This is a genomic window from Stenotrophomonas sp. STEN083 (assembly GCF_056759195.1).
The window spans coordinates 1-50912 of sequence record NZ_JBRRCU010000028.1 but is presented as its reverse complement, the minus strand read 5'-3'; the positions used below and the strand labels follow the sequence as shown (position 1 = coordinate 50912).

The following is a 50912-nucleotide window of genomic DNA, read 5'->3' as shown; positions in this document are numbered from 1 at the left end:
CCCCCCGCGGGCCGCGGGGGGGCGCTCCCCGCGCCACACCCAACCCCCGCCGCCGCGCCCGCCCCCCCGTCGCCCCCCCGCTCCCCCCCCCCCCCCGCCCCCCCCCCCCCGCGGGCCCCCCCACTACAGGCAGCGCAGCACTGGCTAGAATGGCTGGGCACGCCCCCCGCTGCCAGCCTGATTGACCCGATGCGTATTGACCCTGCCGAAATCGAAGCCCTGTTCGACGCCATTCCCAGCGTGCTGTTTTTCGCCAAGGACATTGATGGGCGCTACACCCACGTCAACATGACGATGATGCAGCGGCTGGGCATGAAGTCGCGCAACGACGCCATCGGCAAGCGTGCCGACGAGTTGTACCCGGTCGGCATGAGCGAGGCCTACACCGAACAGGACGCGCGGGTACTGGCCGGCGAAGTGATCGAGAACGTGATGGAGCTGCAGCTGTTCCCAAACCAGCAGCCGGGGTGGTGCCTGACCTGCAAGCGGCCCATCGTCGAGAACGGCAAGGTGGTCGGCTTGATCGGTATCTCGCGTGACCTCGGCCAGCGCGGTGGACTGGAGTCGCAGTACGAGCCGTTGCGGCTTGCGTTGGATTACCTCAACACGCATTACGCCGAAAACGTGCGTATGCAGACCCTGCTGGATATCACCGGCTTCTCGCTGTCAAAGCTGGAGCGCTCGTTCCGCAAGGTGTTCCAGATGACGCCGCAGCAGGTACTGACACGCCTGCGCATCCAGATCGCACTGCACCTACTGCACGGCGATGACAGCGTGGCCAGCATCGGCCAGGCCTGTGGCTTCAGTGACCAGAGTGCATTTACCCGAAAATTCAAGGCCGAAGTCGGCATGGCGCCACGCCAGTACCGGGCGATGATCGCCGAGCGCGTGCAACAGGAAGCTACGCGCACTGGGCTATGACTTCCGGGGGTGTTGGGGGGCGGTAGAGGGGCAGATGATGCGGATCTGGTGGGTATCACGCCCATGCCCGTCCGTCAGGAGCTTTGATGCGCTGTTCCCTCGTTGTTGCGATCAGTCTCGCCCTTTCCTGCGCTGCGACCTCTGCTGCGTTTGCTGCGGAACCGGTAGTTGCCGGCTCGATCCAGACCGAAGCCACCACGCAGTTGCCGCGCACCGCGCGGCCAGATCACTACCGGGTGGAGATAACTCCGCACGCCGAGCAGATGCGCTTCGACGGCAAGGTCGGGATCGACCTGGAAGTGCTGAAGCCAACCAACACCATCGTGCTGCAGGCAGCGGGCATGCGCTTTGGTCGCAGCCAGTTGCAGCCAGCAGGTGGCGGCAAGGCAATAGCGACGACGGTCAGTGTCGACGAGAGCAACCAGACTGCCAGCTTCGGCGTGGCTAACCCGCTTCAGCCCGGCCGCTACACGCTGAGCATCGATTACGACGGCACCATCAACACCCAGGCCAATGGCCTGTTCGCGTTGGACTACCCGGTAGCCGATGGCAGCAAGAAGCGTGCGCTGTTCACCCAGTTCGAAAACTCCGATGCACGCCGCTTCATTCCATCGTGGGATGAGCCGGGCTTCAAGGCCACGTTCGACCTGAGCGTGACCGTGCCGGAAGCCGAGATGGCGGTCAGCAACATGCCGGTGACCAGCACCAAGGCGCTGGGCAAGGGACTGAAGCAGGTGGTGTTCCAGACCACACCGAAGATGTCGACGTATCTGTTGTTCTTCTCCAGTGGCGAGTTCGAACGCGCCACAGTCAAGGAAGGCGACACCGAGATCGGGGTGATTGCCCAGACCGGCAAGGTCGAACAGGCGCAGTTCGCGCTGGAAGGCAGCGCCGAGGTGTTGCGTGAATACAACAACTATTTCGGCGTGAAGTATCCGCTGCCCAAGCTCGACAACGTCGCTGCACCCGGCGGCAGCCAGTTCTTCAGTGCAATGGAGAACTGGGGTGCGATCTTCACCTTCGAATACGCCTTGCTGCTGGACCCGACCGTGTCCAGCGTCTCCGACAAGAAGGCCGTGTTCTCGATTGCCGCACATGAAATCGCGCACCAATGGTTCGGCAACCTGGTGACGATGGCGTGGTGGGATGACCTCTGGCTCAACGAAGGCTTCGCCTCGTGGATGGAGGCGCGCACCACCGCCAAGCTGCACCCGGAATGGGACATCAACAACGTCGATGCCGCGCATACCAGCCGCGGTGCGATGGGCCGCGATGCCTACGTCACCACCCACCCGATCGTGCAGCACGTGGAGACGGTGGAGCAGGCCAGCCAGGCGTTCGACGGTATCACCTACGGCAAAGGCTCGGCGGTGATCTCGATGTTCGAGGATTACGTGGGCGCTGATGCGTGGCGTGATGGTGTGCGTCGCTATATCGCAGCCCATGCCTACGGCAATGCAGTCACTGATGATCTCTGGGCCGAGATCGACAAGGCAGCACCGGGCAAACGCTTCATGGAAGTGGCGCATGATTTCACCCTGCAGCCGGGTGTTCCTTTGATCCGCGCCAGCAGCAGCTGCGTGGCCGGCAACACGCAGGTGAAGTTGAGCCAGGGCGAGTACACGATTGATCGCAAGGACAAGCAGCCGCTGCATTGGCGCGTGCCGGTAAGCCTGCGTGTGGGCAGTGGCGATGTAGTGCACACGCTGGTCGATGGAGACACCGCCGTGCAGCTGCCAGGCTGCAGCGGTCCGTTGCTGGTCAATGCCGGGCAGAAGGGCTATTACCGCACCTTGTATGCGCCGACGCAGTTCAAGGCACTGAGCGCGGGCTTCGACAAGTTGCCGGTGGTCGACCAGTTGGGCGTGATGATGGATACCAGTGCATTGGCTGCGGCCGGCCTGCAGCCTGATGCGGATCTGCTGGACCTGATCGCGAAGATCAGCGCCGACGCGCCTATCGATCTATGGGACATGGCCTCCGGCACGCTGAGCGGGATCGATGGCATGTTCGACGGCGATACCGCGCGGCAGGCCGCTTTCCGCAGTTACGCACGTTCGCGTTTGTCGCCAGTGCTGCAGTCGCTGGGTTGGGACGGCAAGGACACCGACTCGGCGCAGACCAAGGAATTGCGCAGTGGATTGATCGGCACTTTGGCAGCATTGGACGATGCGCAGGTGATTGCCGAAGCGCAGCGTCGCTTTGATACCTTCCTGGCCAAGCCGGATTCGCTGTCTCCGGACCTGCGCAGCAGTGTGCTGGGTGTGGTGGCACGCAATGCCGACACGGCAACCTGGGACAAGCTGCACACGCTGGCCAAGCAGGAAACCTCGGCAATGGTGCGTGACCAGTACTATGGACTGCTTGCCCTGCCCAAGGACAAGGCGTTGGCGCAGCGTGCATTGGACATGGCGTTGACCGATGAGCCGGGTGCAACCAACAGCGCGGGCATGATTGGTGGCGTATCGCACGAGCATGCGGACCTGGCCTTCGACTTTGCTGTTGCCAATCGTGAGAAGGTGGACACGCTGGTCGACAGTACTTCGCGCGCGCGGTATTACCCGGGGTTGGGGCGCAGTGCCGACAAGCTGCAGATGGTGGACAAGATCAAGGCATTCGCCGATGCGCACATCGCACCGACCTCGCGACGTGATGCGGAGACGGCAATTGCCGGGATCCAGACCAGGCTGCGGCTGCGTGCAGAGCGCAAACCGCAGGTGGATGCGTGGTTGAAGAAGCAGGGGTACTGAGCCTGCGCTTGTCTCGAACGATGCCCAAAGGCGGCCTTCCGGGGCCGCCTTCCCGCTAAAGGCCATCGGGATTCGTGGCACACTGACTCGCCGGCCAGCCAGACCGGTGCCGCATCACGGGGGAGTGAGCATGCATCGTCTTGCCTTGCTGGCGTTGGTCGCACTGGGGCTATCGCCATTGGCGGCGGCGCAGTCGGCGGGCGGTTACGTGCTTTGCACCGTCACCGATACTGGCCACACAACGGCGCGCGTCTGGGCGTCGCCTGTGCTCGAGTTCAGCGCATCGATCCTGGACATGGAGGCGGTCAACCGCGTCGCAGGCGCCTTTTATCGCCACGTGGCAGGACTCGGTGGAGCAGGTGAGAAAAGCTGCGTCGCGATGCGCACACGGGCCGAAGCAGAAGCCCTGCGCGAGGAGCAGCGCGGCCTGTGGGACAAACGCACGTTCTTCGTGAAGGTGGGCAACTGGCATGACGTGCCTTGGGCGCTGCCGGCAGACGTACTTGCCGCTGTCGGCGCCACCCAGGCCCAGCCGCACTTTTTCCGTTGTCATGCAACTGCCACCGATGTGCCGGGACGGCTGGTTACCGCATTGACCGTGAGCAGTGGCGTCCTCGAGAAAGCGGTGCCAGGCGATCGTGCCTTGGCCGCGGTGCTGGAGCAGGCTGAGACGTATCGCGAGGCGTTCAAGCCGGTGGCGCAGGCCGCAGGCATCCCTACTGAATCTGCTTACTGTTTCGCTTACGACACCCGTGCCGAGGCGGACAAGGCGGAACAGGATTACCGCCGTTTGATTGGCGGCTTCACCGCAAAATACGACGTGGTGCGCTGGGTACCGGGCGACACGCAGGCAGTGCGGTCGCCTGCTGCAACTCCACCGGTAGCCAGCGATGCTGACGTGCATCGCGGTCGCTTGGGCGTGCGTGTTGGTGTGGTTGGTGCCGAGCTGGCGCAGGCAGTGGGGCTCGATGCTCCGCGCGGTGTATGGGTCATCGAGGTTGCCGAGGGGCGCGCGGCCGCGGTCGGCGGAATCCGGGCAAAGGATGTGCTGCTTGAGATGGACGGGCAGGCGGTAATGAAGCCGGATGAGTTGCTGGCCATTGTCAGTCGCCTTGCGCCTGGTTCCGATGTGCCTGTGCGGGTATGGCGAGCCGGGGGCGAACAGGGCCTGAAGATCATCGTGCCGGGACTGCCTGCGCCTGCGATTGCCGTACAGGTGGATGCGTCGGCTACCGGCGCGGAGGTCGGCAAGGTTCCGGCGGCGGAGGCGCCCCCCGCGCTGTATTGCCTGGGGTCGGTACAGCGGACCAAGCCAGCGTTGTTGCTGCGCACGCCGATACGACAGCAGCCAACGGCGGATGCGGATCCGGCGACGTTGCAGGCGACGTTGGCGTCGTTGTACGCAGCGGCCAGACAGGCGTATCCGGGCAGTTGGCGCGACCAGCAGGCCTATTGCCAGGACAGCTCAAGCGTGTTCCCGGGCGAAACGATGTGCATCTCCGCCAGCCAGAAGTACATGGGCGGGCTGCAGAGTGCCATGTTGTTCTGCAATGGGTCACGCGAGCATATCGAGGCGCGCTCGCGGGAAATGAACAAGGCTGATGGCGGAAGTGCCCAGGCCTTCGACTGGCCGCCGCGGTAGGCTGGCATTTGCAGCCGGGAGGCCGTAAATGAAATGGCCCGCTTGCGCGGGCCATTCCGTTTTACCGGTGGTTGCCTGATCAGGCTTCCACATCTTCCTTGTACGCATCCACCGGAATACAAGCACACATGATGTTCTTGTCGCCGTACACGTTGTCCACGCGTGCCACCGGCGGCCAGTACTTCTGCAGCTTCAACGACGGCAGCGGGAACGCTGCCAGCTCACGCGGGTAGGCATGCGTCCACTCGCTGGCCGACACCGCACCGGCAGTGTGCGGGGCGTGCTTGAGCGGGTTGTCCTCGCGGTCGAGCTTGCCGTCTTCGATGGCCTGGATTTCCTCGCGGATCTGGATCATCGCGTCGATGAAGCGATCCAGTTCGTGCTGCGATTCACTCTCGGTTGGCTCGACCATCAGCGTACCGGCAACCGGGAAGCTCAGGGTCGGGGCGTGGAAGCCGAAGTCGATCAGGCGCTTGGCCACGTCCTCGGCGCCGATACCGGAGGTCTTCTCCAGCGGACGCACGTCGAGGATGCACTCATGCGCCACCAGGCCATTACGACCGGTGTACAGCGTGGCGTAATGCGGGGCCAGGCGCTTGGCGATGTAGTTGGCGTTGAGCAATGCAACCTGGGTTGCCTTGCGCAGACCGGCGGTGCCCATCAGGGTGATGTACATCCAGCTGATCGGCAGGATCGAGGCGCTGCCGAAGCTGGCTGCGCTGACCATACCGACCGGGCCGTTGTCGCCGAGCTTGCCCGGTAGGAACGGGGCCAGATGCGACTTCACCGCACACGGGCCAACGCCCGGGCCGCCGCCGCCGTGCGGGATGCAGAAAGTCTTGTGCAGGTTCAGGTGCGACACGTCCGAGCCCCACTTGCCGGGCTTGGCCACGCCGACCAGGGCGTTCATGTTGGCACCGTCGGTGTACACCTGGCCGCCATGCTTGTGGATGATCTCGCAGATCTCGACCACTTCTTCCTCGAACACGCCATGCGTGGACGGGTAGGTCATCATGATCGCGGCCAGGCGGTCGCTGTACTTCTCGGCGTTGCGACGGATGTCTTCGACATCGACGTTGCCGTTGCTGTCGGTCTTGGTCACCACCACGGTCATGCCGCACATCTGGGCCGAGGCCGGGTTGGTGCCGTGCGCCGAGTCCGGAATCAGGCAGATGTCACGATGGCCTTCGTTGCGCGAGCGGTGGTAGGCGCGGATTGCCAGCAGGCCGGCGTATTCGCCCTGCGCGCCGGAGTTCGGCTGCAGGCTCACGGCGTCATAGCCGGTGCACTCGACCAGCATCGCTTCCAGGCCGTCGATCAGCTCCTTGTAGCCCTGCGCCTGATCAGCCGGTGCCAGCGGGTGGATGTTGGCGAATTCCGGCCAGGTCACCGGGATCATCTCGGCGGTGGCGTTGAGCTTCATGGTGCAGCTGCCCAGCGGGATCATGGTGCGATCCATCGCCAGGTCCTTGTCGGCCAGCGAACGCAGGTAGCGCAGCATCTCGTGCTCGCTGTGGTGCGTGTTGAATACCGGGTGGGTCAGGAACTCGCTGGTGCGCAGCAGGCTCTTCGGCAGAGCGTCGGCAGTGCTGGCATCGAGTGCGTCTACATCGATGCTGGCGCCGAACAGCTGGGCCAGTGCGACGACGTCGGCGCGGGTAGCGGTTTCGTCCAGGCTGATGCCGACCGAGCCGGCGTCGATGATGCGCAGGTTGATGCCGGCGGCTTCGGACTTGGCCTTCAGCGCGGCCGAATCAACGCCGGTGATGTGCAGGGTGTCGAAGAAGTCGTTGCCGACCGCCACGCCCTTGCCACGCAGAGCAGCGGCGAGGATGGCAGCCAGGCGGTGGGTACGGCGGGCAATGCGCTGCAGGCCTTCCGGACCGTGGTAGACGGCGTACATCGAGGCCATCACCGCCAGCAGCACCTGTGCGGTACAGATGTTGGAAGTGGCCTTCTCGCGGCGGATATGCTGCTCGCGGGTCTGCAGGGTCAGGCGGTACGCGGCCTTGCCTTCGGCATCGACCGAGACGCCGATCAGGCGGCCCGGCATTGAGCGCTTGTAGGCGTCACGGCAGGCCATGAAGGCGGCGTGCGGGCCGCCGAAACCGAACGGCACGCCGAAGCGCTGGCTGTTGCCGACGGCGATATCCGCGCCCCATTCGCCGGGGGCGGCGATCAGGGTCAGTGCCAGCAGATCGGTGGCGACTGCGACCAGACCCTGGCGGGCGTGTACGGCCTCGACCAGCGCCTTGTAGTCGCCGATGTTGCCGAGGCTGTCCGGGTACTGCAGCAGCACGCCGAAGGTGTCGGCGGTGAGTGCGTCAGCCGGCTTGCCGATCAACAGTTCAATGCCCATCGGCTCGGCGCGGGTGCGCAGCAGTTCCAGCGTCTGCGGATGCACGCTGTCCTGCACGAAGAACAGCTTGGACTTGGACTTGGCCGAGCGCTTGGCCAGGGTCATTGCTTCGGCGGCGGCGGTGGCTTCGTCCAGCAGCGAGGCGTTGGCGATTTCCATGCCGGTCAGGTCGGCGACCATGGTCTGGAAGTTGATCAGCGCTTCCATGCGGCCCTGCGAGATTTCTGCCTGGTACGGCGTGTATGCCGTGTACCACGCCGGGTTCTCGAGGATGTTGCGCAGGATCACGTTCGGCGTGTGGGTGCCGTAATAGCCCTGGCCGATGAAGCTGCGCAGTACCTTATTCTTGTCGGCGATGGCGCGGATCTTGGCCAGCGCGTCGACTTCGGTCAGCGACTCGGGCAGCGCCAGCGGCGCCGGCGACTTGATCGAACCCGGCACGATGGCGTCGGTGAGTGCTTCGAGCGAATCGTGGCCAACGGTGCGCAGCATCTGCGCGATTTCAGCGTCGTTGGGGCCGATGTGGCGGTCGACGAACGCGGAATGGTGTTCGAGTTCGCGCAGCGAAAGAGTGTTCTGGGTCATGGCTGACGTCCGGAGAAGGCATGCAGGGCAGGGGCGGTGAGCCAGGTCTGCCCGGTTGCCGTCCGGGTGCCGCGCACGCGCGCCACCACAGCCGGCAAGCAAAGGCTTACCTCGCGCCCCTCTGTCCTTTTGCCTGAGAGTTTGGAAGCGACGCGACGAGGATCGTGCGCTTCGTGCACCTTCGGCGCCGGATTGAACCGGTCTCTCCAGAGTTTTGCTACGGGTGGTATCGGGCCTGAGCGATTACGGGCGTTTGCGCCTTCGGCAGCGGGGTGAACCGCTTCTCCCACCTTGTTCGTACAGCTTGCCGATTATAGCCCGGTAAAGGCCCGGGGCAGACCCGCGCGGCGGCTTGGATTACCATCTGCATCCCGGTTTCAATCCCGCGCGTTGCACGCGTACGGCCGGGCATCCCGGAACCGCTGGCTGAAGCGGGTGAATGTCCGGACAAATTGCCGCATCATGGCCGTCCAGCGCCGTCGCGCCCGGTCCTGTTCATTCTGTCCCCACCCCACATCGGCCCTCGCGCCGGTGCCGTTGCTGGTTAGTGAAAGCCATGGAAGCAAACAAGCAGGTTTCGCTGCGCCGTATCGCCATTCTGGTGGCCGGTCTGTCGATGTTTGGCCCGTTCGCGATCGATGCGGTATTCCCGGCGTTCCCGCATATGGGCGCCGATCTAGGCGCCGACAAGCTGGCGATGCAGCAGGTGATCAGTGTCTATCTGCTGGCCTATGCATTGATGAGCCTGGTGCATGGCGCGCTGTCCGATGCGCTGGGCCGCAAGGTGGTCATCATCGGCGGGCTGGTGGTGTTCATCGCTGCATCCGTCGGCTGTGCACTGTCCACCGACATGGGAACCTTGCTGCTGTTCCGCTTCCTGCAGGGCCTGTCGGCCGGTGTCGGTTACATCATTGGCCGCGCGGTGATCCGTGACCTGTATGACGGCGACGACGCGCAGCGACTGATGAGTCAGGTCTCGATGATCTTCTCCATCGCCCCGGCCATCGCCCCGATCATCGGCGGCTGGTTGCTGGGTTGGACGCAGTGGCAGGGCATTTTCTGGTTCCTGGTCGGGTTTTCGGCGCTGTTGCTGCTGATCACCTGCATCTGGCTGCCGGAAACCCATCCGCCGCATGCGCGCCTGAGCCTGCATCCAAAGCGGCTGCTGCAGGACTACATCAGCATCGGTATCAATCCGCGCTTCCTGCGCCTGGCCCTGGCCGGGTCGCTGGGCTTCGGTGGACTGTTCCTGTACATCGCCTCGGCGCCTGCCTTCGTGCTTGACCTGCTGCACATGAACGAGCGCCAGTTCGCGTGGCTGTTCATTCCGACCATCGGCGGCATGGCCTTGGGCGCCTATGCCTCTGGCCGTGCGGCAGGGCGCATGGACGGTGCGCGGGCGGTGCGGATCGGTTACTGCTTCATGGCCGTCGCAGCCATCTACAACATCAGCTACAACGCCTTCGCCACCGAAATGACGGTGCCGTGGGCGGTGCTGCCGTTCACCCTGACCTCGTTTGGCGTGGCGCTGATCTTCCCCATCCTGACCCTGGCCATCCTCGACATGTACCCGCGCCAGCGCGGCACAGCCTCGTCGATGCAGGCATTCAGCACCTTGGTGACCAACGCCATCATCGCCGGCGTGCTCTCGCCGATGCTCAGCCGCAGTGGCCTGACTCTGGCTATTGGCGCGGCCCTGTTCGGCCTGGGCAGCTGGGCGATGTGGAAATGGGAGCGCATCAGCCAGCGGGCCCAGCGTGACGAAACCACGTCCTGACACGAATTCACCCCGCATCGGGGACAATAGCTGCGCCGCCATCACCGGCGGCCGTTCAAAGAGTGAACAACTGATGTCGATCCAATCCAAAGGCCGCCGCGAGGCGAAGAAGAAGCTGGCCGAGCGCGAGCGCAACCAGGCCGAAGCCAATCCGCCGGTAAAGGCCAAAGTGGAGCCGCATGCCGAATTGCGCGATCAGCACCGTGCATTGCTGGCCGGTATCGTCCGCCGTGATGGTGAGTGGGTGCTGGGCATGGACGGCAAGATCGCCGGTGAGACCACCAGTGCCGCCCGTGTGCTGGCGCTGATCATGCAGGCTGCCGAGTGGCACGAGAACAACGACACGCCGGTGCGACTGATGTATTCGGATGTGCTCAAAGATGCCGCGCACGCTGAAGTGGCCGAGCAGGGCATCGACTTCGACACCTATAAGCGCAATCTGGCTGGTGAGCTGGGTGCGGTGGGCAAGGCGGCTGCGGGCACGCACTGAGCCTGCGTAAAAGCTTGAAACCGACAAGGGCGCCGTTGGCGCCCTTGTTGTCTGCGAATTACGTAGCCTGCGCTCCCGATCGTGGGAGCGGCGTAAGCCGCGAAGCACGCGCAGAGTCCGCCTCAATGGGTCCTGCCATCGCTGAAGCTTCCGCCAAGCATGGCTCGGGAGCTTTGCATCATTTCTATCGGTAAAGCCTCTGCCGAGCATGGCTCGGCACTACAGGGGTGTTCGGCTCTTGCAGTCCGGGCAGTGGCGCTTGCTCATCCAACATTGCCCCGGTAATTCCACAATGGCCGAAATGCACTGCGGTGCAGCCACGCCAGCACCGCCAGATAGCAGAGGTGGAATGTTCCCCATGGCCATTGCTGGTTTAGGCATAGGTGGAAGATGAAAATGCCGGTCACCAGGGGTGCAAGTACCGCGATGCCCAGTGGCGCGGTGCGCCGGAACAGCAGCAACAGTCCGCCGACAAGACAGGCTGAGGCAATCATCGGATCGACTATGCCGCTTTCCGTCATTGCGGTGGTCAGCGCTTTGGCGGCAGGTGCTTCGTGATGATCCGGCCAGGACGTACCAAAGAGCTTGTACGAAAACCAACGCACGCCAACATGCAGGTAGAACAGGGCGTACAGCCAGCGAGCGACAGCGATGATCCAGGTCATGCGATGTACTCCGGTTGTGCTGGGTGGTGGTACGGATCCAGCTCGGGAAGCAGGTCGCCCCGGTGGCGGGGCGACGTTGATGTTATCGATTGATTGACGAGTTCACGAATTGATGCGCGTATTCAACGCCAGCGTGAGGAATGTGAAAAGGGGTCGCTCCGTCCGGAGGAGGAGAGCCTGATCAACAAAGCGTCACTACGGACTGCCAGGTTGGTTACGGAACACAGGCCGATCCAGCCTGGGCTGAGCGCCGCTTGCCAATGCACCTCTGGCGCCACCATCAAGCGCAGGGGCGCCGTGCTATTTCTGCGGCGGCGGTGGGGCCTCTTTCAGTGTTCCGGTGGTGTGATGCCCGCCTGCACCAGCGCAGTCGATGTCGCGTGCAGGCGTCCACTTTACGGCGGTGCCTGTTACCACTGGTCTCACGAATCGCCACGGCCAGAAACCGAAGTGCTGGGCCCCATTGTAATGAATGACCGCATCTGCACCGGCGGCCTTGGCATCAGCTACGACGATGGGAAGCAGGTCGTTCACACTTCCATAGCTGCCTTTGCCGTAGTCGAGCTCTTTTACGATGGTATACGTAAATTCAGACGGAGGCGTTCCGGTGAAAAGACAGAGTCCGCTCTTGCTGTCTTCCTGCCCGATAGCAACGTCGGTTGCCTGTGCGTTGCAGAGTTGCGAAGCACAGAAAATCACGAGACCTGCAGCCAACTTTTGACGCATCTTGGACTCCTTGTGTTGTTTGTTGGATGTTGGTTAAAGCATCCGTGTGAGGGCGGCTTGGTGTTGAAGAAGAAGGGCGCCAATACGGCGCCCTTCTTTGGGATCACTACAACATGGTTTACTTTGCAGCCACCGGCTGCGCAGCTGCAGTGGCAGCGGGCGTCGCCGCCGGGGCAGCCGCCTGCCAACCGCACATCTGGCCTTCGTTCTGCTGTTTCAGCCATTCCTGCAGCGGTGCGAAGTACTCCAGCATCGGTGCGGCGTCGAGCTTCTCGGTGCCGGTCAGTTCCTTCAGAGTGGCCTGCCACGGCTGGCTGGAACCCTTGCTCAGCATCGCCCAGAACTTCTGCCCGGCTTCCTTGTTGCCGTAGAAGCTGCACTCGTTGAGCGGGCCGGTGTAGCCGGATGCATCGCACAGGCCCTTGTAGAACTGGTACTGCAGGATGCGCGCCAGGAAGTAACGCAGGTACGGGGTGTTGCCCGGCACGTGGTACTTGGCGCCGGCGTCGAAGAACTCTTCGCCGCGAGCGCTGGCCGGGGCCACGCCCTGGTACTGCGCCTTCAGTTCCCACCACTTCTGGTTGTACTGGTCCGGCTTGATCGAGCCGTCGAACACGCCCCAGCGCCAGCGGTCGATCATCAGACCGAACGGCAGGAACGACACGCCTGACATCGCCATGCGCATCTGCGCATTGATGGTGGCTTCGCGGCTTTCCTGCTGCGCACCGACCAGGCCGATCGAGTTGAGGTACTTGGGCGTCATCGCCAGCACGATGGTGTCGCCGATGGCTTCGTGGAAGCCGTCGTTGGCACCGCCCTGGAACAACGGCGGCAGCGGGTTGTAGGCCAGGTCGTAATAGATGTGGCCAAGCTCGTGGTAGATGGTGGTGAAGTTTTCTTCGTTCGGGGTGATGCACATCTTGGTGCGCACGTCCGGGCCCACATCCTTGCCGTCGCCGCCCATGTTCATGTCCCAGGCGCTGGCGTGGCAGACCACGTTGCGGTCCAGTGGCTTGATGAACTGGGTGTTCTGCCAGTAGCTCTCCGGCAGCTTGGGCATGCCCAGCGAGACGTAGAAGTCCTGCGCGCGCTCGGTCATCTGCCGGGCAGTGACCAGCTCGGCTTCACGCTGTGCCTTGAAGCGGCTTGCTGGGTCGGCGCCGCCGGCCTTGGCGAGGGCGGCACTGAGGTTGGTCTGGTACTGCTTTTCCAGTGCGGCGGTGATGTCCAGGCTGCCCGCGTTCGGGTACGGCGCGGTCATGTCCCACAGGTTGCTCCAGTCCTGCTGCCACATGTTGCCGGTCAGGTGCGCGGCAATCATGCCGCCGCCGACCTCGGCCTTGTCCTTGCCGTATTCCTTGTCCAGCTTGGCGCGGGTATAGCAATGCACCTGCTCGTACAGCGGCTTGACCTGCTCCCACAGGCGGTCGGTTTCCGGGCCAACCTGGTCGGCCGGCATGTCGTAGCCGCTGCGCCACATCTGGCCGGCATCGGTATAGCCCAGTTCGCGAGCACCTTCGTTGACCAGTTCGACGAAGCGCTGGTAGTTGGCGCGCGACGGCACGGCGGTGGACTGCCAGCCCTGCCAGGCGTCGAGCTGCTTGTCGTAGTCGCGCGAGGTGGCCAGCACCTTCTCAAGGTCGCCAAGCTGGCGGCAGTTCTTGTTGTCGCCTTCGCCCACGCAGTAGGTGCCGGCGCCGTAGTCGCCTTCCAGCTTGGTGGCGATGCCGGCCAGTTCGGCCAGCTTCTGCGGGTCGCGCGGGGCGGGCATCGAGGTCATCAGCTTGAGCAGGCTGATGGCGCGCTTGGTGTCGGCGCTCATCGGCTGGCCTTCGTACTTGTTGGCCTGTTCGATCCAGCCGTTGAGTACGGTCAGCCAGTGCTCGTTGGCCTTGGCCGCAACGCGGGCCGAATCGTCATTGATGTAGGTGGACGACAGCCACTGGGCCGAAGTCATTTCCGGGTACATCGCCTTGTATTCGGCATTGACTCGGGCGATGAACTGGTCGGCGCTTTCGGCTGGTGCGGCCTGGGTGGTGGCCGGCTTGGCGGCGTCGGTGGCGGCGTCCTTTTTACAGGCAGCCAACGAGAGCACGGCCACGCCAACGGCGGCGGCCAGGACCAAATGACGATTCTTCACAGCAAACCCCGGTTTGTTAAGTACCGGCGAAGGCTAGTGGGGCAGCGACCGGGCCGCAAGTGGGGAAAGGGATAGGCAGGTGTAGTGCCGAGCCATGCTCGGCAGGAGGAGTCATTTTTTATGGTGCCGAGCCATGCTCGGCAGGGGCTTTACCGGGAAGGCCTCTGCCGAGCATGGCTCGGCACTACACTGGGATTGCTTGGAAGGCCCCTGCCGAGCATGGCTCGGCACTACATTTGGATCGCTGGGAAGGCTTCTGCCGAGCATGGCTCGGCACTACAGGGGAGTGCTTCATGTGCAGGGGGCGAACAGGTCGCGGGACTGGTCATACACCGACGTCTGCACCTGCATCAGGCCCAATACCGAGGGGAACAGGTTGTCCTGGTCGCTGCGCTGCGCAGCGCGGTGGCGTACGCAGCTCATGTCCAGGCCACGATCTGCGGAAAACCCCGGCGAGAACCACATCACCATCGGTACCCGGGTCTGTTCTTCCGGTGCGATCGCATAGGGCACACCGTGCAGGTACAAGCCCTTTTCACCCAGCGATTCGCCGTGATCGGACAGGTAGATCATCGCCGTGTCGTAGTCTTCCATTCCGCGCAGGGAAGCGATGGTGCGGGTCAGGAAATGATCGGTATAGCGGATCGCATTGTCGTAGCTGTTGACGATGTCCTCGCGGCTGCACTTGCCCAGGTCCGCGGTGTCGCAAGTAGGTGCGAACTGGCGGAACTGCGCCGGATAGCGCTGGAAGTAGCTCGGGCCGTGGTTACCCAATTGATGCAGCACAACCACCCGGTCGCCCGGCTTGGCGCGTACCTGTGCAGCGAGGTTTTCCAGAAGAATCTCATCCATGCAGCGGCCGTCGGCGCACAGACCCTGCGTGGTCGCATCATCCAGGCGTTGGATTTCCAAGCCGTCGCAAACACCCTTGCAGCCGGACTGGTTATCGCGCCACAGCGTGGCGATGCCGGCGTGTTCAAGCACGTGCAGCAGTGACTGGTGACCGCGGATCTTTTTTTCGTCGTAGTCGTGGCGACCAAACGGCGAGAACATGCAGGGCAGCGATACTTCGGTGCTGGTGCCGCAGGAATGCATGTCCGGGAAATTGATCACGCCGGTCTGCGCCAGCTCCGGGGTGGTCTGGCGGGCGTAGCCGTTCAAGCCCCAGTTCTGCGCACGCACGGTTTCGCCTACGACCAGTACCAGCAGGCGCGGCTTGCTGCCGGCGGCACGTGGCATGGCTTTGGCGTCCGTGCCGAGCGGCAACTTGGGCTGCTTCTTCATGGGGCTGGAGCTGGCAAAGTTCTGCTTCAGCGCGATCAGATAGTTGGCCGGCGTGGCCAGGTAGCGCACTTCACGGTGATTGCGCATCAAGGCGGAAACATTCTGGAACGACAACATGGTGCCGGCGCCGCCCGCTACGATCACGCCCAGCAGGAAGGCAACACGCCACAGCAGGGCTCGTCCCCAGCTGCGCTTGCGCAGCCGCACGCGCCACAGCAGCAGGGTCGGCAAAAGACCGTAGCCGAGCAGCGGCAGCAACAATGCCGGTGTCATCAGCTCGCGTGATTCCTTGTGGTCGGTGGCCAGCACATTGCGCAGCATGTCCGCGTCCAGATAGACGTTGTAGCTGTTCATGTAGTGCGTGGCGAAGGCGGTGGTGATGAACAGCGCCGTCAGCACCACCTTGGCATTCCAGCGCCAGATCAGCAGGCTGAAGAGAATGGCGTGCACGCTTGCCAACAAGGCAAACAACGAGACCGCGAACAGCACGCTGCTCGGATTGGTGGCAATCGCGCTGCGCCAGAACAGGTTGTTGCAGACCAGCGCAAAGAACGTGCTGGCGATCAGGATCAGGGCTTCAGTGCTTATCTCCGGACGCCACTCCTGCAGGCGCGACCATGACAGCGGGGAAGCAATACGGCGAGTGGCGACAACGCTCATGCGCGTTCTCCAACTGGGGTGATGCGCGGGAGCGCGTTGGTTGTCGCAGGCGACGGGAACATCCACAGATAGAGCACCGTTGCGACCAGCCAGCTGATTGCCAGTGCCCACAGGTCGTGCGAGGCAAAGTGGGCGCCACGCAGCTGCTGGGCCAGGCCGAACACCAAGCCGACCAGCAGGGCGGTGCCCAGTGCCGGCCAGCGCCATTGCGGGCGCACCTGCAACATGAAGAAGAACAGCGCCACCCAGGCGTAGCCCGAGCCCGCGTGGCCGGCCGGGAAGCAGGCAGCGTGGCCCAGGGCAACCGGACGCTGCTCGAACAGTCCAATGAAGGGGCGCAGACCACCGTAGCGCTCCAGGTCCCAAGGGCAGTCCATATGGGTCCAGGATTTCAGCAGCGCGACGATGCTGGTGGTCAGCGCTACCGATGACAGCAGGTAGGCCAGTGGCCGCCGCAATGGGCGCCAGCGTATGTCCATGCAGCTGCGGATCAGCGCCAGGATCACCAGCAGGCCGACAAACCAGGTCAGGTTGCGGCCGCCCTTATGGATAAGGTGGCTGGTCCACCACGCGTCCTTGAATACCCATTGGCTGCCCTGCCAGCGATACAGCTGATCGGCAAGCCACTGGTCACCATTGCCGGCCATCAACAACAGGCTGCCGACGGCGACGATCACTAGCGGGATCAGCAGGGCGCGCCCGACGAAGCTCAGGCGGCTGCGTTCAGCGACCGGAATCAGGGCGATGGAACTGGGTTGCTGCGACATGGAGCTGGGGCACCGTCAATCTGGATGCGGCCATGCTCGGTCGGCCCGTGTCGGAGACAGGTCGGAACGATGTCGTGAATTTGTCAGTGCTTCAGTTTGGCTGCCGCCAAGAGCAAGGGGGGCAAACGTAAGAGAGGCTGTACCGGATCCGGTACAGCCTCGCTTGCCTATGCTTCAAGCACTCCGGTTCAAGGAGTGCGCTGCAGTTTTCAGACGTCAATCGCCGTCGCTTTCCAGTGCGTTCTCACTGCCAGCGACCACGCCGTGGGTCTTGGTGACGCAATCGGCGTGCAATGCGGTGCCGGGCAGCAGCTGCCAGTTGTTGCGGTTGGCACTGCCAATGTCGATGACCTGGCTTTGGTCGGCGCAAGGCGTCATCGCCTTGTCCAGCACGAACAGCCAGCGCCGTTGTGGGTCTTCAGTCACCCAGCGTGCTGCGTCTTCCCATTGTTCGGCAACGGGACGTTTGAAGCCGAAATCGGTGGCCTGCGGATGGGTCTGCAGCAGGTTCTGTTCACGCCAGGCAACCATGCCCAGCTCGGCGTCCGGGCCGATGCGTGCACGGACCTTGTCCATCACCAGCGAAGCGGAGCTGTAGGGATCAAGTGCAGGCATCGCGCCGAGCCCATACATCGACCACAGCATTACCGTGGTCAGCACTACCGCCAGCCCAGCGCGGCGCAGTCGCAGCACCGCCACCACGAGTAGCGAGGCGGCGCCAAAGCCGATCAGCCACCAGCCGACCTGCGGCAGCACCCACGGGTCGATCGCGCGCTTGATCGCATTGCGCTGTGCCCAGCCATCGCCGTGCACCGCGCCATAGCCGACCACCAGCGTGGCCACCGCCAACAGCAATACGTACAGCAGCAACAGCCAGCGCACGCCGGTGCGGCGCAGCAGGCCCGGCAGCAGCGGTGCCGCAGCGATGGCCAGAGCCGGCAGCATCGGCAGAATATAGACCTCGCGCTTGCCCGGGCTCGCACTGAAGAACAGCAGCACCAGCAACGCCCAGCCCAGCAGCAGGAGGTAGCGTGGATCGGCGCGTCGGCAGCGTCGCCACCAGGCCGGTAGCAGCCAAGGTGCCAGCAGGCTGCCTGGCAGCCATAGCGTGGCCATCACCTGCAGGTAGTACCAGAACGGCTGGTGGTGGTGCCATGCGTTGGCGTAGCGGGTGCCGGTCTGCTTGAACAGCAGTTCCTTGGCGTAGGACTGCAGGTGCGGGTCGGGGTTCTGCAGCAGGGCGATGGCCAGCGGGCCCAGCCAGATCGCGGTGCCGGCCAGGAAGGCGGGCAATAGCAGCCACCAGCCCCAACTACGGCCTGGCCCGGCGGCCTGCGGGTGACGCCAGCGCCAGGCCATCCACGGCAGCAACATCAGCAGCGGCAGGAAACCAACGCCCTTGGTGACAGTGCCTGCGCCAGCCGCGAAAGCAGCCAGGGCCAGCGCCCACCAGTTCGGGCCAAGCAATAGGTGACGTACCAGCCCCCACAGCGCCAGCGTGGTCATGCCGACCAGCACCATGTCGATCTGCGCGCGCTTGGCCATCAGCCCGAACTGGATGCAGACGAACAGGCCGACTACCGCATAACGGGCGATCTGCCGGTTCCACAGCCGCCGGCTCATGTCCCAGGTCAGCCACAGGGTAAGCAGGGCGGCGAGCAGCGAGGGCACCAGGAAGGACCGGTTCCAATCGCCGATGAGCTTGTAGGTAGCTGCCTGGATCCACATGAAGGTGGCTGGCTTCTCCGCGTACAACTCGCTGCCGCGTTGCGGCAGCAGCCACTGCCCGGTCTCCACCATGTGCCGTGCTGCGAGCACGAAGCGGGGTTCGTCGGGCGGTTGCGGTGAGCGCATGCCCAGCCCCGCCAACAGGCTGGCAATGACCAAGGCTATCAGGATGGCGAACCACAGCCGATTGGACGAGGAGCGGGGCGGATTTGGGCGCACAGAGGGCTCGGTATCAGAGGCTGGCAGGATGATGCCGTAGACAACGTTGGAAACACGTCGAAACGACAGGTGGCTGACCTCGGCTGCGTTTCGACGCCAATCCGACGTTGGCGGCGCTAGGATACGCCGGTAATGCCTCGGCCCGGGGCAGCAAGGTCATGCCCGCATGCGGCTGCTGGTCATTGAAGACAATCGCAATCTGATCGCCAACCTGTTCGATTATTTCGAAGCGCGCGGGCACACACTGGACGTCGCCCCCGACGGCATCACCGGCCTGCATCTGGCCGGCACCCATAGCTACGACGCCATCCTGCTGGACTGGATGCTGCCGCGCATGGAAGGGCCGGAGGTGCTGCGCAAGCTGCGCGAGGAGTTCCGCTCCGAAGTGCCGGTGATCATGCTCACCGCCCGCGACGAGCTGCCGGACAAGATCACCGGCTTCCGTGCCGGTGCCGATGACTACCTGACCAAGCCATTCGCGCTGCCGGAGCTGGAAGTACGGCTGGAAGCCGTGCTGGCGCGCACGCATGGGCGCAATCCGCGCAAGCTGCTGGAAGTCCATGACCTGCAGCTGGATCTGGCCACGTTCGAGGCGCAGCGCGGTGGGCAGGTGCTGCATCTGTATCCGGCGTGTCGGAAGTTGCTGGAAGTGCTGATGCGCGCCAGCCCGGCCGCAGTTACCCGTGATCAGCTGGAATATGCGTTGTGGGGCGATGAGCCGCCGGATGGCGACATGCTCCGCTCGCATATCTACGAACTGCGGCGCGCGGTAGATGGTCCGTTCGAGCACAAGCTGCTGCAGACCTTGCCGCGTGTCGGCTATCGCCTGTCCGCACCTGCGGCCGGTAGTGCGCAATGATACGCCGCACGCTGCGCCGCAAGCTGCTGGGCTGGCTGGCGATCTACGTGGCGTTGGTGACACTGGCGGTATTCAGTGCCGCCAACTATGTGCACGAACACGCCGAGCACGCGGTGTGGCGTTCGTTGTTGAACACCGAGCTGGACAGCATCATCGGCCAGATGCGCACCGACCCCACCTATCGCTGGCAGGACTCGGACACGCTGTGGTTTTACGCCGAGCACGAGCCTGGCGGCATTCCCGAGAGTCTGAGGCGGCTGCATCCCGGCTTGCATGACGGTGCGTTGCTGGAAGGCAAGGACACCGCGGTCATGGTCCGCGATACCTCCGACTTCGGTCGGGTGGTGTTGGCCTTGGATATCTCTGACTTCGGTGAGCTGGAGCACTTCATCACTCGCTGGGCACTGCTCGCTGGTGTGGCGTTGCTACTGGTGACCTTGCTGATGGCCTGGGTTGGCATGACCCGACTGGTAAGGCCCTTGTCGGTGCTCGCGGAGGACATCACAAAGCTGAGCCCGGAGCGGCGCGGACAACAGGTGCTGGTGGACAAGCGCGGCAGCACGGAGCTGGAAGTGATCGCCGGTGCTTTGAATGACTATCTGCAGCGCAATGAACATTTCGTTGAGCGCGAACGGGCGTTCATCAGTACCGCCAGTCATGAGTTGCGCACACCGATCGCAGTGATCACCGGTGCCGCCGAGCTGGCGTTGGAGCAGCCGGGCCTGCCGGAAAGAGCGCGTCAGCAGCTGCTGCGCGTGCGCAATACGTCGACCGGCATGGAGCAGTTGATCCAGCTGCTGCTGGTGCTTGCGCGTGATCCGGCCAAGTTGTCGGCGATGAGTGAGTTGGTGGCGCTGGACGAGCTGCTGCCGGAAATCGCCGAAGACCATCGTTATCTTGCCAAGGGCAAGGAATTGGAGCTTGTGCTGGTGGATGCCGCGCCCTGCCAGTTGCTTGCACCGTTGGCGGTGGTGCAGGCGGCGGTTGGCAATCTGCTGCGCAATGCTATCGAGAACAGTGATCGCGGCGTGGTGCGGCTTTGGATCTCCGCCAATGCAGTTTTGACCATTGAGGATCCCGGCCACGGCATGAGCCCGGAAGAGGTCGCGCAGGTGTATGCGCGCATGACCAAAGGCGAGCGCAATCCGGGTGCGGGTATTGGCCTGGATCTGATTGCGCGGCTATGCGATCACCTTGGCTGGCAGCTGGAAATTCATTCGCAGCCGGAGCGGGGCACGCGGGTCACCTTGGATATGGGTAGTTCCAGGCCACGCTAGGAGCGCTTCACCTGTAGAGCGCAGCCATGCTGCGCTGTGGCTTTACCGGGAAGGCTTCTGCCGAGCATGGCTCGGCACTACAGGCTCACGGTGTTATCAACTCGCGCTCTATCAGCCAACGCTTGGCATCCTCGGCGTCCTGTTCAAACCAGGCCCGGGTCGAACCCAGGCGATAGGTGTAGCCCCAGCTGTCCATGTCGGCCATCAGTCGCGCGCTGCCTACGCCTGATAGTTGTCCGGCCAGCACGATCTGCAGGTAGCAGGTGGCGTCTTCCTCGGGGACCGAGTCGGTGGCATCGGTATGCACCTGCGCGCGGCGCTCGGGCGGCAGCACGATCAGGTGGCAGGATTCGTGCAGCATCGAATGCACCGGCGTGTCATCGCGCACGTACACGTCACAGGCGATGATGCCTGCCTCGGGCTCGCCCCAGTAGCTGCCGGGAATCTTCTCACCGGCGGCAACATGGTTCAGGCGCAGGCCGTGGCGCGCGAGCAGGGCCGCAGCGTCGGTCCACTGGATATCGCCAACGCACAGCACCGGCTGGGTTGGTTCGTTGGCAGGGTTTTCGTTCACGGCTGATTGAGTCCCGGCGGCCGTGGCCGCCGGGCTGATATCACTTGTCGTCGGGCAGGGCCACGGAAATGTCGAGCACGTCGTTGGCGCCATCCTTGACCAGGTCCACCTTGACCGCGTCGGCGTCGATGTTGACGTACTTCTTGATTACTTCCAGCAGCTCACGCTGCAGCAGCGGCAGGTAGTCTGGGCCGCCGCGGGTGCTGCGTTCCTGCGCGATGATGATCTGCAGGCGGTTCTTCGCCGTTTCGGCGGTGGTCTTCTTCTGTCTCAGGAAGTCGAGCAGTCCCATGCTTATCCTCCAAACAACTTGCTGAAGAAGCCCTTCTTCTCCACGGTGGTGAAGCGCATCGGACGCTCTTCACCCAGGATGCGGCCGACGGCGTCCTCGTAGGCCTGGCCGGCCGGCGACTCGGTATCCAGGATGACCGGCTCGCCCTTGTTGGAGGCATTGAGCACGTCGCCCGACTCGGGGATGACGCCGATGGCCTTGAGCCCCAGCACTTCTTCCACATCGGTGATGCTCAGCATCTCGCCGGTCTCAACGCGCGAGGGGCTGTAGCGGGTCAGCAGCAGGTAGGCCGGCACGGCCTTGCCGGCTTCGGCGTTGGCGGTCTTGGAGTCGAGCAGGCCGATGATGCGGTCCGAGTCGCGTACCGAAGACACTTCCGGGTTGACCACGACAACGGCGCGATCAGCGAAGTACATCGCCAGGAAAGCGCCCTTCTCGATGCCGGCCGGGGAGTCGCAGATGATGTAGTCGAAGCCGTCGGCAGCCAGATCCTTCAGGACCTTCTCCACGCCTTCCTTGTTCAGTGCATCCTTGTCGCGGGTCTGCGAGGCAGCCAGCACGAACAGGTTGTCAAAGCGCTTGTCCTTGATCAGGGCCTGCTTCAGTGTGGCCTCACCGTGGACGACGTTGACGAAGTCGTACACCACGCGGCGCTCGCAGCCCATGATCAGGTCAAGGTTGCGCAGACCGACGTCGAAGTCGATGACGGCAACTTTCTTGCCGCGCCGCGCGATGCCGCAGGCGATGCTGGCGCTGGAGGTGGTCTTGCCGACGCCGCCCTTGCCGGAGGTGACTACGATGATTTCAGCCAAAGGATCTCTCCTGAATGTCGTTGTGAGCTGCGTCAATCCAGCGCAGCAATCATGATCTGGTCCTGTTCCAGCCATACCTGCACGGCCTTGCCGCGCAGGTTGTCCGGAATATCGTCCAGTACCTTATACCGTCCTGCAATCGCGACCAGTTCAGCGTGGAAGTCGCGACAGAAAATGCGTGCGCTGATGTTGCCCTGGGCACCGGCCAATGCGCGGCCACGCAGCGTACCGTAGATATGGATGCTGCCGTCGGCGATGACCTCGGCGCCGGCGCCTACCGTTGAGAGTACGGTCAGGTCGCAGTTCTCTGCGTACAGCTGTTGGCCCGAGCGCACCGTGCCCAGCTGCATCTTGCCGGGCTGCGGCGCGGCGCCGTCAGCGGCGGCCGGTGCGGCAGGCGTTGCAACTGCAGCTGCGGCGCGCTTGCTTTGCTTGGGGGCGGGCGCTGGTGCGGCTGCAGGTTCTGCTTCGAGCGGTTCGTATTGGGCGCGGAACTTGGCCAGTACCGGCAGGCCTAGTTGCTGCGACAGGGTTTCTGTTTCGGTGGTGCCGTAGGCCAGCGCCACTGGCAGGACGCCAGCGTCCCGCAAACCGTTGACCAGGCTTTGTGCGGTGGCCAGGTCCGGTAGCTGGCTCAAACCGCCAAAATCCAAAATCACCGCCGCGCGGCCGAACAGCTTGGGCGCACGCGCCACGCGTTCGCGCATTTCCTGGGCCAGGCGCTCCACGTCGAGGGTGCGGATGCGCAGGTTGGCGATGCCGACCTGCCCGATTTTCAGTTCACCAGCTTGCTCGTAGTCCAAATTCACTGCCATCTCAGGTTCCGGTCGGCCGCTGTTGCAGCAGCCGGCGTGTGTTGCCTACCCAGGGAACGTCGGGCAGGTTGTCGCCATAGGTCTCTTTTACCCACTCATAGCTGCACAGATCCTTGAGCAACATGCTGGCCCGCACATCAACCGAGGGCATGGTGTTCTGGCCGACCTCGCGGAAACCGAAGCTGCCATGGAACAGCAGGGCGGCATCGGCGCCGTGGTCGAGGAAGACCTCGCAGGCCATCTGCGGGTAGCGCAGCTCAGCGTAGCTCTGGGCATCGGCGTAGAACGCGCGGCCGACACCACCGCCACGGCGGCGGCTGGCCACCACGATGCGGTCGATATAGAAGAAGCTGGGGTAGCGTTGCTGGAACCAGGCGAAGTTGCAGCTGTCATGGGCACTGTTGCTGCCGTAGCCGACCAGGAAGCCGGCCATGTTGCCGTCGCGTTCGGCAACCCGGAAGTATTCGGCGGTTTCGTAGAAACGGCGGACTTTGGCTGCATCCAGCGGAAGAATCGCAAGACCAGCGTTGTTGTTCAGTGCCAGGACGGAATCGAGCTCGTGCTCGCGCACGTCGCGGATAACAATCGACATTGTGACTCCGTGGGGTATCGCGGTCGGCCCAAAGGGCTGTGGCGCGATTATCGCATGGGTGACACGAGCCGGGCGAGCCATCACCGAAGGTCGCCATGCATGACTTCCGAGGGAGGGCGCTGAGGCTGCCGGGTCCTTACCATGCACGCATGTTGGGATACCTCAGCCATACCCGAGTCCTCCGCCTGGCCGGCCTGTTTACCTGGGCCCTGGTCAGCCTGCCGTTGATCTATACCCAGTACGCGCCGGAAGAGGGTGTATTGCAGCCTGCCGCCGGGGAGGCGATCTGGCTGTTCCTGGCCTATCTGACTTTTGGCGGCTGCTACTTCTGGCTGACCCGCGGACTCAATGCGGCCGGCCATACCAGCTGGTACGACCGCTTGGCGCTGCTGTTGCTGACAGTTTCAGCGCTGGTGGTCAGTTATCTGTCCGCCACCGGCCTGGGCAGCATCTTGATGATGGTGGCGGCCGGGGTGATCCCTTGGCTGCTGAGCCGCTGGGTGGGTGTCATCTGGCTGGTGCTGAGCCAGTTGGCGGTGCTGCCGGTCTACAACCTGATCCTGGGCCTGCCGCTGTTCGAAGCGCTGCTGCAGTCGCTGCTATACGGCGGTTTCTCGATGTTCATCTTCGTCACCAGCCTGGTGGCTCGGCAGCAGACCCAGGCGCGCGAGGAGCAGCGGCGCTTGAATGCCGAGCTGCGTGCCACGCGGCTGCTGCTGGCCGAAAGCGCCCGGGTCAACGAGCGCACCCGTATTTCCCGCGAGCTGCACGACCTGCTCGGCCACCACCTCACGGCGCTTAGCCTGAATCTGGAAGTGGCGGGACATATCACCGAGGGTCAGGCGCAGGAGCACGTGCGGCAGGCGCATACCTTGGCCAAACTGTTGCTCACCGACGTGCGCGAGGCGGTCAGCCAGCTGCGCGAGAGCGGGGCGATCGACCTGTCAGCGGCGCTGCGGCCGCTGACAGAGCGGGTGCCGTCGCTGGCCATCCATCTACAGATCGAAGACCCATTCAGCGTTGAAGATCCAGAGCGCGCCCATGTGTTGCTGCGCTGCACGCAGGAAATCATCACCAATGCGGTGCGCCATGCTGGCGCCCACAATCTGTGGATCAGTGTGGAGCGGGATGCCGCGCAGGTGGTCATCAGCGCGCATGATGACGGCATCGGCGGCGATTTCGAGGAGATAATGCCGGGCAACGGCTTGCGCGGCATGCGCGAGCGGCTGGCGCAGTATGGGGGTGTGCTGGATGTGTCGGCACGGAGCGGTGAGGGTTTCCGTCTTCGCGCCAGCCTGCCACTGGTTACCAATATGATGCTGGCCTCAGGGCCACAAGGAGTGAATTGATGATCCGTGTCTGTCTGGTCGACGACCAAACCCTGGTCCGGCAGGGCATCCGTTCGCTGCTGGCGCTGGATGACAGCATCGAGGTGGTCGCCGAAGCCATTGACGGCCGTCAGGCGGTGGAAGTGATCCCGCAGGTGCAGCCGGATGTGGTGCTGATGGATATGCGCATGCCGGTGATGTCGGGGCTGGAGGCCCTGCAGACGCTGAGCCGCGCCGGCACGCTGCCGCCTTCGATCATCCTGACCACCTTCGACGACGACCAGCTGGTGCTGGCCGGGCTCAAGGCCGGCGCCAAGGGTTACCTGCTCAAGGATGTGACCCTGGAGCAGCTGGTGGGGGCGATCCGTACCGTGGCAAACGGCGGCTCGCTGGTGCAGCCGGCGGTGACCCAGCGGCTGCTGTCGGGGCTGGAACACATGCGCAATGAGTTCGTTAGTTTGGACCGGCCGGATCCACTGACCGACCGTGAGACCGAGATCCTGCGGCTGATGGCCAGTGGCTTCTCCAACAAGGAGATCGCCAACTCCCTGGGCGTGGCCGAGGGCACCATCAAGAATCACGTCTCCAACATTCTTTCCAAGTTGGGGGTGCGTGACCGCACCCGCGCCGTGCTCAAGGCCTTTGAGCTGCAGCTGGTCTGAGCTGGATACGGCCGACTGGCCCGGATGAATGCGGTACCCAGCGTCGAGGAGGGTGTGCCGGGCGATTTGCGGAAAGATGGTTCCGGTACTGGTGCTGGATACCATTCACAGTGGAAAATAGCGTCGCTACGGACGAAGTACAGTCCAAGCTATCGGCTGAAGGCGCGTAGGGTTGGTGGTTGATACGCTACCCTGCGGCCTATCGATTGAGATAGCGCATTCTGGTAATGGAAACCGGTGCGCCAAATGTGCTGAACAACCTGCGGAAAGCCTGCTAGGATGGGGGCTTCCCTTCAAATCAACCCGGCCGTGGGATCGGCCCCGGAGACTCCTGAATGACCCGTATTATCGAGTTCCTGATCGCTTTGGGGATCGTGGCTGGCCTGTTTGTCCTCATTGGCGTGTGTCTGCCGGGCGAGCGCCACATTACCGAAAGCATCGAAACCAATCGCAAGATGACGATCGTGTATGACACGGTCAACAGCCTGCGCCGCTTCAAGGATTGGAATCCGCTTGTGCTGCGCGACAAGGCCGTGGAGCTGAAGTTCAGCGGCCCGGACGCCGGCAAGGGTGCCCGCATGGACTATTCCTCCAAGGACATGGGCCAGGGCAGCTGGGAAATCACCGACAGCGAAAAGAACAAGCGCGTCGTGATTGCCATCGAAGATCCGACCCGCGGTACCGACAAGGTGACCTCGTTCACGCTCGAGCCGACCGGCAAGAACGATCGCAACGTCAAGATCACCCAGGACTACACCGTCAAGTACGGTTTCGACCTGTTTGGTCGTTACGCCGGCCTGTACGTCAGCCGTCACATCGGTGACGACCTGAAGCTGGGTCTGTCGCGCATGGCCAACATGCTGGCCTCGGTGCCGAACGTTGACTACGCCGCTCCGGAAGCACCGCTGACCGACCTGAAGGTCATCCAGGTGCCGGCTGAAAACCTGCTGGTGGTCAACGCCGGTAACATCGATCGCAACAATGATGCCATCCAGAAGTCGATTGACGACAACATGGAGTGGATCAAGCGCACGATGGACGCCAATGGCCTGGTCGCCGCTGGTCCGGTGCGTATCGTCACCACCGATTTCGGTGCTGAGAAGTACGCCTTCGACGTGGCTCTGCCGGTTCGCAAGGGCAGCGCTGCTGCTCCGGCTGCCGACAAGAAGGACGGCGAAGCCGCCGCCCCGGCCGTTGCTGCCGCACCGGTTGCTGCTGGTGATGCCGCCGAGCTGAGCGTCAAGATCCCCGCGGGCAACCCGGTGACCTACGTGCATGCTCCGGCCCACCGTTCGGCATTCGCTTCCTACACCGGCCACATGGCTGGCCTGGACCTGGCCCGTAACGGCCTGCGTGCATGGGCTACCACCACCGGTAACGAAGTTGTTGATCGTCCGTATGAGTCGTGGAAGGGTGGTGTGGCCAAGGCCTTCACCGTCGATGGTTCCTACGACCTGTACTGGGCGGTCAAGTAATCATCGGTTGTTGTCGATGATCTGATCGAGAAAACGCGCCGCTTCCAGCGGCGCGTTTTTTTTATGGACGGCGTTTAAAGGATTGATTGGAGAACGAGATGTTGGGAGTGGAACGGCGCACGCGTAAGCCTTCGTTTCTGGCCTTCTGCGGCGGCCTGCTGGCGGCGGCATCGATCGGCTTGTCGGCCTATGCCTCACATGGGGTGAGCGAGGCACTGGCACAGTCGCATCTGAACACCGCGGCCTTGTACGCCTTCGGTCACGGCGTGGTGCTGGTGGGATTGGGAGCATCCTCGGTGAATCAGTTGGGTCGAGGCGCGCTGTATGTATTGTTGGTCGGTACCTTGTTGTTCTCCGGCAGCCTGGTCGGCAATGTGCTGATGCAGTGGCCGACGACGCTGGCACCGGCCGGTGGCATCACCTTGATGGGCGGCTGGGTGCTGCTGGCACTCAGCGCCTTGCGCCGTTGAGTCATGCCCCGCTACCGGCGCGGCTTCGATATCGATGAAGCACAGGCGCATCTGCAGCGGGTGGACAAGCGTCTGGCCAGCTGGATGCGCCGGCTTGGACCGTTGCCGGCGCCACAAGGCTGGGCGCGTTCGTTCGACCCGGTAGATGCGTTGGCGCGGGCGATCCTGTTCCAGCAGCTCAGTGGCAAGGCCGCCTCGACGATAGTCGGGCGGGTGGAAACAGCAATTGGTAGCAAGCGTCTGCATGCCGCAAGTCTTGATCTGATTGATGACCCCGGGCTGCGTGCTTGTGGTGTATCCGGCAACAAGGCATTGGCGCTGCGTGACCTCGCCCGGCGCGAGCGCGCCGGTGAACTGCCGAGCCTGCGGCAGATGTCGGTGATGGAGCATCAGGCCATCGTCGATGCCTTGGTGGCGGTGCGCGGGATCGGCCGTTGGACCGTGGAGATGATGTTGATGTTCCGCCTCGGTCGGCCGGACATCCTGCCGGTCGATGACCTGGGTATCCGCAAGGGCGCGCAGCGCGTGGATGGTAGCGAGACCATGCTGACGCCGAAGGCACTGGCCGAGCGCGGCGAGCGCTGGGGTCCTTACCGCACCTGGGCCAGTCTGTATCTATGGCGCATCGCCGATTTCAGCACCGAGCCCAAACAAAAAACAAATCGGTCGCAGGATTGAGTGGCAGCGTTGCGGGCGCTGCGCTTTTGTAGGAGCGGCGTAAGCCGCGAAGCCGATATCCCTTGGAGCAGCGTCTGCGTGTACAGGAGCGAGGTTGACTTCGAGCCTGCTCACAACTGCAGATATCTGTCCCACAGCAGGTTGCGAAAACGGTTGCCGGGATCCAACTGCTGCTTGAGGGCGGCAAACCGCGCTGCCTGCGGGTAGGCGCGCTGGAATTGGGCTTGGGTGGCGTGCAGGCGATAGGGCAGGTAATAGCGGCCGCCATGCTCCAGTGCGGCGCCGATCAGGCGACGGGTCCAGTTGCTGCTGTACTGCTCTGCCGCATTCCAGCTGCGCTGCTTGTGATACAGCACGAAGCAGAACACTTCCTCGCTCGCCCAGCGCATCAGCGAAGTGCTGTCGGCGGGCGCGTGGCGTATGGATATGTTCAGTGCATTGACGTCGTGCCTGCGCAGGATGCCGGCTATGGTGCGTGCGAACGAAGCGAATCCGGCAACCGGGATGAAGTATTCCTGCAGCAGGTAGGAAGACATGCGGCGGGTACGCGGTTCCAACGACGCCGCATCCAGGCTGGCTTCCAGATTGCGCATCACCACGCGTGGTTCGGTGAGCAGGCTGCTTGTCTGGTAGACATCGCGCAACTGGTCGCCGCCGGGCAGTTCGGATGCGGCCCAGATCAGGTTCTGGTCCTTGGCGTGGCTGGCGCGGATGGGCATCAGCCGTCTTGCATCGGTAAGTGCGGCGTTGCTGCGGCTCCAGCTGATCGCCAGCGGAGCATCGAAGTCCGGTGGCAGCAGGTCGGCGTTGTGCAGTATTACCCCGGGCTGGCCCAGTACATGGGCCCTGAACCAGGCCGGATAGTCGGCGAGGGCAAGCTGTTCAACGCTGCGTGCAATTCGTTCGTTGCGCGCGAGGTCCAGCTCGACTTCGGTGATCACGCCAAGCCCGCCGTAACCGCCAATCACCGCGGCGAACAGCGCCGGCTGCTGCTGGCGCGACAACTCCAGCAACTGACCGTCGGCGGTGACCAGCTGCAGCGCACGCACGCTGCCCGCCAGTGCGCCACTGCCGACATAACGGCCATGGCAATTGACCGACACCGAGCCACCGATGCTGAAGTTGCTGTAGCTCTGCATCACCTTGACGGCCAGATCGAGCGGGTCCAGTTGTTCCTGCAGTTGCCGCCAGCGCATGCCGGCCTGCACGCGCACGCTGGGTGTTTCCGGGTCCAGCCAGAGCAGGCGATCCATGCGTTGCATATCCAATTGCAGCGCATGTTCTGCACGTGTTTGTCCGCCCATGCTGTAGCGGCCGCCAGCGATGCAGACCGTGCCTGGCCAACGTTGCAGGGCGGCAGCTACGCCAGCACTGCTGGCAGGACGCACCACGCCGGCAATGGCAGTGCTGTCCAACTGTGCGACATCGCTGGCCGGTGTCTGACTGGACTGGGGTTTGCAAGCAGGCAGTTGGGCGAGCAGGCCTGCGCCAAGCGCTGCCTGCACCAGCCGCCGACGCTCAGTCTCAGGCGGCGCTTTCATTGCGCCGATAACACCAGTGCCAGGGCTCGTAGACGATGCCGTGTGGGTTGTCGCGCGGGTAACTCATGTGGAAGCCGAAGCGCGTTGCGTGCTGCTGCAGCCAGGCAAAGCCTGCGGTGTGCTCGAAGGTTTCTTCGGCGGGCGGCTCGCCCGGCGTACTGATGTCCAGCGCGTTACCGCCGTGGTGTTCGCTATAGCCCGGCGCGGCGTTGACAGTGAGGATCTCGTCCACGCTCAGGCCGCGCGCCAGCTTGCGTTCAAAAATACCCAGCTGATAGTCGTGGCTGCGGTAGCCTGAGATCGCATCCAGTGCGACGCCATCAACGGCCGCTGCCTGCTGCATGCGCTGCCAACCGCGCGCTGCACCGCCGGTCAGCCAGAGCGGGCGACGGTAGCGATCAAAACCGGCCAGGCGCAGATGCGCCGGTTCGGCGACCAGCGGCAAGCCGGTCTGTGCGGCATAGGCATCGGCATCCAGATCCAGTTGCTGCAGATGCAGGTGCAGCTGATGTAACGGCAGGCTGCCGCTCGGCGGCGGAATACGGGATGGCTGCGTGCGCAGGGCTTCCAGCGCGGTCAACGCAAAGTCGATGCCAGGTTCGTCCGCCAGCCGGGTCACCAGTGGCATCAGTCCACCAGGCAGCTGCGCGGCGAGATAGAGGCCATCGCGCTTGCGGCGCAGTACATGCGTTGCCCGGGCGAGTACGCGGGCGTCGTCACTGCTGCGCGCGCGCAGCAGGCCGCCGGGCCAGATCTCAATGTCGGGCGTGTTGAGCAGGATATGAGGAGCGTTGCGCATACGCGCAGCTTAGGCCCGTGCGCCGCTGTCGGCCAGTCGCCTGAGTTCATCCAGCAGAGCGCGTGGCTGCTCGGGGCTGACCAGCACGCTGTTGCCGTCGCGCAGTGGAATCACCAGCACTCGGCTGTCGTCGGTGATCAGGCAGAATGCCTTGCCGCCACCTTTCATGTGGAAGTGGCCCGCGCGGAACCCGGGAAACTGGAATCCATTGGATTTCCCGCCCGGCTTGAAATCAGGATTCTCTGCGAAATTGACCACGCGCGCGCGTTCCAGCCGCATCGAACTCAGTGGCACTCGTCGTGTGTACAGCGTGGCGGCGATGGCCAATTGCTTGGGTTCAACGTGCAGCGCCCGCCGACGGTAGGCCAACGTGAGCGCTGCACCGACCAAGGACAGTACCAACCAGCCGCCCCAGGAGGCGAATGTCGCCTGGAACGGCGGCTTGCCGGCGAACAATCTGATCAGCGGATCGATGCTGAGCACCAGCAGCATGGGCACCCATAACCAGAGCAGGAGTGAGCTGGTTGGTTTGGCGACGTTGAATGCCTTTGTCTCGATGGCCGTGGTGTTGCGGCCGCTCATCGCTGCGCCTTGATCCATAGCGCGATGTCGTTGATCAGTGCTGCATCGACGTGGCCCGGGCGCGCGTATTCTTCCAATGAGCCCTTGCCTTCACCGGTGATGCCGAGGTGGTTGAGCGCTGGGTAGTGACGGAAGCGGTAGCGCTCACCTTGCAGTCCCTTGTTCCACAGCTGCCAGTCGGTGTCGATCACCTGAAAGTCACGGCCACCCTGCAGCACCAGCACCGGCAGCTTGCTGTCGCGTGCATCGGCGATCGGGTCGACAGCTTCCAGCTGCTGCCAGAACCGACCGGGGACATCCATCAGGCGAGCTTCCGGATTGCTGCGCACGCTCGCGATAGCTGCATCCAGTGCGGTGAGTTGGGCTTGGTCCTCGGCGCTGACCGCGCCATCCAGGCCGAGCATGTAGCGATTCTGCTCGGCCAACAGGTCGAGGATGGGTCGCGCGGGTGCGGCAAGCAGCACCAGTCCTGCCAACTTGCCTTTGGCCGCCTTGGCGATGCGCCCGGCCAGCAATCCTCCCTGGCTGTGGCCCAGCAGATAGACGTGGCGGGGATCGATGTTGGCGTTCGTTGCCAGCGCGTTTACCGCGGCGACCGCGTCGTCAGAGGTCTCGTCATCGATGCTGAAGCTGCCTTTGAAATCCTGCGGGCGAGCGTGGCTACGCTTTTCGTAGCGCAGCACGGCAATGCCCTGCGCTGCGAGGCCGCGCGCAATGTCCATGAACGGGCGGTTGGGGCCGATGGTTTCATCGCGGTCCTGCGGGCCGGAACCATGCACCAGCACGATGGCGGGGAAGGGGCCCTTGCCCTTGGGCAGGGTCAGCGTGCCCGGCAGTGGCGCGCTGGCGTTACCACTGGCCGGTACGCTGAAGTCCTGCTCGATGACGCTGGCATCCGGCGCAGGCGGTGGTGCCGGCGCAGCCGCTGCAGGCTGCACCAGGAAGCCTGCCACCTTGTCGTCCTGATCAAGCACGATGCGTGCCTGCAGCCCGCCATTTGCATAGTGCAAAGGAACGACGACGATGCGGAAGCCGTCGGCTTCGCTGGTTACAGCAGGGCCGCGTGGACCGGCTGCGCCCATCTGCGCGGGCAGGGATTCCCACACCGCCTTGAGCTTGTCAGCCGGTACCGCCGCTTTCATCTGCGGCGAAAAGTCCGCTTCCGCAGCCGCGTATTGGCCAGCATCAAGCCGGTCAAGCAACTGGGTGGCCAAGGCCGCCGGGTCGGCAGCGTGTGCGCTGCTGGCGAGGGAAAAAAGCGCTGCTGTGATCCATCCGCTCAATGCTTTCATCATTGCGCCTTCTTGAAGATCAGGGTCGGGGTAGAAACGGTCGGTGTGGCATGGACCACATTCACCAGCTCCCAGCCAAGCCGGCCTTGCTTGTCCAGCTCCTCCTGCAGCGCTTCGGTCTTGAAGCTGCCCATCAGGGTGGTCTTCAGTTCCACGACCAGATATTTCCACTGCGTGCTCATGGCTCTTCCTTGGGTTCTTGCTCAGGTTTGGGTAGACGCCCGGCCTTGCGCAGGGCGTCGCGGATCACATACTCGATCTGCGCGTTGAGGCTGCGCAGTTCGTCGTCGGCCCAGCGCTGGGTCGCGGCCAGAACATCAGCGTTGATGCGCAGCGGATAGGCCTTCTTCTCGCTCACCGGCGGGGTGCTCCGTTGTTGCCGCGACGTAGATGCAGCACCAGAGAGATGCCCAGCGCATTGACCGCCACCACCAGTGCGATGATCACGCCGTAGGCGATGTTGCGGTTGTCACCGGCCAGGTAGACGCCAGTGGCAGCCACGAACATGCACAGTGCGATCATGGCCCAGCGCAGGCCCAGCCCGCGTGCGTGTGCGGTGCCGGGGCGTCCGCTCCATACAGCAAAGCAGAGAGCAGGGATGCCGGTGGCGGCGATGATCAGGGGGGCGAAGACATTCACTGCGTTTACCTCACTACGTTGTTCAGTACAGCGAACCGGCATTGACGATCGGCTGGGTGCCGCGGTCCGAGCACAGCACCGTCAACAGGTTGCTGACCATGTGCGCCTTGCGCTCCTCGTCGAGGGTGACGACGGCGTTCTTCTGCAGTTCCAGCAGTGCCATCTCGACCATGCCGACGGCGCCGGCGACGATCTGCGTACGCGCGGCGATCACCGCGCTGGCCTGCTGGCGCTGCAGCATGGCCTGGGCGATTTCCGGTGCATAGGCGAGGTGGCTGATGCGGGCATCAAGTACCTGCACGCCGGCATCGGCCAGGCGCTCGGCCAATTCGTCCTTCAGGTGCTGGGAGATCTCGGCGGCGTGGCTGCGCAGGGCGAGCTGGCCTTCGGTGTGCTGGTCATAGGGATAGCTGGTGGCCATCGCCCGCAGCGCCGATTCGGATTGGATGTGCACGAAGCTCTCGTAGTCGTCTACGTTGTAGACCGCTTCGGAAGCATCGACGACCTGCCAGACGATGACCGCAGCAATCTCGATCGGCGAACCGTCCAGTTCATTGACCTTGAGCTTGCCGCTTTCGAAGTTGCGCACGCGCTGGCTGACGGTGCGCTTGCTGAAGAACGGGTTGTTCCAGCGCAGACCGTTCTCCTTGACCGTACCGACGTACTTGCCAAACAGACTGATCACGGCCACCTGGTTGGGCTGGACCATGTACAGGCCGCAGCTGAGGAAGAGGCCGACGACCACCAATGCGATGCCGCCGATCACCATTGGCCCGCCACCACCGGTGCCGTTCTTGGTGACTACGATCGCTGCGATGATCGCGATGGTGCCCGCAAGCATCATCAGGAGGGTGCCAAGCAGGGTGGGAATGCCGGTAATGGAACCGATGGACTTCTCTTTCATGGCACATCTTCCGTGGTAGTTGGAACTAAAGATATCAAATTGATATCAACATGCAAGCTGTTCTGACAAGGCTCCCGCCAGCCTCGGGAACCCGTAGCCTGGGTAGCCGCGGCGCACCCGGGAAGCGAGCCGGTTCGCCATCGCCACGGTCATCCCGTTGATTCCCCGGGTGTGCTGCGCATGTCCGGGCTGGCGCCCCCTCGCCGGGCCGCCTTGCCTAGAATAGGCACCCTCTTTTGTGCCTTCCGGACCTGCCTGATGATCACCCTCGGTACCCCGCTGTCCCCATCCGCTACCCGCGTCCTGCTGCTTGGTTCGGGCGAACTGGGCAAGGAAGTGGCCATCGAGCTGCAGCGTTTCGGGGCGGAAGTGATCGCCGCCGACCGTTACGCCAATGCCCCGGCCATGCAGGTCGCGCACCGCAGCCATGTGCTGGACATGCTCGACCCGGCCGCGCTGAAGGCGCTGATAGCGCAGGAGCAGCCACATCTGGTGGTGCCGGAGATCGAGGCCATCCACACCGAAACCCTGGTGCAGCTGGAAGCCGAGCAGGGCTTGCGGGTGATCCCGACCGCGCGCGCCGCACGCCTGACCATGGACCGCGAAGGCATCCGTCGCCTGGCCGCCGAAACGTTGGGGCTGCCGACTTCGCCGTATCGCTTTGTCGATACCGAAACCGAGTACCGCGAAGCCGTCGCCGCGATCGGTCTGCCATGCGTGGTCAAGCCAGTAATGTCGTCGTCGGGCAAGGGCCAGAGCACGCTGCGCAGCGACGCCGACATCGGCCCAGCGTGGGAGTACGCGCAGACCGGCGGCCGCGCCGGTGCTGGCCGCTGCATCGTCGAAGGCTTCATCGATTTCGATTACGAGATCACCCTGCTGACCGTGCGCCATGCCGGGGGCACTGCGTTCTGTGACCCGGTTGGTCACCTGCAGAAGGATGGCGATTACCGCGAAAGCTGGCAGCCGCAGGCGATGTCGGCCAAGGCATTGGAAGGCGCGCAGCAGATCGCCCGCGCAATCACCGATGACCTCGGTGGTTGGGGGCTGTTCGGTGTCGAGTTGTTCGTGAAGGGTGACGCGGTGTGGTTCAGCGAGGTCTCGCCGCGTCCGCATGACACCGGCCTGGTCACCCTGGTATCGCAGGAGCTGAGCGAGTTCGCGCTGCATGCACGGGCGATTCTGGGCCTGCCGATCCCGACCATCCGCCATAACGGCGCATCGGCATCATGTGCGATGTTGGCGCAGGGCAATGGCGTACCGTTCTTCAGCAACGTGGCCGAAGCACTGATCCATCCGGATTCGGCACTGCGCCTGTTCGGCAAGCCGATGGTGCAGGGCCAACGCCGCGTCGGCGTGACCCTGGCGCGCGCCGCCGATGTGGATCAGGCACGCGCGATCGCACGTGATGCTGCAGCGGCAATTGGAATCGAGCTGCGCTGAGCTTGGCTCCCTCCCTTTGCCGAAGGCAAGGGGAGGGTTGGGGAGGGGTAAAGCTTCGCTGCTGTGATGCATCCCCCGCACCAGCAGTCGCCCGCGCGCTTGTGGGAGCGGCGTAAGCCGCGAAGCTGGCAATGCTGCAGCAGCGGAATGCATTGTCATCTGATGGTGTTCAAGCTTCGCGGCTTACGCCGCTCCCACAAAATCCAGAAGCCAAAAAAAAACGCCGGCTTAGCCGGCGTTTTTTTCAGCGCACATCCACCCAGACAAGATGGTGGTCGCTGCCGTCGGCGATCTTCGCCTCCAGGCTGTCATTGGCGGGCCAGAACACGCCGCTGCCGACGTAGCTCAGGCCGGTCGAGGGCAGTACATAGTCCAGACGCATCGTCCCTGAGCGCGGGCCGAAGTCGCCGGTGGCGTGCTGCGGGGCGCCGCGGCGGACGATGCCTTTCTCTGCATAGGCCAGGCTGGTCTGCTCGGCACCGACGCTGGTCGGGGTCGGATAGCGCAGCACGCGCGGGTGTTCCAGCAGTTCGAGGATGGCGTCGTGGCGGCCGTCGCCGTCGGCCGGATCGTTGTTCAGATCGCCGACGATGACAAAGCGCGCATCGGCGGCCAGGCCGCCGCAGCTGCCCTTGTCATCGCACAGCCAAGGCTTGTCGCTGCCGTCCAGGTATTCCTTCCATAGCCGCAGTTCGTCGTGGTTGCGGGCGGCGTTGCGCTTTTCCTTGCCGTCAAACACCGGCGGGGTGGGGTGCGATGCCAGTACATGCACGGTGCCCAGCGGGGTGCGCACCGGTACGTCCCAATGCGACTTGGACGACAGTCGCAGCTGTGACCACACCGCATCCGGCCAGAACGATTTGCCGGTAGTCGGCTCGACCGGACGCAACGCACCGGGCATGGTGCTCCACTTCAACAGCTGGAAGGTGCGCACTGCAGCTTCGTCGATCGGGTATTTGGACAGCACCAGCATGCCGTACTGGCCCGGGTGCAGGCCGTATCCCCAGGCATCGTTGCCACGCTCGCGGCCCTTGCCGCCGACGGTGCCGTTGTTGTCCAGGTCCAGGCCGCTGGGCACGCCGGTGTTGACTGGGGCCAGGTAGCGGTAAGGGTATTTCAGCGCTTCGCCGCCGCCGGGCTGGGCGACTTCAAGATAGCGTTGTTGGAAAAGATCGGCGGCGCGATGCGCGTCATCGAAATCGAATTCGTTGAGCAGGACCAGATCCGGCCGCGTCTGCTGCAGTACAGCAGCGATCTTGCGCGCGTGCGCGCTGTCGCCTTGCAGTTCGCGGATCAGACCGCCTTCTTCTTCGGAATACAGGGAGGTGTTGTAGGTTGCCAGCCGCAGCTGGGCAGGCTGGCTGGCGCTGCCGCTGGGTGAGGTGGAGCAGGCTGCCAACAGCAGGGTCATCGGGGCGAGTAGGGTTGAGATGCGCATTCGCCGATTTTCTCACGTCGCCATGACGATAAGGCGAAAACATGAAACTGTGAAAACACGAACGCCCCGCAAGCGGGGCGTCCATGGATAGCGCTGTTACATTGCTTAGAACGTGCAGCCCATCGCGCCGAAGCTGGTCTTGGCCTGTTCCAGCGCGGTCTTGCACTGGTTGGCCAGCTCGGTCTTGTCGGTCACGCCAGCCCAGGCGCTACGCGACTGCTCGATGCCCTGCTTCATCATGTCGCGCTGGGCTTCGGGAACCTTGTCGCTGATGCATGCGTAGACCTTTTCAAGGTACTGGTCGCATTCCGGAACGCCGGTGCCGGCCTTGACGGTGTCGGTGGTCGGAGCCGGGGTGACTTCAGCTGCAGCAGTTGCGGGTGCAGCGGCCGGGGTGGCTGCCGGTGCGTCGGTGGCCGGGGTTTCGGTCTTCTTGCAGCCAGCGAGGGCCAAGGTGCCAATTGCAGCCAGAATCAAAAGTTGGGTCTTCACGCATTGCTCCTGTTGAATGAATACTTCCTTGCGTCATCACGATGCGCGACGACATTCCCATTCTGCATATATCCCAGTTAAGTGTGCATCAAGGCAATCCCAATTGAGGCGTTTCTCAATCAAGGTCGGCCATTGCCAAGGTCCTGTTCGCCCTGCACCCAGCGCTTGCCATCGAAATACTCCAGCGGATGGAAGCGTCGCTTGTAATCCATCTTGCGGTGACCGTTGATCCAATAGCCCAGATATAAATGCGGCAGCCCGTTGCGCTGTGCCCAGGCAATCTGCTGCAGGATGCCGAAGGTGCCGAGGCTGCGTTTTTCTTCGTCCGGATCAAAGAACGTATAGACCGCAGACAGCCCGAGGTCGGTGACATCGGTGACGGCGACGGCCAGCAGCTGCCCGCGTTTGCCGGCCGCGCCCGGCGTGCGGATTTCCATGAAGCGGCCGTGTGACCAGCTGCCGATCAGGAACTGGTCGAACTCATGCGGGCCGTGTTCGTCCATGCCGCCCTTGGCATGGCGGTGGGACAGGTAGCGCTGATACAGCGCGAACTGCTCGTCGGTGCGCTCGGCCGGCAGAATCCGGCATTGCAGGTCGGCGTTATGCGCCAAGCAGCGCCGCTGGCTGCGGTCCGGGTTGAAGCGCTCCACCGGTATGCGCACCGGCACGCAGGCGCGGCAGCCTTCGCAGTGCGGGCGGTATACCAGGTCACCGGAGCGGCGGAAGCCCCAGGTCAGCGCCATCGGGTAAAGCGCGCCCAGACGCTCGTCCTGGGGATCCAGCACAAGGTCGCGCGCCTGCCGTTCCGGCCAATAGCCGCAGGGATGCTCGCCGGTCTGGAACAGGCGCAGTTCTTCGTTGTTTTCGCCATGGGCAGCCATGCGCACAGCATAGCGGTGGCGCGTCGCAAATCCTGCGCCTGTCTGCGTGATGAATATCGCCGGGGCACAGGTCAACCGAACCGGCGGCCGGAGCGTTGACCGTAGCGAGGACGCAATGCCGCGTCCGCTGTCTCACCACGGAGCCACACCATGACCAAGACCCATCGCAAACCTCTCCTCCTGCTGGTGATGCTGCTGGCCACCTCGGCGACCGGCCTGGTGTTCGCGGCCGCGCCGACCAGCACCGGCCCGGCGCCACAGCGCCTGGATGCCAACAATGATGGCGTGGTTGATCGTCAGGAAGCAGCGGCGCGTCCGCATCTGGCGCAGCGTTTCGACGAGCTGGACAAGAACAAGGACGGCAAGCTGTCGCGCGAGGAGATGGCGCAGATGCGGCATGGCGGACGTCACGGCGGTGATCGCCACGGCGGACATCGTGGTCAGCGCGATGGCGGCTTCCTGCGCGGCATGGATACCGACAACGACGGCCGCATCAGCACCGCCGAGTACCAGGCCAATTTCACCCGCCTGGATGTAAACAAGGATGGCTATATCGACCAGGCTGATCGTCAGGCCCGTGCCGAACAGCGTCGTGCCGAATGGTTTGCCAAGGCCGATACCAACAAGGACGGCAAGTTGAGCCCGGAAGAACTGCAGGCCGCACGCAAGGACGGTCATCGCGATCATCGTGGCCCGCGCGGCCCGGTGCCGGCGCAGTCTCCGGCTGAGAAGTAAGTTGCACAAAGGCGCCGATCGACAACACCCCCGCTGGCAGCAGCGGGGGTGTTTTGTTGTGAGTAATCACTGCTGCAGCAGTGCGTACAACGTCGCCGCCACCGCCAGCACTGATGTGGCAATCACGGCGCTGCGCCCAAACATGCTCCGGTAGACCCAGGACGGCCCCTTGCGGCCATGGCGTGCAGCATCGCGGGCGAGCATCGGTGCCATCGCCCGCGGCAGGGTGACCAGATACTGGTAGTTCAAGGCGGCCATGCCTGCCGCCAGGATCAGCAGTCCGCCAACCAGGCCCAAGCGCAGTACCACGCCAGCCAGGGCGCAGACGCAGAACACGAACGCACTGATGGTGTGCAAGCGCATGAAGCGGCGAACACGCTGGGTTTCCTCAGGGGTCTCGGCATAGCGCAGGAGGTAGAGATTGGAGAGGTAGGCGCCCAGGACACCAAGCGCGATGGAACCAAGCACCAACCACAGCTCGAACATGCTGGGAAACAGGACGTTTGCAGCGGCCCCGAGGGTGCCCGCTGCGGCGCCGCTGCTGGCGGTGCTGGCGCCCAGTCCGCCCAGGCCGAGTTTGCCAGCGCCCGTGCCGGCAACGCCTGCACTGCTGGCGATGATCGCAGCGCTGGCTGCACCGGGGGCTGCCAGCATCAGCGTCGAGCTGATCAGCGCAGCGAAAGCCGCGCCCGGTGCCGTGGTGCGTGCGAACTCACCAAAGCGCTTGAGCATCTCCTCACGCACGCTGGCGCGGGCACGCGACAGGCGCTTGCGCACGGCGGCATCGCTCAGGCCGAGCAGCATGGCCACCTGCTGCGAGCTTTGACCTTCGCGGTAGTACAGCAGCAGGGCTTCGCGGCTGTCTTCGGGCAGGGCCGAGATGATTTCCTCGGCGACCAGTTCTTCTTCCACCCGCGCCAGCGCATCGACGCCATTGGGCGAGGGATCGGCAGCCATGCTGATGGCGATTTCCGCGCCTTCGCCGCTGAGCGGCCGGTTGCGGTTGGCGCGCAGCCAGTCGCGGGCGAGGTTGCGGGTGATCTGGCGCAACCACGGCAGGAAACTGGAAGCGTTGTTGAGCTGCGTCAGCTGCTGCCAGGCCTTGATGAAGGCTTCCTGGGCGATGTCCTCGCTGGCCTGAACGTCGCGGGTGATGGCCAGGGCAATGGCGGTCACCGTGTTCTGGCAACCAAGCACGATGCGTCCATAGGACTGCGTGCAGCCCTTGCGGGCGGCAGGCAGCTCGTTCTGCAGCATGATCTCCAGCGCTTCGGTGCTCATCGGACAGGCCTTTTCGACGGTACTGCCAAACAGGACGGGCACCGAAGCCCGATGTGACCGATTATTTTTCCGGAGCCGGAGCCGGAGCCGGAGCCGGAGCCGGCGGTGGGCTGTCAGGCTGGGACTGGATGCGAACGCGGAACTCGTCTTCGCTGGGTTGCTGCTGGGCTGGCTGTGCCTGCACGGCGGGGGCAGCCGGAGCGGTGGTCGGCGCAGTGCGATGGCGCATCATGATCACCAGCGCCACGCCGGCAATCACCACCAGCAGCGCGATGCGGATGCGCCAGGCCCAGCTGCGGCCATTGCCGACCTCGGCGGGTGCTTCGCGGAAGGCGTATTCGGCGGTGGGATGGTCGCGGCGGGTGGTGTCGAGCAGACGCTTGTCGCGCAGGATCTCGCGCGCACGCGGCTGGTCGTTGGCATGCACCACCCAGACCGCGGGCTGGTTCTCGTTGTTGACCTTGTCGGTATAGCTGAACTGGCCGCGGCGTTTGCTGTGGTACGAGCGGCCGTTGGTGACGCGCACCTCGATGCCGGCATCGCGCAGGATCTGCGCGACACCTTCGGCGTTCTCGACGCGCTGGCTGCTGAAAATCTTGCGCATGGTTCAGCCCTTGCTCGCTTCGTTGTCGTCGGGGGTCACGCGGATCAGACCTTCCTGTGCGGTACTGGCGACCAGCACGCCATCGCGGGTATAGAACTGGCCACGCGCCAGACCGCGCGAGTCCTGCGCGCTCGGGCTGTCCAGCGAGTACAGCAGCCAGTCGTCGGCGCGGAACGGGCGGTGGAACCAGATCGCGTGGTCCAGCGAGGCCATCTGCACATGCGGCTGGTAGTAGCTGATGCCGTGCGGGAAGGTCGCCGTGCCGAGCAGATGGAAATCGGAGGCATAGGCCAACAGCGCCTGGTGCAGCTCCGGCGCGTCGCCGATCTTCTCGTTCAAGCGCAGCCACACCTGGTGATAGGGCGGACGCTTGGGCGGGTTCAGTTCGTCACGCGGATAGACATGGCGGAACTCGAACGGACCGCCTCGCGAAAGCCAGCGCTGCACCTTCACTGGCAAGCGCTCCAACACATCGGGGGGCAGCGGGCGGCTCGGCTCGATGTCCTCGGGCTGCGGCACGTCCGGCATCTTGTGCTGGTGCTCGGCGCCGCTTTCGGCCTGCTGGAACGAGGCCGCGCAGAAGAAGATCACCTTGCCGTGCTGGATCGCGGTGACCCGGCGCACCGAGAAGCTGCCGCCATCACGGGTGCGGTCCACGTCATAGACGATGGGGTGGTCAATATTGCCGGCGCGCAGGAAGTAAGCATGCAGTGAATGCACGTGACGGCCGTTCTCGACCGTTGCCTGCGCGGCGGCCAGTGCCTGGCCCAGCACCTGCCCGCCGAACACGTACTTGGTGCCGATATCGCGGCTCTGGCCACGGAACAGGTTGTCCTCCAGCCGCTCTAGCGACAGCAGGTCAATCAGCTCGGATACCACGGGTTCGGGCGTGTTGGACAAGGCGGCGGCCTTCATTTCGACAGGCCGCGATTATAGGCGAGCATGGGAGGGTGAACGCGGGCAGGCGCTGCCGTCGGTACCGATCCCCAGCCCGGAGCGAGTGCTGCTCAGTTCTTGCCCAGGCGAGCAGCCAAGGCCTGCAAAGCGCCCTGCGCATCCGGCGAGAACCAGGCCTCGACGAAGCGCTCCAGCTGGATGTGCTCGGCTTGCATTGCCTCGTGCAGGTCGGCGCGGGCGATGGCGCGGGTCTGCAGCATCGGCTGCGCCGGCAGCTTGAGCTGGGCCTGCAGCCAGCCGATGGCGCGTTCGACCACCTGTGGCGCGCCGTCAGCCAGTTCATCGACCAGGCCGATCTCCAGGGCGCGCTCGGCGCTGACCAGCTGGCCGCCGGTCAGCAATACCCCGGCACGGTGGTGACCAACCACTCGGCGCATCAGGCGTTGGATGCCTTCCGGCGCGACCAGGCCCACCTGCACCTCGTTCAGACCGATCACATAGGGTTTTGCCGGGTCGATGCTGCGCGCCATCACCCGGTAATCGCAGCACAGCGCCAGCACGCAGCCCCCAGCTGGTGAATGGCCGGTCAGCGCGGCCACCACCGGCACGCGGCTCTCGGCCAGCACGCGGGCGGCCCCGAAGAAGGCCTGCCAGCTATCCATCAATTTGCGCTTGTCATCACCATGCGAGAGCAAGTGCGGCACGTCCATGCCGCCGGTGAAGATCCGCTCGCTGCCGGACAGCACGATGCCGTGCACGTCGTCGGTCATGGCCACGGTGACGGCGGCAATCAGTGCACGGCACAGTTCGGTATCCAGCGCGTTGACCGGCGGCCGCGCCAAGCGCAGTTCACGGATGGGGCCATGGTTGATCACTTCGATGAGCGTGGTCATGCTGCGGGTTCTCGTACGGCAAGGAGTCGTGGCCTGATGATAACCAAACCATTCGTGTGCGTACTGTTGGCCTTGTGTGCTTTCGAGGCCGCAGCTGCGGCACCGGCCTGTGTGACCGTGGAACAGGGCTGGGTGCGACTGACGCCGGCGGCAATGCGAATGGCGGCAGGCTTTGCGCGCATCCGCAACGGCTGCGCCAGCGAAGTGGTGGTGATTGGCGCGGGCAGCAAGGCCTTTGGCGATGTGTCGCTGCATGAAACCACGGTCACGCAAGGCGTCAGTCGGATGCGGGAGATCGATCGCTTGCCGATTGCCGCGGGTGCATCGGCCGAGCTCAAGCCCGGCGGTCTGCACTTGATGCTGATGCAACCGGAAGTGCCGCTGGCGGAAGGCGCGCAGTTGCCCTTGCGGCTGAGCCTGGAAGATGGAACCAAGGTCGACGGCATGTTGCAGGTACGGCGCGAGGCGCCTGCGCGCTGATCAGGCATCGGCCTGCTTCAGCCAGTCGCGCGGCGACATCCCGGTTCTGGATGCGAACACGCGTGACAGCGCCGAGGCATTGGCATAGCCCAGCTCCTCGGCCAGCGTCTTGATCGGCCGGCCTTGCCGCAGCCGGCGCTGGGCCAGCGCGATGCGCCAATCGGTGAGGTAGTCCAACGGCGTCTGTCCAACGATGTCGCGAAAGCTGTTGGCAAACGCGGTGCGCGACATGCCGGCCTGTTCGGCGAGGCTGCTGAGTGTCCAGCTCTCGCCGGGGCGATCGTGCATGGCCGCCAAGGCACGCGACAAGCGTTGATCCGACAGCCCGGTGATGAAACCGGCGGGTATACCGGCTTCCTGCGGATGATCCAGCAGCCAGCGCAGCAACTGTATCACCACGACTTCGAACAGACGATCGGTCAGCAGGCGCTGGCCACAGCGGACGTTGTCGGTCTCGTTGAATAGCAGTTCCAGCGTCACTGCCAGGCCTGGGATGCGTGCCAGCGGCAATGCGATCAGCGACGGCAGTCCTCGCACCAGCGGATGCGCGATGCCGCCATCGAAATCAAGCCGCGCGCAGGTGAAGTCAGCGCCCTCGCGCGGTGGGTTGTGGAAGCGGTGATTGAACGGGCGCGGATAGAACAGCAGCGTCGGTTCCTCGAAGTGCATCGAGGCAGGGATATCGCGGCTGCCGGGATGGCTGACCTCGAGCTGGCCGCGCCGCAACACATGCAGGTAAGCATGGCCTTCGCCCGCGTCGAAGCTGGTCAGCCCGCACAGCGGGCCAGAGTGAAACAGCTGCGCCTGGAAGCGGAAATTTTCCAAAACGCCGGCCAGGCGATCCACCGGTGGGAGGGTGCTCATCTGTATCAATTGGTTTGTTTGATGGACTGATCGTATCAAATGGTTCTGGTGCGGGCGGGATACTTCTTTCACGGGCTGACGGCCCGGTAGCCATCCCAATCGATCAGGAGATCACCATGTCACGCATCAATCTGCAGACCCAGACCGCTCCGGCCGCCAGTCAGCCGCTGTTGGCGCAGATCCGCAAAGCCTTCGGCGCTACGCCGAACATGTTCAAGGCCGTCGCTAATTCACCGGCGGCATTGCAGAGCATGTGGGGAGCGTTTGGCGCCCTGGGCAATGGCAGCCTTGGCAGCAAGCTCGGCGAGCAGCTTGCCGTCGCCATCGCCAATCGCAACAGCTGCGAATACTGCCTGGCCGCGCACACCGTGCTGGGGCAGAAGGCGGGTGCTAGTGCGGCGGAGATGGCATCGGCACAGGCGGGTCAGTCCGAAGACGCGCGTACTGCTGCGGCATTGAGATTCGCGCTGAAAGTGGTGGAGCAGCGTGCGCAGCTGGACGATGCCGATGTGGCGGAGCTGCGTAGCGTGGGCTTCGGCGACGAACAGATCGTCGAGATTCTCGCGCATGTGGCGTTGAACCTGTTCACCAACTACATCAACGTGGCGTTGGATGTACCGGTGGATTTTCCGAAGGTTGCGTTGAAGTAAGACGGCGCGAATGCCGGCAGTTCACCGCCAAGCCCGCAACTGCAGCTGAAGCCCCTCTCCCGCTCGCGGGAGAGGGGTTGGGGTGAGGGCGCTTTAAAGCTCCAAAAGCTCTAATAGCTTCAAAAGCTTCAAAAGCTCCCCTCATCCGCCCTTGCGGGCACCTCGCTCCGCGCCCCGGCCCCGTGTAGCACACGGGGCGTACGAACAGTCACGAGCCTTTGGCTCGTAAACGCCTGTTCTTAACCCCGCATGCGGGAGAAGGGAGGTTTCAGACATTTTTACGATCTGCAGGCTTCGCTTCCGCTCAGCTCGAAGCGCCCCTCACAGCCTCAGGCAACGGCGCACTCTTGCCCGTTTGCGTATCCATCCAGACCACCACCACATTGCCGTCCGAATACAGCTTGCTGTCGTCGTTCTGGTCAACGATGCGGTGACCAATGGTCACGCTGCTGTTGCCCAGGCGCTCGACGAACAGCTCGACCACGATATCGTTCGGCCACACGATCGGCAGGCGGTAGTTGATGTTGGTGTTGGCCACCACTGGCGCGATGCGGTCAGTCATCGACACGCCTTCTACACCCAGCATCCAGCGTACGCGCGCTTCTTCCAGGTAGGAAACGTACTTGGCGTTGTTGACGTGGCCCATCGAGTCCATGTCGCGCCAGCGCACGCTGATCGGTACGCGGGCCAGTTGCTTGTGTTCGTTGCTCATTTCGCAGCCTTCTTCTTTGCGGGTGCGGCAGCCTTTTTGGTCGCCGTTTTCTTGGCCGGCTTTTCCTTGCGCGGCGGGCGCGCATCAGGCTTGTTGGCCACAGCTGCCGGTTGCTCCGGGCGCGCGCTGGTGTTCGGCAGCATCTTGGCCAGGAACTGACCGGTGTAGGAATCCGGATGCGCCGCCACGTCTTCCGGCGTACCGGTGACCAGTACGGTGCCGCCACGATGACCGCCTTCCGGACCCAGATCCACGATCCAGTCAGCAGTCTTGATCACGTCCAGGTTGTGCTCGATCACCACCACGGTATTGCCTTCGTCGCGCAGCTTGTGCAGCACGCCGAGCAGGGCTTCGATGTCGTGGAAGTGCAGGCCGGTGGTCGGTTCGTCGAGGATATACAGGGTGCGGCCGGTATCGCGGCGCGACAGTTCCTTGGACAGCTTCACGCGCTGTGCTTCACCGCCCGACAACGTAGTCGCGCTCTGGCCCAGTTTGATGTAACTCAAGCCGACGTCCATCAGTGTTTCCAGCTTGCGTGCAATCGACGGCACTGGCTCGAACAGGCGCAGGGCATCTTCGACCGTCATCTGCAGCACATCGTTGATGTTGAAGCCCTTGTAGAGGATCTCCAGCGTCTCGCGGTTGTAGCGCTTGCCATGGCAGACGTCGCAAGGCACGTACACGTCCGGCAGGAAGTGCATTTCGACCTTGATCAGGCCATCGCCCTGACAGGCTTCGCAGCGGCCGCCACGCACGTTGAAGCTGAAACGGCCCGGTGAGTAACCGCGGGCACGCGCTTCCGGCACCTGTGCGTACAGTTCGCGCAGCGGTGTGAACAGGCCGGTGTAGGTCGCCGGATTGGAGCGCGGCGTGCGGCCAATCGGTGACTGGTCGATGTCCACCACTTTGTCGAACAGGTCCAGGCCTTCGACGCTCTTGTACTTGGCAATCGGGTGCGAGGAACCGTTGATTTCGTTGGCAGCCAGCGAGAACAAGGTGTCGTTGATCAGCGTCGATTTGCCCGAGCCGGACACGCCGGTCACGCAGGTCAACAGGCCGGACGGAACGTCCAGATCCACGTTCTTCAGGTTGTTACCGCTGGCGCCGCGCAGGCGCAACGTCATCTTCGGGTTGGGCTTGTGTCGGCGTGCCGGAATTTCGATGCGACGCTTGCCTGACAGGTATTGGCCGGTCAGCGAGCGCGGAGCATCCAGCAGGTCCTGCAGCTGGCCCTGGCCGACGATTTCGCCGCCATGCACGCCAGCACCGGGGCCGATATCGACCACGTAATCGGCCAAGCGGATCGCGTCTTCGTCGTGCTCGACCACGATCACTGTATTGCCCAGATCACGCAGACGGGTGAGGGTGCCGAGCAGGCGCTCGTTGTCACGCTGGTGCAGGCCGATGGACGGCTCGTCGAGCACGTACATCACGCCGACCAGGCCGGCGCCGATCTGCGAGGCAAGACGAATGCGCTGTGCTTCGCCGCCGGACAAGGTATCGGCCTTGCGCTCCAGGGTGAGGTAGTCCAGGCCGACGTCGACCAGGAAGCCGAGTCGCTCACCGATTTCCTTGACGATCTTGGTGGCGATCTCGCCACGCCAACCGGGCAGGCTCAGCTCGCTGAAGAAGCGCTTGGCTTCGTCGATCGGCAGTACTGCGATTTCCGGTAGCGGGCGGTCGGCGACAAACACGTTGCGCGCGGCCTTGTTCAAGCGCGCGCCCTTGCACTCCGGGCATGGCCGCGAGCTGATGTACTTGGCCAGCTCCTCACGCACCGCAGGCGATTCGGTCTCGCGGTAACGGCGCTCAAGGTTGGGGATGATGCCTTCGAAGCGGTGCTTGCGCTGGTTGCGACCACCGGCTTCGGTGAAATAGGTGAAGGTGATCTGCTCTTCGCCACTGCCGTACAGCACAGCCTGCTTCACGTTGTCCGGCAGCGACTGCCAGGTGGCATCGACGTCGAACTTGTAGTGCTTGGCCAGCGAGGCGATCAACTGGAAGTAATAGGCGTTGCGCCTGTCCCAGCCGCGCACTGCACCGGCGGCCAGCGACAGCTCCGGATGCACGACCACGCGGTTCGGGTCGAAGAACTCGGCCACGCCCAGGCCATCGCAGCCCGGGCAGGCGCCGACCGGCGAGTTGAACGAGAACAGGCGCGGTTCCAGCTCCGGCAGCGCGTAATCACAGACCGGGCAGCTGTACTTGGAGGAGAACAGCTGCGGCGTGCTGTCGGCGGCATCCAGGGTCATCACCGTGGCCATGCCATCGCCCAGCTTGAGCGCGGTCTCAAAGCTTTCGGCCAAGCGCTGCTTGATGTCTTCGCGCGGACGGAAACGATCCACCACGGCCTCGATGGTGTGCTTCTGGCGCAGGGTCAGCGCCGGCACTTCATCGATTTCATACAGCTCGCCGTCAACGCGTACACGCACGAAGCCCTGCGCACGCAGCTGGTCGAAGACCTGGGCGTGTTCGCCCTTGCGATCACGGATCACCGGCGCCAACAGCATGTAGCGTTGCTCCGGATCCAGGGTCAGGACCTGGTCGACCATCTGGCTGACGGTCTGCGCTTCCAGCGGGTAGCCATGGTCTGGGCAGCGCGGGCTGCCGACGCGGGCGTAGAGCAGGCGCAGGTAGTCGTAGATCTCGGTGATGGTGCCGACGGTGGAGCGCGGATTGTGCGAGGTAGACTTCTGCTCGATGGAGATCGCCGGCGACAGGCCTTCGATGTGGTCCAGGTCGGGCTTTTCCATCACGCTCAGGAACTGCCGCGCATACGCCGACAACGACTCGACATAGCGGCGCTGGCCTTCGGCGTAGATGGTGTCGAACGCCAACGAGGACTTGCCCGAGCCGGACAAGCCGGTGATCACGATCAATTTGTCGCGGGGCAGGTCGAGATCGATGTTCTTGAGATTGTGCGTCCGCGCACCGCGGATGCGGATGAAATCCATCGCCATGGGAAATCCGATTTGGACCGCTGCCGGCTGGGCCGGGAGCAGGGTGTGTGGGGGCGTCGCTGACGGCAGTCAATCAGCCTAGCGGCCTTGTGATTTGGGGGCAATTGCCAGTTTTGCCAGTGCTGTTTCCCGCCAGTGGGCCGGATGCCGGGGCGGGGCCTGAACCGGGGTTCAGTCCCGGCACGTCAGGGCAGGGGGTGGGTTGACCCGAGCCCGGTCCGCCCGGTAAAATCCCGCTTCTGTCCGCCCTCGATGGCGGGCAAGGCGACCACAATAACTACAGAGGAAGTCTGGTCATGTATGCAGTTCTGGTAACTGGCGGTAAGCAGTACCGCGTCGTTCAGGGTGAAACCCTGCGCGTGGAAAAACTCGAAGTCGAAGCTGGCAACGAGATCAAGTTTGACAACATCCTGATGCTCGGCGATGCCGACGGCATCAAGCTGGGTGACGCGCTGAAGGGCGCTTCGGTGACCGCGAAGGTTGTGGCCCATGGCCGCGCCGACAAGATCCGGATCATCAAGTTCCGTCGCCGCAAGCACCACATGAAGCGTCAGGGTCACCGTCAGTACTACACCGAAATCGAAATCACCGGCATCGCCGGCTAATTGCTAAGGAGCATCCGTCATGGCACATAAAAAGGGCGTAGGTTCCTCGCGCAACGGTCGCGATTCCAACCCGAAATACCTCGGCGTCAAGATCTTCGGTGGCCAGGCCATCGAAGCTGGCAACATCATCGTGCGTCAGCGCGGCACCCAGTTCCACCCGGGTGCAGGCGTCGGCCTGGGCCGTGACCACACGCTGTTTGCGCTGGTCGATGGCAAGGTTGAGTTCACGGTGAAGGGTGCCAACAAGCGCCGTACCGTCAGCGTTGTCACGGAAGCTTAATTCCGTACGCGCAAGCCGCCCATACTCCGGTGTGGGCTGCTGACGAGAGCCCCGCTTCGGCGGGGTTTTTCGTTGGAACCCCGACATTCCGGGGTGCAGGGCCGATAATGGGCAGTACCTGCTTTTGCTATTCCCCAATCCCCATTTCCTAATCCCGGCGTTAAATTCATGAAACTTGTAGACGAAGCGGAGATCGAAGTCATCGCTGGCAAAGGCGGCAATGGCTGTATCGGCTTTCGCCGCGAGAAGTTCATTCCGCTCGGTGGTCCGGATGGTGGCGATGGCGGTAATGGCGGCAGCGTCTGGATCCGCGCCGACGCAAACCTGAACACCTTGGTCGACTTCCGCCATGACCGCATCTTCAAGGCGCAGCGTGGCGAGAACGGCATGGGCCGCCAGGCCTACGGCAAGGGCGGCGAAGACCTGGTCATCACAGTGCCGGTCGGCACAGTGGTGATGAACGTCGATACCGACGAAGTCATTGGCGACATGACCACGCACGGCGACCGCCTGCTGGTGGCCAAGGGCGGCAAGGGCGGCCTGGGCAACATGCACTTCAAGAGCTCCACCAACCGCGCGCCGCGTCAGGCGCTGCCGGGTGAAGAGGGTGAAGAGCGCCTGCTCAAGCTGGAGCTGAAGCTGCTGGCCGACGTTGGCCTGCTGGGCTTCCCCAATGCGGGCAAGAGCACCTTGATCCGTGCGGTTTCGGCGGCAACGCCGAAGGTCGCTGATTACCCGTTCACCACCTTGTACCCGAACCTGGGTGTGGTGAAGGTCGAGAATTACCGCAGCTTCGTGATCGCCGATATTCCGGGCCTGATCGAAGGCGCGGCTGACGGCGCCGGCCTGGGTGCGCAGTTCCTGCGCCATCTGCAGCGCACCCGTCTGTTGTTGCACCTCGTCGACATCTCGCCGATGGAAGGTGGTGTTGAAGGCATTTCGCCGGTTGAGCAGGTGCGTGCGATCGAGCGTGAGCTCGGCAAGCATGATCCGGAGCTGCTGAAGAAGCCGCGCTGGCTGGTGCTGAACAAGGCTGACCTGATGTTCGAGGATGAGGCCAAGGAAGCGGCTGAGCAGATCATCAAGGAGCTGGGCTGGACTGGCCCGTGGTACCTGGTGTCGGCACTGGGTCGCGAAGGCACCTGGCCGATCATGAAGGACATCATGGCCTCCTTCGATCAGCAGAAGATTCTGGAAGCCGAAGAGCGTCACGCAGCGGGCGAATGATTTTTCGCTGGTAGCTGATGTTTGAGGACAGCCCGGCGAAAGCCGGGATTTCTGTTTTTGGCCTTGGCTTTGGCTTTGGCTTTTGGCTTTTGGCTTTTGGCTTTGCTTTGCTTTGGCTTTGGCTTTGGCTTTTGCTGTGGCTTCGGCTGTGGCTTTGGCTGTGGCT

Annotated in this window: 49 protein-coding genes and 1 riboswitch; of the genes, 19 read left to right on the top strand and 30 right to left on the bottom strand. The window is 63.7% G+C overall.

What is annotated here, in order from left to right; all coding sequences use genetic code 11:
* Positions 1–189: 189 nt before the first annotated feature.
* The 3 genes from ACVOK8_RS10480 (at position 190) to ACVOK8_RS10470 (ending at position 5313) form a co-directional block, all read left to right on the top strand.
* Positions 190–921, top strand: coding sequence for an AraC family transcriptional regulator (locus ACVOK8_RS10480; protein ID WP_481566754.1), 732 nt, complete (start codon positions 190–192; stop codon positions 919–921).
* A gap of 86 nt (positions 922–1007) precedes the next feature.
* Positions 1008–3671, top strand: coding sequence for a M1 family metallopeptidase (locus ACVOK8_RS10475; protein ID WP_481566753.1), 2664 nt, complete (start codon positions 1008–1010; stop codon positions 3669–3671).
* Between the two features lie 130 nt (positions 3672–3801).
* Positions 3802–5313 (top strand): S1C family serine protease, encoded by a 1512-nt coding sequence (locus tag ACVOK8_RS10470; protein ID WP_481566752.1) that lies wholly within the window; start codon positions 3802–3804, stop codon positions 5311–5313.
* Between the two features lie 79 nt (positions 5314–5392).
* On the opposite strand, the gene gcvP is transcribed toward ACVOK8_RS10470, so the two are convergent.
* A complete protein-coding gene (gene gcvP / locus ACVOK8_RS10465) occupies positions 5393–8257 on the bottom strand; it encodes an aminomethyl-transferring glycine dehydrogenase (protein WP_481566751.1) in 2865 nt (954 codons plus the stop codon).
* 111 nt (positions 8258–8368) lie between these two features.
* A riboswitch (glycine riboswitch) is annotated at positions 8369–8477 on the bottom strand.
* A gap of 336 nt (positions 8478–8813) precedes the next feature.
* Between gcvP and ACVOK8_RS10460 the strand changes: the two genes are divergently transcribed.
* Together ACVOK8_RS10460 and ACVOK8_RS10455 are read left to right on the top strand one after the other, a co-directional pair.
* The gene (locus ACVOK8_RS10460) at positions 8814–10034 is read left to right on the top strand and encodes a multidrug effflux MFS transporter (RefSeq protein ID WP_481566750.1); all 1221 of its coding nucleotides are present in this window, start codon (positions 8814–8816) and stop codon (positions 10032–10034) included.
* A gap of 73 nt (positions 10035–10107) precedes the next feature.
* On the top strand, positions 10108–10524 hold the full coding sequence (locus tag ACVOK8_RS10455) for a hypothetical protein (protein WP_481566749.1): 417 nt from the start codon (positions 10108–10110) through the stop codon (positions 10522–10524).
* A 263-nt stretch (positions 10525–10787) separates the two neighbouring features.
* On the opposite strand, the gene ACVOK8_RS10450 is transcribed toward ACVOK8_RS10455, so the two are convergent.
* From ACVOK8_RS10450 to ACVOK8_RS10425, 6 genes are all read right to left on the bottom strand, one after another.
* On the bottom strand, positions 10788–11189 hold the full coding sequence (locus tag ACVOK8_RS10450) for a hypothetical protein (RefSeq protein WP_481566748.1): 402 nt from the start codon (positions 11187–11189) through the stop codon (positions 10788–10790).
* Between the two features lie 300 nt (positions 11190–11489).
* Entirely contained in the window at positions 11490–11915 is a 426-nt protein-coding gene (locus tag ACVOK8_RS10445) for a hypothetical protein (RefSeq protein WP_481566747.1), read from the bottom strand.
* A 118-nt stretch (positions 11916–12033) separates the two neighbouring features.
* On the bottom strand, positions 12034–14055 hold the full coding sequence (locus ACVOK8_RS10440; RefSeq protein ID WP_481566746.1) for a M2 family metallopeptidase: 2022 nt from the start codon (positions 14053–14055) through the stop codon (positions 12034–12036).
* A gap of 291 nt (positions 14056–14346) precedes the next feature.
* Complete coding sequence (locus ACVOK8_RS10435; protein WP_481566745.1) at positions 14347–15999, bottom strand: phosphoethanolamine transferase; 1653 nt, start codon at positions 15997–15999, stop codon at positions 14347–14349.
* Positions 15996–16766: a phosphatase PAP2 family protein gene (locus ACVOK8_RS10430; protein WP_481566744.1), complete on the bottom strand. Its 771-nt coding sequence runs from the start codon at positions 16764–16766 to the stop codon at positions 15996–15998. The genes ACVOK8_RS10435 and ACVOK8_RS10430 overlap by 4 nt, the downstream gene beginning before the upstream one ends.
* A 216-nt stretch (positions 16767–16982) precedes the next feature.
* On the bottom strand, positions 16983–18713 hold the full coding sequence (locus ACVOK8_RS10425; RefSeq protein ID WP_481566743.1) for an ArnT family glycosyltransferase: 1731 nt from the start codon (positions 18711–18713) through the stop codon (positions 16983–16985).
* A gap of 166 nt (positions 18714–18879) precedes the next feature.
* Between ACVOK8_RS10425 and ACVOK8_RS10420 the strand changes: the two genes are divergently transcribed.
* Positions 18880–19572 (top strand): response regulator transcription factor, encoded by a 693-nt coding sequence (locus ACVOK8_RS10420; protein ID WP_481566742.1) that lies wholly within the window; start codon positions 18880–18882, stop codon positions 19570–19572.
* Positions 19569–20849 (top strand): sensor histidine kinase, encoded by a 1281-nt coding sequence (locus ACVOK8_RS10415; protein ID WP_481566741.1) that lies wholly within the window; start codon positions 19569–19571, stop codon positions 20847–20849. The genes ACVOK8_RS10420 and ACVOK8_RS10415 overlap by 4 nt, the downstream gene beginning before the upstream one ends.
* Before the next feature lie 85 nt (positions 20850–20934).
* Here the strand turns inward: ACVOK8_RS10415 and ACVOK8_RS10410 are convergent, their stop codons facing one another.
* From ACVOK8_RS10410 to ACVOK8_RS10390, 5 genes are read right to left on the bottom strand one after another with little or no spacing between them, the layout of a single operon-like run.
* Complete coding sequence (locus ACVOK8_RS10410; protein WP_481566740.1) at positions 20935–21423, bottom strand: hypothetical protein; 489 nt, start codon at positions 21421–21423, stop codon at positions 20935–20937.
* A 40-nt stretch (positions 21424–21463) separates the two neighbouring features.
* Complete coding sequence (gene minE / locus ACVOK8_RS10405) at positions 21464–21715, bottom strand: cell division topological specificity factor MinE (RefSeq protein ID WP_282271139.1); 252 nt, start codon at positions 21713–21715, stop codon at positions 21464–21466.
* A 2-nt stretch (positions 21716–21717) separates the two neighbouring features.
* On the bottom strand, positions 21718–22527 hold the full coding sequence (gene minD, locus ACVOK8_RS10400; RefSeq protein ID WP_481566739.1) for a septum site-determining protein MinD: 810 nt from the start codon (positions 22525–22527) through the stop codon (positions 21718–21720).
* 32 nt (positions 22528–22559) lie between these two features.
* Complete coding sequence (minC, locus tag ACVOK8_RS10395; protein ID WP_481566738.1) at positions 22560–23342, bottom strand: septum site-determining protein MinC; 783 nt, start codon at positions 23340–23342, stop codon at positions 22560–22562.
* 1 nt (position 23343) lies between these two features.
* Positions 23344–23934 (bottom strand): GNAT family N-acetyltransferase, encoded by a 591-nt coding sequence (locus ACVOK8_RS10390; protein ID WP_282271145.1) that lies wholly within the window; start codon positions 23932–23934, stop codon positions 23344–23346.
* 149 nt (positions 23935–24083) lie between these two features.
* On the opposite strand from ACVOK8_RS10390, the gene ACVOK8_RS10385 reads away from it, so the two are divergent.
* From ACVOK8_RS10385 to ACVOK8_RS10365, 5 genes are all read left to right on the top strand, one after another.
* Positions 24084–25283, top strand: coding sequence for a sensor histidine kinase (locus ACVOK8_RS10385; protein ID WP_481566737.1), 1200 nt, complete (start codon positions 24084–24086; stop codon positions 25281–25283).
* Positions 25283–25924 (top strand): response regulator, encoded by a 642-nt coding sequence (locus ACVOK8_RS10380; protein ID WP_057630117.1) that lies wholly within the window; start codon positions 25283–25285, stop codon positions 25922–25924. Before ACVOK8_RS10385 ends, ACVOK8_RS10380 begins: the two co-directional genes overlap by 1 nt.
* Positions 25925–26259: 335 nt before the next feature.
* Positions 26260–27399 (top strand): polyketide cyclase, encoded by a 1140-nt coding sequence (locus ACVOK8_RS10375; RefSeq protein WP_481566736.1) that lies wholly within the window; start codon positions 26260–26262, stop codon positions 27397–27399.
* A gap of 98 nt (positions 27400–27497) precedes the next feature.
* Positions 27498–27869: a DUF423 domain-containing protein gene (locus ACVOK8_RS10370; protein WP_481536509.1), complete on the top strand. Its 372-nt coding sequence runs from the start codon at positions 27498–27500 to the stop codon at positions 27867–27869.
* A gap of 3 nt (positions 27870–27872) precedes the next feature.
* Positions 27873–28547, top strand: a complete 675-nt coding sequence (locus ACVOK8_RS10365) for a DNA-3-methyladenine glycosylase family protein (RefSeq protein ID WP_481566735.1) — start codon at positions 27873–27875, stop codon at positions 28545–28547.
* A gap of 110 nt (positions 28548–28657) precedes the next feature.
* On the opposite strand, the gene ACVOK8_RS10360 is transcribed toward ACVOK8_RS10365, so the two are convergent.
* The 8 genes from ACVOK8_RS10360 to ACVOK8_RS10325 are packed head-to-tail and all read right to left on the bottom strand — an operon-like array spanning position 28658 to position 34304.
* The gene (locus tag ACVOK8_RS10360; RefSeq protein ID WP_481566734.1) at positions 28658–30088 is read right to left on the bottom strand and encodes an FAD-binding oxidoreductase; all 1431 of its coding nucleotides are present in this window, start codon (positions 30086–30088) and stop codon (positions 28658–28660) included.
* Positions 30072–30887, bottom strand: coding sequence for a M15 family metallopeptidase (locus tag ACVOK8_RS10355; RefSeq protein WP_481566733.1), 816 nt, complete (start codon positions 30885–30887; stop codon positions 30072–30074). The genes ACVOK8_RS10360 and ACVOK8_RS10355 overlap by 17 nt, the downstream gene beginning before the upstream one ends.
* 9 nt (positions 30888–30896) lie before the next feature.
* Positions 30897–31469: a PH domain-containing protein gene (locus ACVOK8_RS10350; protein ID WP_481566732.1), complete on the bottom strand. Its 573-nt coding sequence runs from the start codon at positions 31467–31469 to the stop codon at positions 30897–30899.
* A complete protein-coding gene (locus ACVOK8_RS10345; RefSeq protein WP_481566731.1) occupies positions 31466–32764 on the bottom strand; it encodes an alpha/beta hydrolase in 1299 nt (432 codons plus the stop codon). The genes ACVOK8_RS10350 and ACVOK8_RS10345 overlap by 4 nt, the downstream gene beginning before the upstream one ends.
* The gene (locus tag ACVOK8_RS10340) at positions 32761–32943 is read right to left on the bottom strand and encodes a DUF4177 domain-containing protein (RefSeq protein WP_481554773.1); all 183 of its coding nucleotides are present in this window, start codon (positions 32941–32943) and stop codon (positions 32761–32763) included. Before ACVOK8_RS10340 ends, ACVOK8_RS10345 begins: the two co-directional genes overlap by 4 nt.
* A complete protein-coding gene (locus ACVOK8_RS10335) occupies positions 32940–33119 on the bottom strand; it encodes a type II toxin-antitoxin system antitoxin (RefSeq protein ID WP_282272483.1) in 180 nt (59 codons plus the stop codon). Before ACVOK8_RS10335 ends, ACVOK8_RS10340 begins: the two co-directional genes overlap by 4 nt.
* A complete protein-coding gene (locus tag ACVOK8_RS10330) occupies positions 33116–33400 on the bottom strand; it encodes a hypothetical protein (protein ID WP_481566730.1) in 285 nt (94 codons plus the stop codon). The genes ACVOK8_RS10335 and ACVOK8_RS10330 overlap by 4 nt, the downstream gene beginning before the upstream one ends.
* A 22-nt stretch (positions 33401–33422) precedes the next feature.
* On the bottom strand, positions 33423–34304 hold the full coding sequence (locus ACVOK8_RS10325) for an SPFH domain-containing protein (RefSeq protein ID WP_481566729.1): 882 nt from the start codon (positions 34302–34304) through the stop codon (positions 33423–33425).
* A 258-nt stretch (positions 34305–34562) separates the two neighbouring features.
* On the opposite strand from ACVOK8_RS10325, the gene purT reads away from it, so the two are divergent.
* The gene (purT, locus tag ACVOK8_RS10320; RefSeq protein WP_481566728.1) at positions 34563–35747 is read left to right on the top strand and encodes a formate-dependent phosphoribosylglycinamide formyltransferase; all 1185 of its coding nucleotides are present in this window, start codon (positions 34563–34565) and stop codon (positions 35745–35747) included.
* A gap of 244 nt (positions 35748–35991) precedes the next feature.
* On the opposite strand, the gene ACVOK8_RS10315 is transcribed toward purT, so the two are convergent.
* The 3 genes from ACVOK8_RS10315 to ACVOK8_RS10305 all read right to left on the bottom strand — a co-directional run bounded on the left by ACVOK8_RS10315 (position 35992) and on the right by ACVOK8_RS10305 (position 38558).
* Complete coding sequence (locus ACVOK8_RS10315) at positions 35992–37158, bottom strand: endonuclease/exonuclease/phosphatase family protein (protein ID WP_481566755.1); 1167 nt, start codon at positions 37156–37158, stop codon at positions 35992–35994.
* Positions 37159–37290: 132 nt separating this feature from the next.
* The gene (locus ACVOK8_RS10310) at positions 37291–37677 is read right to left on the bottom strand and encodes a hypothetical protein (protein ID WP_481566727.1); all 387 of its coding nucleotides are present in this window, start codon (positions 37675–37677) and stop codon (positions 37291–37293) included.
* A 119-nt stretch (positions 37678–37796) separates the two neighbouring features.
* On the bottom strand, positions 37797–38558 hold the full coding sequence (locus ACVOK8_RS10305; protein ID WP_481566726.1) for an arginyltransferase: 762 nt from the start codon (positions 38556–38558) through the stop codon (positions 37797–37799).
* 150 nt (positions 38559–38708) lie between these two features.
* On the opposite strand from ACVOK8_RS10305, the gene ACVOK8_RS10300 reads away from it, so the two are divergent.
* On the top strand, positions 38709–39293 hold the full coding sequence (locus ACVOK8_RS10300) for an EF-hand domain-containing protein (RefSeq protein ID WP_481566725.1): 585 nt from the start codon (positions 38709–38711) through the stop codon (positions 39291–39293).
* Positions 39294–39359: 66 nt separating this feature from the next.
* On the opposite strand, the gene ACVOK8_RS10295 is transcribed toward ACVOK8_RS10300, so the two are convergent.
* The 4 genes from ACVOK8_RS10295 to ACVOK8_RS10280 all read right to left on the bottom strand — a co-directional run bounded on the left by ACVOK8_RS10295 (position 39360) and on the right by ACVOK8_RS10280 (position 42968).
* The gene (locus ACVOK8_RS10295) at positions 39360–40574 is read right to left on the bottom strand and encodes an RNA polymerase sigma factor (RefSeq protein ID WP_481566724.1); all 1215 of its coding nucleotides are present in this window, start codon (positions 40572–40574) and stop codon (positions 39360–39362) included.
* A gap of 61 nt (positions 40575–40635) precedes the next feature.
* Complete coding sequence (locus ACVOK8_RS10290) at positions 40636–41178, bottom strand: pathogenicity-like protein (protein ID WP_481566723.1); 543 nt, start codon at positions 41176–41178, stop codon at positions 40636–40638.
* A gap of 3 nt (positions 41179–41181) precedes the next feature.
* Complete coding sequence (gene tesB / locus ACVOK8_RS10285; protein WP_481566722.1) at positions 41182–42093, bottom strand: acyl-CoA thioesterase II; 912 nt, start codon at positions 42091–42093, stop codon at positions 41182–41184.
* 92 nt (positions 42094–42185) lie between these two features.
* A complete protein-coding gene (locus tag ACVOK8_RS10280; RefSeq protein WP_481566721.1) occupies positions 42186–42968 on the bottom strand; it encodes an enoyl-CoA hydratase/isomerase family protein in 783 nt (260 codons plus the stop codon).
* A gap of 36 nt (positions 42969–43004) precedes the next feature.
* On the opposite strand from ACVOK8_RS10280, the gene ACVOK8_RS10275 reads away from it, so the two are divergent.
* A complete protein-coding gene (locus tag ACVOK8_RS10275) occupies positions 43005–43448 on the top strand; it encodes a copper chaperone PCu(A)C (RefSeq protein WP_481566720.1) in 444 nt (147 codons plus the stop codon).
* Here ACVOK8_RS10275 and ACVOK8_RS10270 read toward each other — a convergent pair whose 3' ends face one another.
* Complete coding sequence (locus tag ACVOK8_RS10270) at positions 43449–44312, bottom strand: AraC family transcriptional regulator (RefSeq protein ID WP_481566719.1); 864 nt, start codon at positions 44310–44312, stop codon at positions 43449–43451.
* Positions 44313–44428: 116 nt separating this feature from the next.
* Between ACVOK8_RS10270 and ACVOK8_RS10265 the strand changes: the two genes are divergently transcribed.
* Positions 44429–44962, top strand: coding sequence for a carboxymuconolactone decarboxylase family protein (locus ACVOK8_RS10265; protein ID WP_481566718.1), 534 nt, complete (start codon positions 44429–44431; stop codon positions 44960–44962).
* A 304-nt stretch (positions 44963–45266) separates the two neighbouring features.
* On the opposite strand, the gene ACVOK8_RS10260 is transcribed toward ACVOK8_RS10265, so the two are convergent.
* Positions 45267–45674: an acyl-CoA thioesterase gene (locus ACVOK8_RS10260; protein ID WP_296248213.1), complete on the bottom strand. Its 408-nt coding sequence runs from the start codon at positions 45672–45674 to the stop codon at positions 45267–45269.
* On the bottom strand, positions 45671–48634 hold the full coding sequence (uvrA, locus tag ACVOK8_RS10255; RefSeq protein WP_481566717.1) for an excinuclease ABC subunit UvrA: 2964 nt from the start codon (positions 48632–48634) through the stop codon (positions 45671–45673). Before uvrA ends, ACVOK8_RS10260 begins: the two co-directional genes overlap by 4 nt.
* Before the next feature lie 296 nt (positions 48635–48930).
* On the opposite strand from uvrA, the gene rplU reads away from it, so the two are divergent.
* The 3 genes from rplU to obgE all read left to right on the top strand — a co-directional run bounded on the left by rplU (position 48931) and on the right by obgE (position 50746).
* Positions 48931–49239, top strand: a complete 309-nt coding sequence (gene rplU, locus ACVOK8_RS10250) for a 50S ribosomal protein L21 (RefSeq protein ID WP_481511122.1) — start codon at positions 48931–48933, stop codon at positions 49237–49239.
* Between the two features lie 19 nt (positions 49240–49258).
* On the top strand, positions 49259–49519 hold the full coding sequence (gene rpmA, locus ACVOK8_RS10245; protein WP_282269141.1) for a 50S ribosomal protein L27: 261 nt from the start codon (positions 49259–49261) through the stop codon (positions 49517–49519).
* Positions 49520–49687: 168 nt separating this feature from the next.
* Positions 49688–50746, top strand: a complete 1059-nt coding sequence (gene obgE / locus ACVOK8_RS10240; RefSeq protein ID WP_481566716.1) for a GTPase ObgE — start codon at positions 49688–49690, stop codon at positions 50744–50746.
* Positions 50747–50912 lie beyond the last annotated feature (166 nt).

Coding starts and splice junctions, on each gene's coding strand:
- ACVOK8_RS10480 (WP_481566754.1), top strand. CDS start 190: ATGCGTATTGACCCTGCCGAAATCGAAGCCCTGTTCGACGCCATTCCC.
- ACVOK8_RS10475 (WP_481566753.1), top strand. CDS start 1,008: ATGCGCTGTTCCCTCGTTGTTGCGATCAGTCTCGCCCTTTCCTGCGCT.
- ACVOK8_RS10470 (WP_481566752.1), top strand. CDS start 3,802: ATGCATCGTCTTGCCTTGCTGGCGTTGGTCGCACTGGGGCTATCGCCA.
- gcvP (WP_481566751.1), bottom strand. CDS start 8,257: ATGACCCAGAACACTCTTTCGCTGCGCGAACTCGAACACCATTCCGCG.
- ACVOK8_RS10460 (WP_481566750.1), top strand. CDS start 8,814: ATGGAAGCAAACAAGCAGGTTTCGCTGCGCCGTATCGCCATTCTGGTG.
- ACVOK8_RS10455 (WP_481566749.1), top strand. CDS start 10,108: ATGTCGATCCAATCCAAAGGCCGCCGCGAGGCGAAGAAGAAGCTGGCC.
- ACVOK8_RS10450 (WP_481566748.1), bottom strand. CDS start 11,189: ATGACCTGGATCATCGCTGTCGCTCGCTGGCTGTACGCCCTGTTCTAC.
- ACVOK8_RS10445 (WP_481566747.1), bottom strand. CDS start 11,915: ATGCGTCAAAAGTTGGCTGCAGGTCTCGTGATTTTCTGTGCTTCGCAA.
- ACVOK8_RS10435 (WP_481566745.1), bottom strand. CDS start 15,999: ATGAGCGTTGTCGCCACTCGCCGTATTGCTTCCCCGCTGTCATGGTCG.
- ACVOK8_RS10430 (WP_481566744.1), bottom strand. CDS start 16,766: ATGTCGCAGCAACCCAGTTCCATCGCCCTGATTCCGGTCGCTGAACGC.
- ACVOK8_RS10420 (WP_481566742.1), top strand. CDS start 18,880: ATGCGGCTGCTGGTCATTGAAGACAATCGCAATCTGATCGCCAACCTG.
- ACVOK8_RS10415 (WP_481566741.1), top strand. CDS start 19,569: ATGATACGCCGCACGCTGCGCCGCAAGCTGCTGGGCTGGCTGGCGATC.
- minE (WP_282271139.1), bottom strand. CDS start 21,715: ATGGGACTGCTCGACTTCCTGAGACAGAAGAAGACCACCGCCGAAACG.
- minC (WP_481566738.1), bottom strand. CDS start 23,342: ATGGCAGTGAATTTGGACTACGAGCAAGCTGGTGAACTGAAAATCGGG.
- ACVOK8_RS10390 (WP_282271145.1), bottom strand. CDS start 23,934: ATGTCGATTGTTATCCGCGACGTGCGCGAGCACGAGCTCGATTCCGTC.
- ACVOK8_RS10385 (WP_481566737.1), top strand. CDS start 24,084: ATGTTGGGATACCTCAGCCATACCCGAGTCCTCCGCCTGGCCGGCCTG.
- ACVOK8_RS10380 (WP_057630117.1), top strand. CDS start 25,283: ATGATCCGTGTCTGTCTGGTCGACGACCAAACCCTGGTCCGGCAGGGC.
- ACVOK8_RS10375 (WP_481566736.1), top strand. CDS start 26,260: ATGACCCGTATTATCGAGTTCCTGATCGCTTTGGGGATCGTGGCTGGC.
- ACVOK8_RS10370 (WP_481536509.1), top strand. CDS start 27,498: ATGTTGGGAGTGGAACGGCGCACGCGTAAGCCTTCGTTTCTGGCCTTC.
- ACVOK8_RS10365 (WP_481566735.1), top strand. CDS start 27,873: ATGCCCCGCTACCGGCGCGGCTTCGATATCGATGAAGCACAGGCGCAT.
- ACVOK8_RS10360 (WP_481566734.1), bottom strand. CDS start 30,088: ATGAAAGCGCCGCCTGAGACTGAGCGTCGGCGGCTGGTGCAGGCAGCG.
- ACVOK8_RS10355 (WP_481566733.1), bottom strand. CDS start 30,887: ATGCGCAACGCTCCTCATATCCTGCTCAACACGCCCGACATTGAGATC.
- ACVOK8_RS10350 (WP_481566732.1), bottom strand. CDS start 31,469: ATGAGCGGCCGCAACACCACGGCCATCGAGACAAAGGCATTCAACGTC.
- ACVOK8_RS10345 (WP_481566731.1), bottom strand. CDS start 32,764: ATGATGAAAGCATTGAGCGGATGGATCACAGCAGCGCTTTTTTCCCTC.
- ACVOK8_RS10340 (WP_481554773.1), bottom strand. CDS start 32,943: ATGAGCACGCAGTGGAAATATCTGGTCGTGGAACTGAAGACCACCCTG.
- ACVOK8_RS10325 (WP_481566729.1), bottom strand. CDS start 34,304: ATGAAAGAGAAGTCCATCGGTTCCATTACCGGCATTCCCACCCTGCTT.
- purT (WP_481566728.1), top strand. CDS start 34,563: ATGATCACCCTCGGTACCCCGCTGTCCCCATCCGCTACCCGCGTCCTG.
- ACVOK8_RS10315 (WP_481566755.1), bottom strand. CDS start 37,158: ATGACCCTGCTGTTGGCAGCCTGCTCCACCTCACCCAGCGGCAGCGCC.
- ACVOK8_RS10305 (WP_481566726.1), bottom strand. CDS start 38,558: ATGGCTGCCCATGGCGAAAACAACGAAGAACTGCGCCTGTTCCAGACC.
- ACVOK8_RS10300 (WP_481566725.1), top strand. CDS start 38,709: ATGACCAAGACCCATCGCAAACCTCTCCTCCTGCTGGTGATGCTGCTG.
- ACVOK8_RS10295 (WP_481566724.1), bottom strand. CDS start 40,574: ATGAGCACCGAAGCGCTGGAGATCATGCTGCAGAACGAGCTGCCTGCC.
- ACVOK8_RS10290 (WP_481566723.1), bottom strand. CDS start 41,178: ATGCGCAAGATTTTCAGCAGCCAGCGCGTCGAGAACGCCGAAGGTGTC.
- tesB (WP_481566722.1), bottom strand. CDS start 42,093: ATGAAGGCCGCCGCCTTGTCCAACACGCCCGAACCCGTGGTATCCGAG.
- ACVOK8_RS10280 (WP_481566721.1), bottom strand. CDS start 42,968: ATGACCACGCTCATCGAAGTGATCAACCATGGCCCCATCCGTGAACTG.
- ACVOK8_RS10275 (WP_481566720.1), top strand. CDS start 43,005: ATGATAACCAAACCATTCGTGTGCGTACTGTTGGCCTTGTGTGCTTTC.
- ACVOK8_RS10270 (WP_481566719.1), bottom strand. CDS start 44,312: ATGAGCACCCTCCCACCGGTGGATCGCCTGGCCGGCGTTTTGGAAAAT.
- ACVOK8_RS10265 (WP_481566718.1), top strand. CDS start 44,429: ATGTCACGCATCAATCTGCAGACCCAGACCGCTCCGGCCGCCAGTCAG.
- ACVOK8_RS10260 (WP_296248213.1), bottom strand. CDS start 45,674: ATGAGCAACGAACACAAGCAACTGGCCCGCGTACCGATCAGCGTGCGC.
- uvrA (WP_481566717.1), bottom strand. CDS start 48,634: ATGGCGATGGATTTCATCCGCATCCGCGGTGCGCGGACGCACAATCTC.
- rplU (WP_481511122.1), top strand. CDS start 48,931: ATGTATGCAGTTCTGGTAACTGGCGGTAAGCAGTACCGCGTCGTTCAG.
- rpmA (WP_282269141.1), top strand. CDS start 49,259: ATGGCACATAAAAAGGGCGTAGGTTCCTCGCGCAACGGTCGCGATTCC.
- obgE (WP_481566716.1), top strand. CDS start 49,688: ATGAAACTTGTAGACGAAGCGGAGATCGAAGTCATCGCTGGCAAAGGC.